Source organism: Corynebacterium striatum ATCC 6940, assembly GCF_000159135.1.
In the GTDB taxonomy this organism is placed as follows: domain Bacteria; phylum Actinomycetota; class Actinomycetes; order Mycobacteriales; family Mycobacteriaceae; genus Corynebacterium; species Corynebacterium striatum.
On record NZ_GG667519.1, the window covers coordinates 9,085 to 56,552 of the forward strand.

At 60.8% G+C, this 47,468-nt stretch carries 38 protein-coding genes; 26 read left to right on the forward strand and 12 right to left on the reverse strand.

Translation table 11 applies throughout. The features are described 5' to 3' along the window. Together HMPREF0308_RS13520 and HMPREF0308_RS13525 are read left to right on the forward strand one after the other, a co-directional pair. Positions 1–175: integrase core domain-containing protein (locus HMPREF0308_RS13520; protein WP_005527575.1), on the forward strand; the 175-nt coding region annotated here is incomplete at its 5' end. 566 nt (positions 176–741) lie between these two features. Next, on the forward strand, positions 742–1,116 hold the full coding sequence (locus tag HMPREF0308_RS13525) for a hypothetical protein (protein ID WP_141276743.1): 375 nt from the start codon (positions 742–744) through the stop codon (positions 1,114–1,116). 117 nt (positions 1,117–1,233) lie between these two features. On the opposite strand, the gene HMPREF0308_RS00020 is transcribed toward HMPREF0308_RS13525, so the two are convergent. Next, positions 1,234–10,314 carry a type I polyketide synthase gene (locus tag HMPREF0308_RS00020; RefSeq protein WP_005527576.1) on the reverse strand — a complete coding sequence of 3,027 codons (9,081 nt, stop codon included), beginning with the start codon at positions 10,312–10,314 and terminating at the stop codon, positions 1,234–1,236. Positions 10,315–10,624: 310 nt separating this feature from the next. Here HMPREF0308_RS00020 and HMPREF0308_RS00025 point away from each other — a divergent pair, with 310 nt between their 5' ends. Beyond that, complete coding sequence (locus HMPREF0308_RS00025; protein WP_005527578.1) at positions 10,625–11,599, forward strand: hypothetical protein; 975 nt, start codon at positions 10,625–10,627, stop codon at positions 11,597–11,599. 18 nt (positions 11,600–11,617) lie between these two features. On the opposite strand, the gene HMPREF0308_RS00030 is transcribed toward HMPREF0308_RS00025, so the two are convergent. The 3 genes from HMPREF0308_RS00030 to HMPREF0308_RS00040 form a co-directional block, all read right to left on the reverse strand. Beyond that, positions 11,618–13,426 (reverse strand): long-chain-fatty-acid--CoA ligase, encoded by a 1,809-nt coding sequence (locus HMPREF0308_RS00030; RefSeq protein ID WP_080548580.1) that lies wholly within the window; start codon positions 13,424–13,426, stop codon positions 11,618–11,620. A gap of 245 nt (positions 13,427–13,671) precedes the next feature. Further along, positions 13,672–15,405: a long-chain-fatty-acid--CoA ligase gene (locus HMPREF0308_RS00035; protein WP_034656495.1), complete on the reverse strand. Its 1,734-nt coding sequence runs from the start codon at positions 15,403–15,405 to the stop codon at positions 13,672–13,674. Positions 15,406–16,230: 825 nt separating this feature from the next. After that, complete coding sequence (locus HMPREF0308_RS00040) at positions 16,231–17,949, reverse strand: long-chain-fatty-acid--CoA ligase (RefSeq protein ID WP_005527583.1); 1,719 nt, start codon at positions 17,947–17,949, stop codon at positions 16,231–16,233. Between the two features lie 80 nt (positions 17,950–18,029). Between HMPREF0308_RS00040 and mshA the strand changes: the two genes are divergently transcribed. From mshA to HMPREF0308_RS00065, 5 genes are all read left to right on the forward strand, one after another. Then, a complete protein-coding gene (gene mshA, locus HMPREF0308_RS00045; RefSeq protein ID WP_005527584.1) occupies positions 18,030–19,295 on the forward strand; it encodes a D-inositol-3-phosphate glycosyltransferase in 1,266 nt (421 codons plus the stop codon). 31 nt (positions 19,296–19,326) lie between these two features. Further along, positions 19,327–20,448 carry a sensor histidine kinase gene (locus HMPREF0308_RS00050; protein WP_005527586.1) on the forward strand — a complete coding sequence of 374 codons (1,122 nt, stop codon included), beginning with the start codon at positions 19,327–19,329 and terminating at the stop codon, positions 20,446–20,448. Further along, complete coding sequence (locus HMPREF0308_RS00055) at positions 20,448–21,104, forward strand: response regulator (RefSeq protein WP_005527588.1); 657 nt, start codon at positions 20,448–20,450, stop codon at positions 21,102–21,104. Before HMPREF0308_RS00050 ends, HMPREF0308_RS00055 begins: the two co-directional genes overlap by 1 nt. Before the next feature lie 69 nt (positions 21,105–21,173). After that, positions 21,174–21,854, forward strand: a complete 681-nt coding sequence (locus HMPREF0308_RS00060) for an ATP-binding cassette domain-containing protein (protein WP_034656496.1) — start codon at positions 21,174–21,176, stop codon at positions 21,852–21,854. Between the two features lie 286 nt (positions 21,855–22,140). Beyond that, entirely contained in the window at positions 22,141–23,331 is a 1,191-nt protein-coding gene (locus tag HMPREF0308_RS00065; protein ID WP_141276746.1) for an ABC-2 family transporter permease, read from the forward strand. On the opposite strand, the gene HMPREF0308_RS00070 is transcribed toward HMPREF0308_RS00065, so the two are convergent. After that, entirely contained in the window at positions 23,328–23,597 is a 270-nt protein-coding gene (locus HMPREF0308_RS00070; protein ID WP_141276749.1) for a hypothetical protein, read from the reverse strand. The genes HMPREF0308_RS00065 and HMPREF0308_RS00070 overlap by 4 nt on opposite strands. A gap of 176 nt (positions 23,598–23,773) precedes the next feature. Here HMPREF0308_RS00070 and HMPREF0308_RS00075 point away from each other — a divergent pair, with 176 nt between their 5' ends. From HMPREF0308_RS00075 to HMPREF0308_RS00085, 3 genes are all read left to right on the forward strand, one after another. Next, on the forward strand, positions 23,774–24,520 hold the full coding sequence (locus tag HMPREF0308_RS00075) for a phosphoglyceromutase (protein ID WP_034656587.1): 747 nt from the start codon (positions 23,774–23,776) through the stop codon (positions 24,518–24,520). Positions 24,521–24,607: 87 nt separating this feature from the next. Further along, entirely contained in the window at positions 24,608–25,870 is a 1,263-nt protein-coding gene (locus HMPREF0308_RS00080; RefSeq protein ID WP_005527593.1) for a sensor histidine kinase, read from the forward strand. Further along, complete coding sequence (locus tag HMPREF0308_RS00085) at positions 25,867–26,565, forward strand: response regulator transcription factor (RefSeq protein WP_005527594.1); 699 nt, start codon at positions 25,867–25,869, stop codon at positions 26,563–26,565. The genes HMPREF0308_RS00080 and HMPREF0308_RS00085 overlap by 4 nt, the downstream gene beginning before the upstream one ends. Here HMPREF0308_RS00085 and HMPREF0308_RS00090 read toward each other — a convergent pair. Next, on the reverse strand, positions 26,562–27,461 hold the full coding sequence (locus tag HMPREF0308_RS00090; protein ID WP_005527596.1) for a DUF3109 family protein: 900 nt from the start codon (positions 27,459–27,461) through the stop codon (positions 26,562–26,564). The two genes, HMPREF0308_RS00085 and HMPREF0308_RS00090, sit on opposite strands and share 4 nt — an antisense overlap. A 33-nt stretch (positions 27,462–27,494) precedes the next feature. On the opposite strand from HMPREF0308_RS00090, the gene HMPREF0308_RS00095 reads away from it, so the two are divergent. The 5 genes from HMPREF0308_RS00095 (at position 27,495) to HMPREF0308_RS13085 (ending at position 31,072) form a co-directional block, all read left to right on the forward strand. Next, entirely contained in the window at positions 27,495–28,424 is a 930-nt protein-coding gene (locus HMPREF0308_RS00095; RefSeq protein ID WP_080548581.1) for a Ppx/GppA family phosphatase, read from the forward strand. A gap of 9 nt (positions 28,425–28,433) precedes the next feature. Beyond that, positions 28,434–29,333 carry a hypothetical protein gene (locus HMPREF0308_RS00100; RefSeq protein WP_005527599.1) on the forward strand — a complete coding sequence of 300 codons (900 nt, stop codon included), beginning with the start codon at positions 28,434–28,436 and terminating at the stop codon, positions 29,331–29,333. Positions 29,334–29,474: 141 nt separating this feature from the next. Then, on the forward strand, positions 29,475–30,266 hold the full coding sequence (gene proC / locus HMPREF0308_RS00105) for a pyrroline-5-carboxylate reductase (protein ID WP_005527600.1): 792 nt from the start codon (positions 29,475–29,477) through the stop codon (positions 30,264–30,266). Positions 30,267–30,526: 260 nt separating this feature from the next. Beyond that, entirely contained in the window at positions 30,527–30,715 is a 189-nt protein-coding gene (locus HMPREF0308_RS00110) for a helix-turn-helix domain-containing protein (protein WP_005527601.1), read from the forward strand. 255 nt (positions 30,716–30,970) lie between these two features. Beyond that, complete coding sequence (locus tag HMPREF0308_RS13085; RefSeq protein WP_003855542.1) at positions 30,971–31,072, forward strand: 30S ribosomal protein bS22; 102 nt, start codon at positions 30,971–30,973, stop codon at positions 31,070–31,072. A gap of 69 nt (positions 31,073–31,141) precedes the next feature. Here the strand turns inward: HMPREF0308_RS13085 and HMPREF0308_RS00115 are convergent, their stop codons facing one another. Next, the gene (locus HMPREF0308_RS00115) at positions 31,142–32,158 is read right to left on the reverse strand and encodes an HAD-IB family hydrolase (protein ID WP_005527602.1); all 1,017 of its coding nucleotides are present in this window, start codon (positions 32,156–32,158) and stop codon (positions 31,142–31,144) included. Between the two features lie 153 nt (positions 32,159–32,311). On the opposite strand from HMPREF0308_RS00115, the gene HMPREF0308_RS00120 reads away from it, so the two are divergent. From HMPREF0308_RS00120 to HMPREF0308_RS00165, 10 genes are all read left to right on the forward strand, one after another. Then, positions 32,312–32,554 carry a glutaredoxin family protein gene (locus HMPREF0308_RS00120; RefSeq protein WP_005527603.1) on the forward strand — a complete coding sequence of 81 codons (243 nt, stop codon included), beginning with the start codon at positions 32,312–32,314 and terminating at the stop codon, positions 32,552–32,554. Between the two features lie 111 nt (positions 32,555–32,665). After that, on the forward strand, positions 32,666–34,033 hold the full coding sequence (locus HMPREF0308_RS00125; protein WP_005527604.1) for a glutamyl-tRNA reductase: 1,368 nt from the start codon (positions 32,666–32,668) through the stop codon (positions 34,031–34,033). 15 nt (positions 34,034–34,048) lie between these two features. Continuing rightward, on the forward strand, positions 34,049–34,936 hold the full coding sequence (gene hemC, locus HMPREF0308_RS00130) for a hydroxymethylbilane synthase (protein WP_005527606.1): 888 nt from the start codon (positions 34,049–34,051) through the stop codon (positions 34,934–34,936). Between the two features lie 215 nt (positions 34,937–35,151). After that, positions 35,152–36,831, forward strand: coding sequence for a bifunctional uroporphyrinogen-III C-methyltransferase/uroporphyrinogen-III synthase (locus HMPREF0308_RS00135; protein WP_005527608.1), 1,680 nt, complete (start codon positions 35,152–35,154; stop codon positions 36,829–36,831). An 89-nt stretch (positions 36,832–36,920) separates the two neighbouring features. Next, complete coding sequence (gene hemB / locus HMPREF0308_RS00140) at positions 36,921–37,898, forward strand: porphobilinogen synthase (RefSeq protein ID WP_034656497.1); 978 nt, start codon at positions 36,921–36,923, stop codon at positions 37,896–37,898. A 73-nt stretch (positions 37,899–37,971) separates the two neighbouring features. Continuing rightward, the gene (locus HMPREF0308_RS00145; RefSeq protein ID WP_050765382.1) at positions 37,972–38,733 is read left to right on the forward strand and encodes an MFS transporter; all 762 of its coding nucleotides are present in this window, start codon (positions 37,972–37,974) and stop codon (positions 38,731–38,733) included. Further along, on the forward strand, positions 38,730–39,281 hold the full coding sequence (locus HMPREF0308_RS00150) for a hypothetical protein (protein WP_005527614.1): 552 nt from the start codon (positions 38,730–38,732) through the stop codon (positions 39,279–39,281). Before HMPREF0308_RS00145 ends, HMPREF0308_RS00150 begins: the two co-directional genes overlap by 4 nt. 87 nt (positions 39,282–39,368) lie before the next feature. Then, on the forward strand, positions 39,369–40,409 hold the full coding sequence (hemE, locus tag HMPREF0308_RS00155; RefSeq protein ID WP_034656498.1) for a uroporphyrinogen decarboxylase: 1,041 nt from the start codon (positions 39,369–39,371) through the stop codon (positions 40,407–40,409). Next, complete coding sequence (locus HMPREF0308_RS00160) at positions 40,409–41,803, forward strand: protoporphyrinogen oxidase (protein ID WP_005527618.1); 1,395 nt, start codon at positions 40,409–40,411, stop codon at positions 41,801–41,803. The genes hemE and HMPREF0308_RS00160 overlap by 1 nt, the downstream gene beginning before the upstream one ends. A gap of 41 nt (positions 41,804–41,844) precedes the next feature. Beyond that, a complete protein-coding gene (locus tag HMPREF0308_RS00165) occupies positions 41,845–42,546 on the forward strand; it encodes a type 1 glutamine amidotransferase domain-containing protein (RefSeq protein ID WP_005527619.1) in 702 nt (233 codons plus the stop codon). Between the two features lie 56 nt (positions 42,547–42,602). Here the strand turns inward: HMPREF0308_RS00165 and HMPREF0308_RS00170 are convergent, their stop codons facing one another. The 5 genes from HMPREF0308_RS00170 to HMPREF0308_RS00190 form a co-directional block, all read right to left on the reverse strand. Next, on the reverse strand, positions 42,603–43,721 hold the full coding sequence (locus tag HMPREF0308_RS00170) for a DUF5808 domain-containing protein (protein ID WP_005527620.1): 1,119 nt from the start codon (positions 43,719–43,721) through the stop codon (positions 42,603–42,605). After that, positions 43,718–44,086 (reverse strand): GntR family transcriptional regulator, encoded by a 369-nt coding sequence (locus HMPREF0308_RS00175; protein WP_005527621.1) that lies wholly within the window; start codon positions 44,084–44,086, stop codon positions 43,718–43,720. Before HMPREF0308_RS00175 ends, HMPREF0308_RS00170 begins: the two co-directional genes overlap by 4 nt. Positions 44,087–44,192: 106 nt before the next feature. Next, the gene (locus HMPREF0308_RS00180; protein ID WP_005527622.1) at positions 44,193–45,698 is read right to left on the reverse strand and encodes an ABC-F family ATP-binding cassette domain-containing protein; all 1,506 of its coding nucleotides are present in this window, start codon (positions 45,696–45,698) and stop codon (positions 44,193–44,195) included. 120 nt (positions 45,699–45,818) lie between these two features. Then, on the reverse strand, positions 45,819–46,865 hold the full coding sequence (locus HMPREF0308_RS00185) for an ABC transporter permease (protein ID WP_248630670.1): 1,047 nt from the start codon (positions 46,863–46,865) through the stop codon (positions 45,819–45,821). Next, complete coding sequence (locus HMPREF0308_RS00190) at positions 46,865–47,440, reverse strand: ATP-binding cassette domain-containing protein (protein ID WP_005527625.1); 576 nt, start codon at positions 47,438–47,440, stop codon at positions 46,865–46,867. The genes HMPREF0308_RS00185 and HMPREF0308_RS00190 overlap by 1 nt, the downstream gene beginning before the upstream one ends. Positions 47,441–47,468: the final 28 nt, after the last annotated feature.

Here is a 47,468-nt window from a genome sequence, read left to right on the forward strand (position 1 = left end):
TGAACTAATTCATGCCCAGGGCCCGTGGACGTCGGTCGGAGAAGTCGAACTGGCCACCTTGCGGTGGGTGCATTGGTGGAACACCAAGCGGCTTCATGAAGCTTTGGACTACGCCACCCCACAGGAAATAGAAACCGAGTACTATCTCACCGAGCCCATCAACACGGGGCCGTAAAAGAAGCGGAACTAAACCCAGGACGCTTCAAAGTGACTTCAGTGATGTCGGTAATCGGGGGGTTCGCATTCTCGATGAATTGTTAGCGGACATGAGAAACTGACCAGTGGCGGACACCACGGGGGCAGGGCGTGTTCGAATGATTGACTCGTCCTGTTGGAGTATGGTAAGCGAACTTATCCCCTCTGGTTCAGAGCCCTGTTGTGACGTCGATCTAGCGCTGGGATGCTCCTCGAGTTCGAACGACGATGACGTGGTGCATCAGCCGACCGATGGGAGCCGTGTTGTTCGGTGTCGGGCGCACCTGTGGCATGAGGTCCGTGAAGCTTGGCACATGTGATTTCACGGAACGTGCCGACGGCGCGGCCGCGTGCTGTGGTTGCCTTCGATAGGCACGAGGAACCCGGTGTTGGAGTCACCATCGGCGCCGGCGGGGCCACAGACCTGACACCTCAACTTCACCCCTACTTCTTCTAGAAGACAATTGCTGCTGATTAGAGACGGAGTCAGGTCCGACCGCGCTTTTCGCTAGATGAGTCCGGTTAGACTCTTCTATCGAACATCGGATGAAGACCCCTTATTTTCCTACCCCCAATAAAAACCCCCAACCCCCTAAATCCCGTGTCCGCCACTGGTCAGTTATTCATGTCCGCCAACATGAATTGAACCGCGTAGCCTTTGACGAAACTCGTCACTTACGGAATGGTGATGATGCGGATAAATTTAATGAGGGAAACTCAAAAAATCGGCTGGCACGAGTTGTTGAAGTAGAACTTCCAGGACCAGCGAATAGTGAACTGCGTAGTTTTGTTCGTAAGGCAGTTTCGTTAGCTCATTCGATAAAACACGCACCGAACTCATCGCGCCGTGAAGCTGGCATAATCGCTGATTCCGTAATCATGCTTGTCAATATTTTTCGGCGGATGTTTGAAAGCGTGTGATGGAACATTTAATTGAAAAGAGTCGGTGAGCAAACATCGTCGCGACATAGAGCGAAACGATGCTTGGTCAAAAGTAAAGGGCCAGTTCAAGTACGAACTGGCCCTGATTGCTAGAGGCTACGCACTCGGAAACTTACCGTTGCTGCCCAGGCGCGCACCGGCGTCGAGGAGCATGGAGATTTCCGCGGCCTTGTCGGCGTCGACGAGGCCGTAGCCGTCAATCATCACCTTGGCGTCGGCGTGCGGCAGGCGGCGGCCGTCGATGATCTCAAAGAGCGGCGCGCGGCCCAGCATGCCGGCCTCGAAGCGGGCATGACCCGCGGCGAGGCGCTGCTCGGCACGCTCGCGCCAAGCAGCTGCAGCGTCAGTGCCGCGCTGCTTGGCGACGGCCTTCTCAAACACGCCCGGGTGCGCGTACACGATGAGTGCGCCGACGTGTCCGAAGCCGAGCGAGGTGAGCGCCGCGGCTTTCACGCTGCGGCCCGAGGCTGCCAGATCCAGCGGCGAACGCAGCCACACGAGGTTCTTCGCCTTCGGTGCGATGAGGGGATCGACACAGTCCAGCGAGACGTTGGCGGGGATGCGCCCGGTGCGGAAGACGTCGATGATACCGCCGGTCTGGAAGAGCGCGGCACCCGCCTTGGAGTGGCCGGTGAGCGTCTTTTGCGAGATGACGAACATCGGCTGATCCGCGTCGCGGCCGATAGCTGGCCACAGGATGGAGTGCAGCTCGGACTCGTTCGGGTCGTTGGCGTTGGTGGAGGTGTCGTGCTTAGACAGGACCGAGACGTCGTTTGGCGTCAGACCCAACCCGCGCAGCGAGCGTGCTAGACGAGAGTTCTCGCGACCACGACCGGCGCCCAGGGCGCCGAGGCCCGGAGCTGGAATGGAGGTGTGGGCGCCGTCGCCGTAGGAAGCGGCGTGGGCGACCACGGCGAGCACCGGAAGGCCCAGCTCTTGCGCGAGACTACCGCGCACAAGCAGGACGGTGCCGCCACCCTCGCCCTCGAGGAAGCCGCCGCGGCGGCGGTCGTTGGCGCGGGAGATGAAGCGCTCGTCGATGCCCTTCGCAGTCATCGCTGCGGTCTGCGCGGTGGCGTTCATGTCGCCAAAGCCCTGCAGCGACTCGACCTGAACGTCGTCGATGCCACCGGCGACCACGACGTCTGCCTTGCCCAGTGCAATCTTGTCGACGCCCTCCTCGATGGACACCGCGGCCGTGGCGCAGGCGCCGATGGGGTGGATCATCGAGCCGTATCCGCCGACCAAGGACTGCATGGTGTGAGCCGCGATGATGTTCGGCAGTGCTTCCTGCAGGATGTCGGATGGGCGCTCCTCGCCGAGGAAGCGGGAGACGAAGACCTTGTGCAGGGACTCCATGCCGCCGATGCCGGTGCCCTGCGTGGTGGCAACCTGGCCTGGGTGGATGGACTGCAGCAGCTCAGCAGGGGAGAAGCCGGCCTGGATGAAGGCGTCGACGGCCGTGACCAGGTTCCAGACCGCCATGCGGTCGAGTGCGTCGAGCATGTGGTCCGGGATGCCCCAGCGGGCGGCGTCGAAGTTGTCTGGCATCTGCGCGGCCACGGTGCGGGTGAGCGTGGCCTTGCGCGGTACCTTTGCGGTGGCGCCCTTGCGGCGGGTGACCTCCCATTCGCCGTCAGCCTCGCGGATGCTGGTGAACTCTGGGTCGGCCCCGGCGATGTCGCGGGCGGTGGCCTCGGAATCGACGGTGAAGGTGATGTCGCGGTCCAAGAACACTGTGGTCAGGTCGATGGAGCCGCGGTCAACCAGGTGGTACTTATCGGTGAGCTCGCGGATGCCGGCGCGGGCCACGACCTCGTCGTGGAAACGCTCGTAGATGTCCTCTTCCGCAATCTGTTCGTCAGTCTCACCGATGAACCAGCCCGGCGTGGGCTCCTCGTGCCATGCGATGAGGCCGGTCATCCACGCGAGCTCGATGACACCGGCGGCGGTCAACTCGGCGGAGCCGTCGCGCTGCAGACCGTACTCGGCCTCGAAGCGGGTGCGGCCGGAACCCCAGGAGCTTACCTCGCCGATACCGGCGATAACCACCATGTCGTCGAGATCGGTGGTGATGTCGCCAAGTTCCTCAGCCAGCTGCGGCTGCACCGGGCGCACCGGGGAAGGCAGTGCCTTGATGCGGGCGGTGGTGTCCTTGGCGGCACTTTCTGTAGCGGACTGTGCAGCAGGCTTCTCGACCTCTAGAGAAGTCAGCGAGAATCCTTCGAGACCGCCGGTGAGGTCTGCCTCGATCGGGCGTTCGGTGGCGCGGGCGCGGGACTCGGCGGAAGCTAGGTCTAGCAACTCAGAGGAGATTTCCTCCGGCGACCACACGTGGATGCCGGCCTTCTGCGCGGCTGGAACGAGGACATCGTTGCCGCCCATGAGGTGAGTGCCTGCGACCCAGCCGATCTTGGCTTGCGCAAGGGTGACGCCGGCAGGCCAACCAGCCTCGACGTTCCACTTGGCCAGGATGGCGTCGAGCGCGGCTTTGACTTCGCCATAAGCACCGTCGCCGCCGAAGGTGCCGCGGTTGGGCGAGCCCGGCAGGACCACGTGGCACCGGGTGGGACTCGGGGCCTTAACCGCGAGGTCAGAGAGACCGCCGATGAGGCGCTCGACCGACCACAGCAGCAGGCGAGCCTGGGTCTCCGTGGAGGAGCCGGCGTCTGCAAGCGAGCCGGAAACAGACGGTGCCGCGAATGGGAATGCCAAGGTTGGGGTGAGCGCTGGCTTGAGAATCTTCACCTCGTTGCCCACGGATTCGCGCTGCTCGGAGCCGATCCACTCCACCAGGGAGTCCACGTCGCGGAAGCTGGTGAGGTTGGCCGGAACCAACCACAGGGCAGATCCCTGACGGCCGTGCTCGGCGTAGAGGCGGCGGGCGAATTCCTTACGGGACTGGGTCACTCGCGATGCCGTCATGATGACGGTTGCACCGTCTGCGAGGAGGCGCTCGACAAGTGCGGTGGCGATGGAACCAGGAGCGGCACCGGTGACGAGGGCGACGTCACCGGCGTAAGCGCCGTGTGCGGTGGACTCGGCGGCTGCGGCTATCTGCTCGAAGTGGGCATTCTCGACGGCGGTGTTGCCCGAGCGTGCCCACCAACGGGCCTGTTCAGCCACGGTGGCGCCGGCGCCCTGGAAAGCGGCAGGCTGCGCGCGCTCGTCGTCGGCCGCGATCTCGCCAAGTGCTACGCGGGCGAGGCGCTCGCGGGCGGTGGCCCAGGCGTCGTCGAAAAGCACGGCGTGTGCCGCGTCGAAAGAAGGGGTGACGGACTTGAGCCAGCCGGAACCGAGCTCGGCTTCGACGGTCTCGATGACCTCGGTGTCTGGGGCGGTGGCCTCGGCAGGCTCGGCGACGTGGCCGAGCTGGGTGAGGACCTGGCGGGCCACGGTGGCGAGCACGCCGTTCTCACCGGTCACGGTCTCGGCGTAGGCCTCGAGGGCAGCGGAATCCACGACCCCGCCGGAGGCTCCACCTGCGGCAGCGCCCTTGGAGACACTGGCGCCGTGCGCATTGGCGACGCCTTGGACGGCGGCGTCGATAAGCTCGTGCGCCGCGGACTTGCTGGTGGCGCTGGACGGAACCGTGTTCAGGCTGCCGCCGCGGACAGAATCCTCGTCGCGGGAGCCGAGCAGGATTTCAGCCTCGACGTGGGCGACCCAAGACTCGGGCAGGCCCCAGGTGCCGGTGACGTACTCGGCCACCGCGGTGGGCTTGAGGCCCGCAGCGCCGAGCAGCTGGCGCAGGCGTGCGGTGACGGCTTCGCCAAGGACGCTGCCGAAAGGCGCGTAGCCAGGGGCGGCGGCGTTGACCTTTTCGCGCAGCGAGGCGACGTCGGCGTCTGCGGCGCCGTCGATTGCAGGCACGCCGATCTCAGCGGACATGTCCATCAGGAGCTGGTTGCGGCGCGAGGAAACGCCGTTGGTGAGCTCCTCGATGTTTTCGGAGTCGTTGATCTGGTCGATGCGGATCTTGTTCTGGAACGCGAAGAGCACCATGATGGCCTCGGCCGCGCGGAAGGTGAGCTCAGGGGCGGCACCTGCGGAAGGCGCAGCCGGGGCAGGAACTGCGGGAGCGGACTCGGCCGGGGCTGGCGCGGATTCAGCGGCTGGGGTGGCTGGAGCAGCTGGGACCGACGCGGCCTCGACAGCCGGTTCCTCTGTCTCGGGGGCGGTCTCGGGCTCTGGTGCTGCCTGGACGTCCTGGAGCATGACCTGGTCTTGGTCGCGCTCGACGTTGAATACGGGCAGGTCGCGGCCTGCCACGGCCAGGGAGCGCTTGGCCAAGTTGGTCAGGGTTGGGGAGGCGGCAAGGCCGACCTCGATTAATTGATCGACCTCGTCGAAGAGCAGTTCCTGGGTCTCAATCCAGCGCACCGGGGAGGCGAACTGCCAGGACAGCAGCTCGATGAGAAGCAGGCGGGCGAGTGCCTGCGGCCCAAGCGAGGAGGCGTCGAGGCCGTCGAGCTTGCCAGAAGGAGCCATCGGGGCCACGGTGTCGACGAATTCTTGGGTCAGCTCGAACGGCACTGCCACGAGGTTCGGCACGTAGCGGCCGACCAGCGCGTCGAGGTCAAGCTCAGCCGGGAGGAGCTCGTCGAGCTTCTCCGCAAACGCGGCCACGCCATCGCGCAGCACGCGGGAGTGGAACGGGACATCGATGCCCGGAACCATCACGGCTGCGCGTTCCTTGACAGCGTTGGCGCGGCGGACCAGCTCGCGCAGGCCGGCCTTGGTGCCAGCCACGGAGTACTGCTGACCGCGGATGTTGTAGTTGACGATTTCTAGGAACTCGCCGGTTTCTTCTGCAATGGAGGCGACGTAGGCGTCCACCTCATCGCCGCTCACACCGATCATGTTCGGACGCAGCGCGGCCATGGCGTACTCGGAGTTGCCCTCCGCGTCGCGTGGAACGAGGCTGCCCATCGCGGAGCCGCGGGAGTAGACGATGTCGATGACCGCTTCAAGGTCAAAGATGTTAGCCAGCGAGGCCAGCGCTGTGTACTCGCCGAGGGAGTGGCCGGCGTACATCGAGTTGGAGCCGATGGCGTTGTTCTCACGCAGGCGCTCGGTCTGTGCGTACGCCACGACTGCCAGGGCGACCTGGGTGAATTGGGTCAGGTGCAAAACACCCTGTGGGTGCACGAAGGTCTGCTCGCCGACGCGCAGGGAAGTGGGGTTGTCATCGATGACGTGTCGGATGCTAAAGCCCAGTGCTTCGCGGGTGTGCTGGTCGGCGCGGCGCCAGACCTCGCGTGCGGCTGGGGAAGCGTCGCGGTCGCCCTTGCCCATGCCCTCGGTCTGGATGCCCTGGCCTGGGTAGACATAAGCGGTGCGCGGCTGCGCAAGCAGTGCCTGGCCACGGGAAACGACCTCGCCGCCTATGCGGCACGTGACTTCGAGGGCCACGTGGATACCCTTGCGGCCCACGCGCTCGACGACGATGTCAATGAAATCGTGCAACTGAACCATGCCGTACATGGAGTAGGTCCAGCCCACGACCTGGCCGTGCCGCGCGGCCAGGTGTTGCGCAGTGGCCGAGAGCCACATGCCGTGGACCAGCGGTGCCTGGAGGTTCACCAGCTGTGCGGCGTTGTAGGAGGTGTGAATGGGGTTGTAGTCGCCGGAGACCAGCGCGAATGGGGTCATGTCGTGCGGCGCGGTGACGGTCCCACGATCCACGAAGGAGCGTGGCGTGGACTCGACCTTGGAGGCAGACTTGCCGCCGCCCCACTCAGGCGCAGGCTTCGGCATCGCGGTGCCGGTGGCGCGGCCGCGGATGGCAAAGCGCTGCATCTGGGTTGCGACGATCTCTTCGGTGCTGTGGTCTTTGAGCTCTAGCTCTACGGTGACGATGCGCCCGGAGACGGACTCGTCGATGGCGGTGCACTTGGAGGTGACGTCGATGCGGCGGCCGTCGGCGAGAGTCGCAAGCGGAACGCGGACGTCCACGACGTGGTCCAAGTGCACAGCATTGAGCAGGCCCTCGATGACGGGGTAGCCGTCCTCCAAAAGGCCCGAACCTAGCGCGGTGTAGATGGCCGGCCAGCAGGGGCCGACGAGGACGTCCGGGGTGCCCACGGTGGCGTCCTCGCTGGCAGGAAGCGCGGCACCGGTGACTGCGGTGTGCGCCTCCAGCAAGGAGGCCGGCAGGTGGAAGGAGTAGTGGGCCACACCATAAGGTGCGTCCTCGCTGATTGAACCTTCTTCAATGCGCGGCATCTGCGTGATCTCGTCGCCCTGCTCAGACGTGGAACCCACGCCGGCCAGGCCCTCGAGCAGGGTGAAGACGGAGGCCGGGAGGCGCTCCTCCGAGACCACCGGGGAGCCGCCGGTAGCAACTCCCTCGGGAAGGTCGACGGGAACGGTGACCTCGCGGACGTAGAACGGGCGCTGGTCCTCCGGCAGGTGGTCCCAATAAGAATCGGCGGTGATGACGATCTCCCAGTTGCCGTCCGCGTCTTGGCGCAGGCTGTAGGCGTTATCGTCCATCTCATAGGCCGGGTTGGCCATGAGGTGGCCATGCCAGACCAAGGTCGGTGCGGCCTTGATGAAGGCGGCCTCGTCCTGTGCGGCCTGCAGGCGAGAGAATACCTGCTGCGGGGTCTGGCCCGCGGCCAGCAGGGAGTCCGTGGTGGCCTGTTCGAAGCGGGCAAGCAGCTCGGCTACCGGCTCGTTCTTCTTGGTGATGCCAGCGACGGCCACTGGGCCCGGGATGATGCGCACCTGGTCCGCGGTGTAGCGCTCGTCCTGTGCCTGCCACAGGGTGTCTTTGCCGAACCAGACCTTGAGGTCGCCATCGATGGCGGGCACCCACGGCATCGGCTTGACGTGCTTGTAGTGCAGGGAAATCCACCATGCGGCGTCGCGCGGGGACACGCTTGTCGACGTCGCCTCCGGGTAGGCCGCCAGCAAACGCGCCGCCGCGGCCGGAGCGTCGTGGACCTCGTCGATGGAGTTAAAGAGGGTATCGATCTCGCCGTGGTCGGCGCTGTTGAGACGCGCCTCGATGCGGTGAAGGAGGTCGAAGAAGCGGTCATCCCACGTGGGGTCCACGAACGGGTGAGCCAGTTCGACGAAGCGCTCGAGCCATTCCGCGTAGGTCATTTTCTCGACGTCGCCGAAGTAAGGCTTCGACGTCTTGTTCAGCGCGGTGATGATTTCTTCGCGGTGGGCGGGGTAGTCCTCGATGCTCAAAGAAGTGATGAGACGGGAGGCAGCCGCAAAAGAGTTGTCCAGGTCGTGGATGTCTGCCAACAAGTGCGACTGGGAGGAGGCCACGCCGTTGGTACCGGCACCGCGGCCGACCCAACCATCATTTTCGGTTGGTGAAATACCGGAGGTTTTCACCAACAGGTCCTTGACGGAGTCGGTGGCCTTAGCCTCCTTGGTGGCCATGGCGACGGTGCCGATGAACACGGCGTCGACAGGCATGGCGTGCAGGTTATAAGCCTGTGACCACTCGCCGGTGAGGTAGTCCGCCGCGCGCTCCGGGGAGTAGATGCCGCCTCCGACGGCGAGGACGACGTTGCGGTGCGCGCGGACCTCGGCGTAGGTTTCGAGCAGCATGTCATCGAGGTTGACCCACGAGTGGTGACCGCCTGCGTGGCCGTCCTCGACCTGCATGATGATCTGGTCATCCGGGTAGGCGGCAGCGATCTTGAGAACGTCGCGAATCTGCTTCGCAGTGCCCGGCTTGAAAGAGATGTAAGGGAAGCCATCGGCATGAAGCTGGGCGAGGAGCTCGCCGGCCTCGTCTACCTCCGGGATACCCGCGGAGATGCACACGCCGTTGAAGGAAGCACCAGCGGCGCGAGCCTTCGGCACGATGCGAGCCTGGCCGAACTGCAGGTTCCACAGGTAGCGGTCGAAGAACATGGTGTTGAACTGCGCAGTGCGGCCTGGCTCCAGGTGCTTTTCCATCACAGCGAGGTGAGCACGGAAGACCTCGTCGGAGTACATGCCGCCGCCGGCCATCTCGGTCCAGTGCCCGGCGTTGGCTGCTGCGGCCACGATCTCGCCATCAGCTGAGGTCGGCGTCATGCCACCCAGCATGATGGGGGACAGGCCGGTGAGATCAGAGAAGCGGGTCTGGGTAAACGCGCGGCCGCCCGGCAGCTCGACAACGCGCGGCGCGAATTCGGAGTAGTCCACGGACGTGGGGAGGGAATTTCCGGGGATTGCTAGAGCATCGAGATCCTGCGGGCTGCCCGCAGACACCACGACGATGCCACTGCCTTCGACGACGCGCTTAGTGATGTTGGCCAGCGAGCGATCCAGCACGATGAAGTGACGAGACTTCAGCTTAGCCAGGACCTGCGGCCAGTTGTGCTCGTTGACCAGGATAGATTCTGCCTGCTCGCGAGCGTTTTCAGCGTCGAGGCCACAGGCGGTGGCCAGTTCGACGGTGCGCTCGGCAGCGGGCGCGAGAATGGCGTTGTGGAAAGGAAGAGCCACGGGCAGCTCGGTGTATTGCGGCTCAAGGGGGTCGCCGCCGATGGTGCGCTCTTCGAGGGAATCGTTGAAGGCCTGTACTGCGGAGTCGAGCGCTGTGCGGGTTGCAGCGAGATCCTCCGGGGAGCCGGAGAGCGCAAAATGCTGGCGGGCGTTGACCACGGCGATTACCGTGGTGCCGCGCAGGTTCTCCGTGATGAATTCACGGGAAAGGTCACGGATGGAAACCATCTGGGAACGGGTATCGGAACCGCCTCCGGCGTTGGCGGCGGTGCCCATCAGCAGGGCGAGGGCGAGGGCTTCCGCAGGCTTGTCGACGGCCATTTCGCCCAAGGATCCCTGGGAGTGTCCGGCGGTCTCGTTGATGATGACTCCGAGGTTGCGCAGCTGTTCGATGGTGGCGATTTGGCTGAGCACGATGCCGGGGATGGATACGGCCGGGGAGGCGTCGAGCGCGGCGGCAGTGGCAGCGGCAGTCACAGTAGCAGCATCCCCTTCGAGCAGTTGCTCGAGGCGCTCGATGGCGCCTGGGCAGCTCGAGGCGATGGCTCGTGCGGCAGGGCCGGTGATGCGGCGGGCCTCGGCGAGCACCTCCCGCAGGTTCTGTGCGGTGGCGGGGGCCTGCGCGGCGTCGTTAAGCGTGGCCTGCCAATTGGAGCCTTGTCCTGCGAAAATGACGGCTGGATTAGGCATGGAATGCAATGGAGTCAAAGACATTTTCCCTCTTAAAGTCTGGTGACGTTTGAAATGCACTTAGTTAGTGTGAAGCAACTAAAAGTGATTACGCCACCGTAACCTACTTTGGCGTAGGTATGTGTCTGACGCGTCTTAATGTGAGGTTTTTCTCACGTTTGAGCGGGGTGACGATCGTGTGACGCTGCCCTTAGGAACTCGTGCTGCGTATGTCCGGAGGCTTTTGTATGCTGGCCTCACCGCAGCTATTTTGCGTCAGCGCTCTTCGGGGGAAGGGGAAGCTGTAAGTAGGTGCGGCACGCGTAATCAAACGTATAAAACTCTCGGGGGAATAATGACTCACGCAACTGTTGCGCGGATTCCGCGCATTTCTCAGCGACGCCTACTCAAAGCCATCCAACGTCTGGGTGGGAGAATTGAAACTTCTAAAGACGGGGAGAAATCACTTCGCATCCCTGGCGGTCTATTGAGATTCGACCTAGAGATCCAGCGTGGCGCACTCACGCCATTGGGTTATTGGGGCGGGGATGCGTTTCACGATCCAGACCAAGCGCCCCTAGTCATGCGCATCAATGACCTAAATGGGGGAGAGGTGCCGGGCGTGGTTAGCGCGTTTCAATGCGGTAACTCGCCGAACCATTCGCATGTTCTGGTCTGTGGCCCGCCGCTCCTTGCGGAATATGCCACGGATGCTCAGTTGGATCTGCTTATCGCGGGCTATGCCAAAAAGATGGTGCGAGCTTTTCATGCTTTGGATAGGAAGTTCTCTGGGAGCACGGTGCCGCTGCCGCGCGGCACGGGGTTGCGGATGGCGCGGCGGAAGAAGGAGAGCACACGCTATGGCGTTGCGGAGGTGTCCTTGCAGCGCATCGCTGACTTAGCGCAAACGATGAGTTTTGGTGCGACGTCGGTTTCGGTTACCGGCTCGGTGGCGCAGGGGTACGTGCTGATTGTTGTTGACGGGCTTCAGATCCGGGTGGGGCATGCCCGTGATGGAAGCGGGGACGTGGAGTTGATGACCTATGCGCCTGCTGCGCACTGTGCTTGTTATTGGCCCAACGTTTTGCAATGGGCAATCGACGTAAACGAAGCCCAGAGTGAGGTCTCGGCGCGGATTATCTCAGCGCCCGATGATTCGAATCTGGTGTTCAACGGCTACGCCCTGATTCCTACGGACTGCGGATATACAAACGAACAGCTGGCGTACCAAGTAGATGGTTTGGTACGCCAGCTGGTGGGCTTGGCGGAGGACTTCTATGATGCGTTCAATCCCACTCGTGCGCTGTTTATGCCTGATGGCTGCGGCTAATAGAGAGTTGCTGACAGCCTAGTCTGGGAGAGGTGCCTTGGCATCTGCCGGGCTGGCTGCGGCATGTGCGTCGGCGTTGGTGTCGGTGGCGGAGTCGCCGTGGTGGTCCGGGCGGAGTTGGTCGGGCTCTTCCAGAAGCGCCATGAGATCAGCCTGTACCTCTCGGCGGCGGATCTTGCCCAGTTGATCGGAGGCCAAGTGCTCGAAGTGGTAGAAGGTGCGCGGGACCTTGTAGCGGGTGAGACGCTCGCGGCAGAAGTCCTTCAGGCCTTCCGGATCGAGCGCCGCGCCTTCGCGCAGGATGACACAAGCCACGACGTCCTCGGAGCCGTCGTGTCGTGGGCGTCCCACAACCGCGACATTGACCACGTCGGGGTGCTGATTGATGATCGCCTCGACTTCTGCCGGGTAGACGTTGAAGCCGCCGGTGATGATCATTTCCTTGATGCGGGAGACCAAGCGGATGAAGCCTTCCTCGTCCATGACGGCCATGTCGCCAGTGCGGAACCAACCGTTGTGGAAGGTGGCGGCGGTGGCTTCTTCGTTGTGGAGGTAGCCCGGGAAGACCTGCGGGCCGCGGACGAGAAGCTCGCCTTCGACGCCGTCCGGCTGAGTCTCGTCGAGGTTATCTGGATTCGCGATGCGGACCTCAGTGTCTGGGAAGGGGAGTCCGATGTGGCCGGCACGGCGGGCGTCGGTCAGCGGATTGCAGGTGACGACCGGCGAGGCTTCGGTAAGACCGTAGCCTTCAACTAACGTGCCGCCCGTATCAGTCTCCCACTCGGAGACAGTGTGTACGGGCAGGGTGGCAGCGCCCGAGATGGCGTAGCGGATGCCGTTGACCTCGACGCCTTCTTCCTTGGCGGCAGCGAGCACCTTTTCGTAAATAGTGGGTACGGCTGGGAACCAAGTGGGGGTGTGCTTCTTCAAGATGTCCATGATGAGCGGGAGCTGCGGTGAAGGAAGGAGGATGATTTCCGCACCAGCCAGGATTCCTAAGGTGATGGACATGGTGAAGCCATAAGAGTGGAACATGGGCAGCACAGCCATGAAGCGCTCGTGGCCGCGGCCGAGGTCTGGGGCCCAGGCATCGACCTGCAAGGCGTTGGCGGCGAGGTTGCCGTGAGAGAGCTGGGCGCCCTTGGGCTTGCCGGTAGTTCCTGAGGTGTAGAGGATGAGCGCGATGTCATCCTTCGATATCTCGGGGAACTGCATGCGGCGGCCGTCGCCACCGATGGCCGTGCTGATAAAGGTGGACCACGGGACGGTGTTTGGAGCGTCGGCGGACAAGGCCTCGCGCTTGGCCTTCAGCGGTGGGAGCGGGAGTTTAAGCGCGAGGCGCTGGAGGGGTGGCATCTCGTCGATCATGTTCACAGAGATGACCGTCTCGAGGTTGGTGACGTCACGCAGCTTTTCGAGCGTGCAGGCGGCTTTGTCCCAGGCGATGGTTACGCGGGCGCCATGGTCTTGGAACAGGGACTCGAGCTCGTGGGCGGTGTACAGCGGGTTGTGTTCCACGACTGTCGCACCGAGGCGGGTAATGGCGTAGAAGGCGATGAGGTGCTGCGGGCAGTTGGGTAGAAGGATGGCGACGTTGTCGCCTGGGCGGATGCCGAAGGCCTTGAGACTGGCGGCGGCGGCGCGAACCTGGGCGTCGAGATCCGCGTAGGTCATTGTCTTGCCGAAGAAGTAGGTCGCAGGGTTTGCGGCATTGACCGCGAGGTTGTTGGTGTAGATATCAACCAACGTGGTGTCGCCATAGTCGATGGAATGAGGGGTCCACTCGGCGTAGTGCTGAAGCCAAGCGGCGTTGTCAAAAGCTCCCATGATCATGCCTTTCAGTTTCTGAGGCTAAGTATTAGTTGCAACACAGTGTAGTTGCTAATGTGAGTTAACTAACGTGTTAAGTCTTGAAAAACTTGCTAATATTGGTGAGTTTCTGGGGGGAAGTCACTATAAGGTGCGAATTCGCCTTGTTTTAGCTAGAAAAAGCCCCGTTCGCAAAAGGTGCAAACGGGGAATTAACTGAAATTTTCGCCCAAAAAGCGAATCGACGTTAGTGTGTGGATGCTTTAGTTCTTCGCCTTATTCTTTTCGAGAAGGGCGATGAGGTCTGCCTGGACTTCGCGGCGGCGAATTTTGCCCAGCTGATCGGAGGCGAGGTGCTCGAAGTGGTAGAAGGTGCGCGGCACCTTGTAGCGAGTGAGGTTCTTGCGGGCGAAGTCCTTCATTCCCTCGGGGTCAAGCGCGGCGCCTTCGCGCAGAATGACACAGGCGACGACGTCCTCGGAACCGTCCGCGCGCGGCAGGCCAACGACGGCGACGTTTTCCACGTCTGGGTGCGTGGCGATGACTTCTTCAACCTCGCCTGGGTAGACGTTGAAGCCGCCGGTGATGATCATTTCCTTGATGCGGGAGACGATCTTGATAAAGCCGTCTGATTCCATGACAGCCATATCGCCAGTTCGGAACCAGCCGTCGTGGAAAGTGTTCTCCGTAGCTTCGGGGTTTTTGAAGTAGCCCTTGAACACCTGCGGGCCGCGGGCTAGCAACTCGCCAGCCTCGCCGTCGGGCATGGTTTCGTCAAGATTTTCTGGGTTGGCGATGCGGATTTCGGTGTCCGGGAACGGAATGCCGATGTAGCCTGGGCGTCGGTTATTGTTCATCGGGTTACCTGTGAGGACCGGCGAGGTCTCGGTGAGGCCGTAGCCCTCAACCAGCAGACCGCCAGTGAGCGACTCCCACTTCTCCACGGTTTCTGGGGGAAGCGCCGCAGCACCTGACAGGGAGTTGTGGATGCCGGTGATGTCTGCGCCCTTTTCCTCTGCTGTCTCGATGATCTTGGAGTACAAAGTAGGAACACCAGGCAACCAGGTTGGGCGGTGCTTTTTCATGATGTCCATGATGAGCGGGATCTTGGGGGCAGGAGTAAGTACCAACTCGCCGCCTACATACACGCCGAGGGCTGCGAGGAGAGTCAGGCCGTAGATGTGGAACATGGGCAAGGCGGCGAGCATGCGCTCGGGCTTAGCACCGAAGTTAGGAACCCAGGCCACGCCTTGCTTGACGTTGGCGCACACATTCGCGTGGGTAATCTCAGCGCCCTTTGGTTTACCGGTGGTACCGGAGGTGTACAAGATGATCGCGGTGTCGTCGGGTTTGACCGTAGCGTCCTCGAGCTTGTGGCCGTTGCCGCCAATGGCGGTGCCGGTGAGCACGTTCCATGGAACCGTATTCGGGGCAGCGGCAGTGAGCTGATCGCGCTTTTCCGTAATCGGCGGAATTGGGATGCGCAACAGGAGTTGCTGGCGGCGCGGCATTGCTTCGGTCATGTTGACGGAGACGATGGTCTCCAGCGGGGTGGTCTCACGCAGCTGCTCGAAGGTCGGTGTCACCTTGTCCCACACGATGGCTACGCGGGCAGCGTGGTCTTGGAACAGTCCCTCCAGCTCGTGTGCGGTGTAGAGCGGATTGTGCTCGACCACAGTCGCACCTAACTTGAGCACCGCGTAGAACGCCGCGATGTGCTGCGGACAGTTGGGCAGTGCCATGGCCACGCGGTCGCCCGGGCGGATACCGAAGGCCTTGAGGCCGGCGGCAGCGGCACGCACTTGGGCGTCGAGCTCGTGGTAGTTCTGCTGCCTACCAAAGAACCAGGTGGCTGGCCTATTGCCGCGCTTTTCCAAGTTCTCATTGTAGATATCAAGCAGCGTGAGTTCACCGTACTCGAGGGAGTGGTCGGTCCACTCGGCGTAGCTGGCAAGCCAGGCCTTGGTTTCGAATGCAGACTGTTGGGGATCCGACATGAGAGGTCTCCTTTGGGTGGCAAACAGTTTTGTTTCGGACAGTATAACCATTTTGTGAACTAAACACTTCTGCCTGCCAAACTTTTGCGATGGGGTAGTTGCCGTCTCTCCTTGGCTCACCGTGTTTGTGGGCCGCTAGAATTCACATTTGTACTCATGGTTCTTGCAGGAACCGAGACGGGGAAGCGGTGAGTGTTCCGTGGTTGCTTTACTTTTCACGGCTGCGGGAATTTACGGTCTCGTTGTAGTGGCGGGCGCGGTTGGTGCTGATTCCGTGGGGTTTGTTGTCACGGTAACGCTCATAGGGTTTGGCTTTGCGCTGTTCGTCGGTGGCTCACTGGAGCGCTATCTTCCGGCCTCGGTGTGGCGCCGTTTTTCTCTTTCACGTGCTGCCAGCCGACGTTGGGGCGTGGATTGCTTCAACGCCTTTCTCTGGCGAATCGGTTGGAACAAGCACATAGTAGCAATGCGAAAGCGCGATTTGGGTAGTTACCGCCGACGGCTGGCTGGCAGCGGTAGTCCTCCTAATGATCGGGATAATTGGCCATGGTTACCCGGTCCTATTGCAGATCCGTGTTATGACGCGGTTGAGGGATTAGTCGTTTCAGGCTGTTACTGCTCTTTTTGGTCCCGTGCAAAAGCTCCCTTTCAAATGGTTGTATGTCGAGTAGAAGCTCGTCAGAAAACGGCCAAAAGCTCCTTTTACCCAGTGATGGGGGCTGAGCAAAAGGAGCTTTTGGAAGGGGCCGGGAATTGGGTCAGGAAATCGTCCTGGTCGGGGCCGGGAAGTGCGGCCGAAGGCCCGGCCGGAGGAGGCGGCAGCGGCTACTTGCCGGCCTTCTCCTTTTCCAAGCGCTCGAGCAGATCGGCCTGGACTTCGCGGCGGCGGATCTTGCCCATCTGGTCCTTGGCCAGTTCCTCGAAGTGGTAGAAGGTACGCGGGACCTTGTAGCGGGTCAGACGCTCGCGGCAGAATTCCTTCAAGCCTTCAGGGTCGAGCGCCACGCCGTCGGCCAGGTCGATGCAGGCCACGACGTCCTCGGAACCGTCGGAGCGCGGGCGGCCGACCACGGCGACGTCGTCAATGGCAGGGTGCTTACGCAGTACTTCCTCAACTTCACCTGGGTAGACGTTGAAGCCGCCGGTGATAATGATTTCCTTGATGCGGGAGACCAGGCGGATGAAGCCGTCTTCTTCCATGATGCCCATGTCACCGGTGCGGAACCAGCCGTTGTGGAAGGCGGCTTCGGTGGCCTTCGGGTTGTTGAGGTAGCCCTTGAACACCTGGTGGCCGCGTGCGAGGACCTCGCCCTCGACGCCGTCCGGCTGGGTCTCATCCAGGTTGTCCGGGTTCGCAATGCGCACCTCGGTGTCCGGGAATGGGATTCCCACGTAGCCCGGGCGGCGGTCTGTGCTCATCGGGTTACCCACGATGATGGGGGAGCACTCGGTTAGGCCGTAGCCCTCAACCAGCAAGCCGCCGGTGTATTGCTCCCACTTCTCTACGGTGTCCACCGGCAAGGTCGAGGCGCCGGAGAATGCCGCACGCACGCCCTTGATGTCGATGTTCTGTTCCTCAGCAGACTCGACGATGCGCTCGTAGAGGGTTGGCACACCTGGAACCCACGTCGGAGTGTGCTTCTTCATCAAGTCCATGATGAGCGCAATGTCCGGCTTTGGAATGATGACCAGCTCGCCGCCGATAAGTGGTTGCAGGACCACGTTCATAACCAGGCCATAAGCGTGGAAGAAAGGCAGCGCGCAAAGCATGCGCTCCGGCTTGTCGCCCAGGCCAGGTACCCAGTGCTTGCCCTGCAGAATGACGGCGAAGAAGTTGCCGTGCGAAAGCTGCGCGCCCTTCGGCTGCCCGGTAGTGCCGGAGGTGTACATGATGACGGCAATGGTGTCCTTGGTGATGTCCGCCGGAGGCTCGACGTCGCGCCCGTCGCCGCCGATGGCATTGCCCACCAGGCTGTCCCAGGTGACGGTGTTTTTGGCATGCGCCGATAGCTGCCCGCGCTTGGACTTCAAGAAAGGCAGGTACTTGAGGGCGAGCTTCTGGGCGGTAGGCATCGCATCAATCATGTTGACGGAGATGACCGTCTCCAGATTGGTGGTGCCGCGCAGCTTCTCCAGGGTAGAAGCCGTCTTGTCCCAGGCAATAGCGATGCGGGCGCCGTGATCCTTGAACAGACCTTCCAGCTCGTGCGCAGTGTAGAGCGGGTTGTGGAGGACCGCGATGGCGCCCAGCTTCAAGATGGCGTAAAAAGCAACTACGTACTGCGGGCAGTTCGGCGCCACGATGGCCACCTTGTCACCCGGGCGCACGCCGAATGCGCGCAGACCGGCGGCGGCGCGACGGACCTGCTTGTCCATCTCCGCGAAGGTCTGGGTCTTGCCAAAGAAGTAAGTCGCTGGCTTGTCAGGGTTGATTGCCAGGTTGTTGTCGTAAATATCGAGGAGAGTGGTATCTCCGTAGTCAAGGTTATGCGGGGTCCATTCTGGGTAGAACTGGAGCCATTCCTTGGTGTCGAATGCCGACATGGGGTTCAGCACCTTTCGGTTGCGTAAGTTTTAGCATGGGCCAGTATAGCCCGGAATCCGGATGACTAGACTGTATGCCTATGCGCATCGCAATGATTTCACTCCACACCTCGCCCATCGAGCAGCCGGGGTCCGGTGATGCAGGTGGAATGAACGTCTACGTCATCAACATTGCTCGCCAACTTGCCCGGCAGGGCGTCGACGTCGACATTTTCACGCGAGCCACGCGTCCCAGCCAAGGCGAGGTCGTCGAGGTCGAGGAGCACCTGCGCGTCATCAACATCGTTGCGGGGCCTTACGAGGGTCTTGATAAGGAAGACCTCCCCACGCAGCTGGCAGCATTCGCGGGTGGGCTCGTGCAGTTCGTCAAGTGCTTCAATCTTGATTACGACCTCATCCACACGCACTACTGGCTCTCCGGCCAAGTGGGCTGGCTGCTGCGCGATCTCTGGGGCGTCCCGCTCGTCCATACCGCGCACACCCTGGCTGCTGTGAAGAATGCGCACCGCACCGCCGATGACACCCGGGAATCGGAAGCCCGTCGCATCTGCGAGCAGCAGCTGGTGGATAACGCGGATCTCCTCGTGGTGAATACAGAGCAGGAGACTCGCGATCTCGTCGAGCATTACGACGCCGAGCCTTCTCGCATCAAGGTGGTCTCGCCGGGCGCCGACACCGAGCTGTTTACACCTGGCACCGACCGCAACACCGAGCGCTCGCGCCGTGAGTTGGGCATTCCTATCCACACCAAGGTCGTGGCCTTCGTGGGCCGACTGCAGAAGTTCAAGGGCCCGGAGGTTCTCATTCGTGCAACCGCTGAGCTCATTGAGCGCGATCCTTATCGCAATATCCGCGTGCTGTTCTGCGGCGGCCCATCGGGTGCGAACTCGACGCCGGAGTACTACCAGAACCTGGTGCACAAGCTGGGGCTTTCCAAGCACGTGCGCTTTCTTAGTCCGCGTCCGCCGGAGGAGTTGGTCTCTATTTACCGCGCGGCCGACGTTGTGGCGGTGCCCAGCTACAATGAGTCCTTTGGCCTGGTAGCACTGGAGGCTCAGGCCTCGGGCACCCCGGTCATCGCCTCCCGCGTCGGCGGCCTGCCCATCGCCGTGGCGGATGGGGAGACGGGTGAGCTAGTCGATGGTCACTCGCCGGAGGCCTGGGCGGATGCCTTGGAGCACTTGCTTGACGACGACCCGCTGCGCATCAGCATGGGCGAAGCCGCCGTGGGGCATGCGGCGAAGTTCAGCTGGGCCGAGTCGGCCCGCGTACTCAAAGACATCTACGAGGAAGCTCTCGCCATCGAAGTCCCAGACTGCCATGCGCGCCGGGCAATTGGTTACTAAGTAGCGGGACATAAGACTTAGGTTTAAAGGCATGACTTTTTTGCGCACTCTCCGCTTAGGCGATGTGCTGCTTGCGGGCTTGGCCGTGCTACTGGCGCTCTTGTACACCCTGGTACCGGGGCCGCTGCCCATGGGGATTTACATCGCGCAAGCTGTGGTTTCGTGGGCTTTCGTCCCTTTCTTTCTGATCTGGCGCTCGCGTCCTGCTTTGGCTTCGGCAGGCATGATTTTCTGCCTCGCTGTATGGGCAATCACTTGGTTTTGGGCGCTTCCCGTTAACTCTGGATTCTCTCCGTGGTTGGTCGCTGCGCCTTTAGCTGTTTATTCTTCTGCGCGTTTATGTGAAGAACGGTGGATTCCAAAGGTGATTCTCGGCGCAACGTTCGCTGGCACCTTCGCTTCGCCGTTCATGTGGAAGCTGCAACCAGACCTGACCGAGCGATACCGAAGCGGAACGGATTTTCTATTCACGTTCCTGTTCCACTGGCTACTTCTGCTCCTCGTCTATGTAGTTGCGGTGCGTTTGCGGGACAAGGAGCTGGAGCGGCAGGCACGGCAGCGTGAAGCTCAGGAAGAAGAGCGGCTTCTAATTGCTCGTGAGCTGCATGACGTATTAGCTCATTCGTTGACGCTCATTAAGGTGCAAGCAAATGCTGGTTTGGTTGCATCGGGGACGTCGGAGGAAGCGTTGCGGACAATCCGAACTGAAGCGGACGGGGCGCTTGCTGAGGTTCGTTCAATTGTGTCTTCATTGCGGGCGCCGACAACCCGGGAGCCATCTCGCCAGCTATCCGATATTCCCAAGGTCGTGGAAGGTTTTCGTGCTGCAGGTTTGGAAATCAGCGCAGAGCTTCCCGTTTCCTCTGTAGCCTTTCCTGCGCTAACCCAATTGGCTTTGGTCCGGATCATCACGGAGGCACTGACTAACGTGCTTCGCCACCAAGGAACAGGCGCGAAAGTTCATTTGAACCTGTCTGATTCTGCTGCCCTTAGTGTTGAGTCTTGGGGCAGATCACAAGGGGAGACTGCTGGCGCCGGTGTAGGTTTGGTTGGAATCGCCGAAAGAGCTACAGCATTGGGTGGCTGGGTGCGTACCTCCGGAGACGCTCGGCATTTCCTAGTTGAAGCACAATTTCCGCAGAGGACAACATAATGATTCGAGTACTTCTTGCTGATGACCAGCCGCTGCTGCGCAGTGCGTTGGAAACCATTCTTAATGCCGCAGGGGACATTCAGGTCGTTGCCGCGGTTAGTGATGGGCAAGCAGCCGTCGAGGCTGCAGCTGCGCATTCGCTCGATATTGCGATTCTTGATATTCGGATGCCGGGAATGGATGGAATTGCTGCGGCAAACGCGCTTTTGGCGAGGAACGCCTCACTCCGAGTAATCATGCTTACGACGTTCAATGAAGAGGAGCTGGTTCGTTCTGCATTGCTCGCGGGAGTTCATGGTTTCCTCCTCAAGGACTCTGATCCGGAGGTGCTCGTTGGGGCTGTTCGTGCGGTTTATGCAGGAGAAGCCGTCCTAGCAAGCGGAGTGACCGGAACCGTTTTGGAGGGGTATCGCGCAGCGATTGCTGGACGAGCCGAACTATCAGCAGCGCAAAGGCAGGGGCTTGCGTTGGTGACTCGACGCGAGTTGGAAGTGCTGCGGCTGATCACTAGTGGCGCGACTAACCGGGAAATTGCCCAAGAACTCGTCCTCGCTGAGACCACCGTAAAGACGCACGTTTCCTCGCTCATGTCGAAGCTGCAAGCTAGGGACCGCGTGGCTTTGGTGTTGCTAGGCCAAAAAGTCCTACTGCAGTAGGAGAACTTCAGGCCAAGGTTGGTTCTGCTGGGGGATACAGGAAAGAAGCTACGGCGACATACTTCTTTCATGTCCTCATCACTTAGCTTGTCACGTGTCACCAAGTCGTTCGGGAACCAGCGAGTCCTCAACGACGTCTCGCTTTCAGTAACTCCTGGACGAGTACATGCTTTGCTTGGGCGAAACGGCGCGGGAAAGTCCACCCTGATGTCGATTTTGTTGGGACTTTCATCTGCAGATTCTGGAACCATCGGTGAGCTGCCTACGGTCGGTGCGTCCTTGAACGGACCAGCTTTCTACGGCCACCTCAGCGCACGGAATAACCTCCTTGTGCACACAAGATTGCTTGGTCTGCCCGCGGAGGAGGCAGATCGGGCTCTTGCTGTGGTTGGGCTGGTGGACGTCGGCGGCAAGAAAGCCAAGAGTTTTTCCACCGGAATGAAAGCTAGGTTGGCCCTAGGACAAGCGATTCTCGGAGACCCCGAAGTGCTCGTACTTGATGAGCCGCAAAATGGCCTTGACCCGCAAGGAATCAGCGAGCTACGCGAGCTGCTGCGTGACTGGGCTGCGCGAGGCGGCACGGTTCTAGTTAGTTCTCACCAACTGGGGGAAGTACTTCATCTCGCAGATGACATTTCTGTGCTGGCACAAGGTGAAATCGTTTATTCGGGGCCTCTGCGTGATTTGGCTCCGGTAGGAAACTTGGAAGAGGAGTTCTTCCGCCTCACCGCAGGGGGACGCAATGTTTAGGCGTCAACTTTGCGCAGAGCTGCTGCGCGCTCGCGGTACTTCGTTGGTGTGGCTGCCTTTGATAGCCGTGCCTTTGGTCCTTCTGACATATAACCTTTCTCGCCTTGCATCTCCTGCCACCGATGCGACGGGCGTACTCATGTGGCAATCAATGTATGTCACTGGGATGGCGGCTCCACTTGTTGCAATGTTTGCTGCAGCTGCGGAGGCACGGGAGAAGCGTGCTCGGTTTGGCGGGACGCATATGCGTTTGGCGGGGCTTCCGAAGGTGCGAAGGACGCGATTCTTGAATGCCGAAAGGTTGGCCCGCCTCCTCGTTGTCCTCCTCAGCATCGCTGTATTTCATGTAATTAATTTCGGCGGAAGTTGGTTGGCCGTCTATTCGCGCGAGAATAGCTCACGCATTCTCGCTGTCGGTGTGCTGTGCTTTGTCGGCTCGATTGGCATTGCTGGATTGGCAGCAGCAGTAGCACGCCTGACCAACTTGGTAGTGACACTCGTAGTGTTTGTTATCTGGCAACTATTCTTTGCCCTAAATCCCGTCGTGGAAGCCGACAATTGGTGGATTTGCCCGCCTGCGTGGCCGGTGCGAGCTGTACTGCCGATAATGGGTATTCACCGAAACTCCGTTCCACTTGAGCCGGGTGCGCCTTTGGCAGCTGAGAAACCGTGGACCGCACTAGCTTTGTGTGTTCTTCTTGCTCTGGTGGGAATTGCAGTAGCGCTCTGGGCACCAGATGGCTGGCACCCACGGCTAGTCCGACGCTCGAAAGTGGCAGCAAATGAACCTGGGGTGGGATGGAAGCCCGCTGTGGTTAAAAGGGATTGCGCACAACGGCCATGGCCATTTTTAGCGCTTTGCTTTGCGGCTACGACACCAGCGCTAGTGGCCTGCATGGTTCTCAGCGCAATGCTGATGGTGTTTACCGCTTTGCTCTACCCGGCCTCTTATGTCCATGGCCTGTTCGTGTTCGGCATTTTGCCCATCGGATCGGGGCTTGCACCCGTGTTGGGATGGGCTGCACTGCGCGATAGTTGGCCGTTGATGTTGCTCGAATATCGAGGGTGCCGAAGCACCTTTATCTACTGGTTAATCAGCGTGGTCGCTGTAATGTCAGCATGCAGCTTGCTTGCTGGGCTCATTGCTGGCGGTGCGCTGGGCGATGAGCTTCGCCGACTCGTGCTCAGCATTGCAGTGGGCACCATTATCGCTTTGGCAAGCTTGTTATTCAATGCCCGATTCGGGAGCACGTTCACGCTTGCTCTGAGCATCGTGTTTGCGATCATTTCGCTTACGTTGGGCGGAGATGTCCTCGCGAATACTCCATTGTGGACTGTAGCCTTTAACGCTTGGCCGGAGACGGTCACGAATATCGGCCGAATGACAGTAGCGATACCCGTGGTGGTGGTAGCGCTCGCATCTCTTTGTTTCTGCTGGCAGAAGAAGGCTCCCATGGTCGGGAGCTCGGATTCTTAACCCGCGAGTGACTTCGTCCAAGAAGTCCACCAGAACTTCGCCCCAGAGCGCCTGCTTGACCAGCATGCCCCAGCCGCGGCCACGGGCGCGGCGGCAGCTTGCAGCATCTCTTCGGTCCACTCGCGTTCGATGGGGCCTTCGGCGGTGGGGACGTCGATGTCAGCAATTGAGAGGATTTCACCGTTGCCCGCGAGATAACCCACCAGTGCACTGTCCGCCTCGTGGCACACGCGCAGTGCCAGGGAAGGGGAATCGTTAGTTTCCAAGTGGGGTGGGGCTATCTGAATTACGTGCATGGCAGCTTCTGCTCTCGGTGAGTGTTTTCCATTTAATTGTGATTTAGATTTCTTGAGCAATAAAAGCCCATTGTAGGGAGTTTTCGGTTACCTCCGAAGGCTAAAAGTTGCAGCGCGGACTATTAAAAACTGGCATGCTTGTAGGCATGACTAACGGAAAGCTCATTCTTCTTCGACACGGACAATCCCAGTGGAACGAATCCAACCAGTTCACCGGTTGGGTAGACGTTGACCTCACCGCAAAGGGCGAGGCAGAGGCAAAGCGCGGCGGCGAGCTGCTCAAGGAGCAGGGCATCCTGCCAGATGTTCTCTACACCTCCCTCTTGCGCCGTGCTATCCGCACCGCAAACATCGCTCTTAATGCTGCTGACCGCCACTGGATTCCGGTCGTACGCGACTGGCGTCTTAACGAGCGTCACTACGGCGCTCTGCAGGGCCTCAACAAGGCTGAGACCAAGGAGAAGTACGGCGAGGAGCAGTTCATGGCATGGCGCCGCTCCTACGGCACCCCGCCACCAGAGCTCGAGGACTCCTCCGAGTACTCCCAGTCCAATGATCCGCGCTACGCAGACCTCGACCAGGTCCCACGCACCGAGTGCCTGAAGGACGTCGTCGAGCGCTTCGTTCCTTACTTCGAGGAAGAGATCCTTCCGCGCGCCAAGAAGGGCGAGGTTGTCCTCATCGCTGCCCACGGTAACTCCCTGCGCGCACTGGTCAAGCACCTCGACAACATCTCTGACGATGACATTGCTGGCCTGAACATTCCTACCGGTATTCCGCTGGTCTACGAGATTGCGGAAGACGGCAACGTAGTCAACCCAGGCGGCACCTACTTGGATCTGGAAGCAGCCGCAGCGGGCGCAGCCGCTGTTGCCGCACAGGGTGCCAAGTAAGTACCTTTAAGACTCCATAGAGTTCCCAGGGGGTTTATACTCCCTGGGGATTGTTGCGTTTTAAATATTTAACTTTTTAGTGGACTCGTGGAACTAGTTTTAGCTTTCTTTGCCGGCGTGGTCGTGTGCGGCCTCGCCCTACCGGTGATCACGTGGTTCCGCGGGCGCTGGGAGCGTTACCGCAAGTCCAACGAAGCCGATGCAAACCAGGTCACCACCGTGAGCCAGGTGCTGCACCTCGCAATCCAAGGCGCACCGACCGGCATCACCGTGCTCTCCCGGGCAAAGGAAGTCATTCTTTCTAATCCCTCTGCGCATGAGATGTCGCTGGTCCATGACAGGTCTGTTAATCCTGACATCTGGAAGGTCGCTGAAGAGGTCTTTGAGGACAAGGAAACTCGCTCGCTGGACCTCTCCATCCCCAAGCGCCGCACGGGAAACCGCGTCACGCAGGTGTTGGCGGTGGTCAAACCGCTGACGCTTAACGACGACCGCTTTGTCATCGTGTACGGCACCGACGAATCGGAGTCCGTGCGCATGGAGGCGGCACGTCGCGACTTTGTGGCCAACGTCTCGCATGAGCTCAAGACGCCGGTCGGTGGTATCGCATTGCTGGCGGAGGCTCTGCTCAATGACCCGACTGACGTTGAAACCGTGGAGTACTTCGGTGGCAAACTACAAAATGAAGCCAGCCGCATGGCGGATATGGTCAACGAGCTTATTTCCCTATCTAAGTTGCAAGGCGCAGAGGCGCTGCCGGAGATGGAGCCGCTGAATCTAGATGAACTAGTTGATGAGGCAATCTCTCGCAACCAGCTGGCAGCCGATTCACATCAGATTGAACTTACCCGCGGCAAGCCGGTGGGAGTGCAGGTCAAAGGCGATAAGGCTCTGCTTATCACCGCTATTTCCAACCTCATCTCCAATGCCATCCACTACTCGCCGGATGAGATGCCGGTGTCGGTGACTCTCAAGATCGTCGGTACCGACATCGTGCTCGTACGCGTGACTGACCGCGGAATCGGTATCGCCCCGGAGGACCAAAAGCGAGTCTTCGAGCGCTTCTTCCGCGTGGATAAGGCCCGCTCCCGCCAGACTGGCGGAACGGGCTTAGGTTTGGCCATCGTCAAGCACGTGGTGGCCAACCACGGCGGAAATATTAAGCTGTGGTCGCGGCCGGGCACGGGTTCGACCTTCACGATCGAGCTGCCTATTTATAAAGACGAAACTGCAGCGGATAACGTAGAGAATCAGGATAATGAAGTAGATGGTGCCATCGGCTCAGCTGCGCCTGGGCTTCCTCGTGCCGTCGCTCGCGTAGCCGCACGTCGAAAGGACAAAGCACAATGACCAACATCCTCATCGTTGAAGATGAAGAGTCGCTGGCGGACCCGTTAGCGTTCCTCCTCCGGAAGGAAGGCTTCGACGTAATCCTCGCCTCGGACGGACCCACCGCCCTGGAGCAGTTCGCCAACAACACCGTTGACATTGTGCTTTTGGACCTCATGCTGCCGGGAATGTCCGGCACCGATGTGTGCAAGCAACTGCGTGCCACCTCCTCGGTTCCCGTTATCATGGTGACGTCTCGTGACTCGGAGATCGACAAGGTCGTTGGCCTCGAGCTGGGCGCTGACGACTACGTGACCAAGCCTTATTCTTCCCGCGAACTCATCGCGCGCATTCGCGCTGTCTTGCGCCGCGGCCATGACGTTTCGGCTGAGTCCCAAGAAGAAGGGCTCGAGGAGCAGATTCTGGAAGGCGGCCGCGTGCGTATGGACGTGGAGCGCCACATCGTCATGGTGGACGGCGAGGAAGTATCTATGCCGCTCAAAGAGTTTGATCTGCTGGAGTACCTGCTGCGCAATGCGGGCCGCGTGCTGACCCGCGGGCAGCTCATCGATCGCATTTGGGGTGCCGATTACGTTGGCGACACCAAGACTCTCGACGTCCACGTCAAGCGCCTGCGCTCCAAGATTGAGGCTGAGCCCTCTCGCCCGCAGCACCTAGTTACGGTGCGTGGGCTCGGCTACAAGTTTGAGCTTTAGTAAGCGTCGGCTTTCACGCTTGCTGGGTGGCGGGTGAGTTTTACGCCTGCCGCTGCGGCCTGCGCTCGGGCCGCGCAGTGATCTGCCAAGATGGCGTAGCATTCTTCGCCCATAAGAGCGATGAGCTCGGTCTTTTGAGAGCACCACATCGGCTCTGGTGAGGTGTGGCAGGCTGCATCCGTGGAGCAGTACCAGTCGAAGTCCTCGCCGCCGCCACCCCAGCCGCGGCGGTCATACTCACCAATGGTGGTGCGGAGGATTTCTTGGCCGTCTGGGCGCTCCTCGTATTCCTCGTGGCGGCGCAGCGGCAGCTGCCAGCACACCTCCGGTTTGACCACGGTCAGCTCTTCGCCTTCCGCCATGGCCCACTGATGGAGCGCGCAGCCGGCGCCGGTGGCCCAGCCCGCGCGGTTGGCAAAGATGCACGCGCCATCCACGATGGGGGTCTTGAGCGCGGGTTCTGGTTCGCCGTCATCACCATCGAGCTCGTCCCACACCAGCCATGGTTCTAATTCGGTGGGATCTTCTTCGGCGAGGTATTTATCTACCCCCGCCGGGCGCAGCTGCCAATACTTGGCGGGCATGCGCTCGACGGCGTCGTATAGCTGCTCCCTATCGGTCTCGTCGGCCATGTAGGCGCCATGGACGCAGCACCCGACGTCGGGCTGCTGCTTGTCGATGCCGTGGCAGGCTGAGGTCCCAAATTGGCACGTGTAGTGCGATTCCACCCACGTCAGATCGATGGAGAAGACGTGGAGCGGGTCCGCTGGGTTGGTGAATTCGAACCATTCGCGCGGAAAATCAGGAGCCTCTTCGCGGCCCGCGAGGATGGATGCGGCGGCGGGGGAGGTGGCTGGAAAACCGAGGTAGACCTCTTTAGATTTCGGGCGATTCACACCTACCCACGGTAGACCTACTACTCTAGGAGTGTGCGATTAGGTGTATTAGACGTCGGAAGCAACACTGTTCATCTCGTTGCGGTAGACGCCGCAACGGGCGGACGCCCGAGCCCGATGAGCGATTGGAAGACCCCACTGCGCCTTGTGGAGCAGCTGGACAAGGATGGCAACATCCATGAAAAAGGCTTGAAGAAGCTGATTTCTGCCGTCGGCGAAGCGAATGAGCTGGGAAGGAAGCTGGGCTGTGATGAGTTCATGGCTTTTGCTACCTCGGCGGTTCGCTCTGCCCCGAACTCGGAGCACGTGCTCGACGCGGTGGAGAAGGAAACCGGCGTACGCCTGGAAATCCTCTCTGGTGAGGAAGAAGCGCGCCTGACGTTTCTCGCGGTTCGCCGTTGGTATGGCTGGTCGGCTGGCCGCATCACTAACCTCGATATCGGTGGTGGCTCCCTGGAGCTGTCCACGGGTGCCGATGAACACCCTGACTTGGCCTTTTCCCTTGACTTGGGGGCAGGCCGCTTGACCCACAACTGGTTTGATACCGATCCGCCTGAAAAGGCTAAGGTCAATATGCTCCGTGACTATATCGATGCTGAATTGGTAAGTGCGACTTCGCAGATGCGTGCCATGGGCGAAGCTGGCCTTGCGGTGGGTACCTCGAAAACCTTCCGTACGCTGGCCCGATTGACGGGTGCTGCGCCTTCTTCGGCGGGTCCGTATGTGAAGCGTACGCTGACTGCACCGGGTCTGCGACAGCTCATTTCCTTCATCTCCCGCATGACTGCAGCAGACAGAGCGGACCTTGAAGGAGTAAGTTCTAACCGATCGCATCAAATCGTCGCAGGCGCATTGGTGGCCGAGGCAAGCATGCGCGCCTTGGGCATTGAGAAGCTGGAGATCTGCCCGTGGGCACTCCGTGAAGGCGTGATTCTGCGACGCACCGATAAGGGACTGGAATAGGAATTAGACGTGGCTGATGAAAAACAGTTGACAGTAGCGGAGCTCCTCGCACGTAATGCGAAGGAGCACGCTGGTGCTGAATCTGAGGGCGGCTCGCGCCGTCGTCGCCGCCGCCGTAGCTTGGAAGACGGTGGCGTGTCCGTTGCCGAACTTACCGGCAACCTTGAGAAGGTAACGGCCACCCCGGCCCAGTCGAAGCACTCCAGCGTTTCCATCGACGAGACCGCACCGGTCATTCCTGCACCGAAGCAGGAAGAAGACTCCAAGAAGGCTGAAGCGCCGGAGAGCGACAAGGTCAAGGACGCTAAGACGGAGAGTGCATTCCAGCCTTCCACTGAGGACACTCACGTCATCAAGCGCGTGGAAGAGAAGTCCGCGCCTCAGCAGTCCGCTCCGGCCGTTGCTGACAAGAGCGGCGTCGCTAAGAGCGGCGTCGCTAAGGGCGGCGTCGCCAAGGGCGACGCGGAGAAAGAGGACAAGGCTGAGGCCAAGCTTGCGGAGAAGGAATCTGACGCCAAGCTTGACGACGCCCTGACCCCGCCCACCGATGGCGCAACCGAAGCTAGTGTCTCGGTAAAGGCAAGCGAGAAGGAGCTGGACAAGAAGGACCAGACTGACGTTGTCGAGACCGAGGAGGACTTCGAGGAAGAGGACGAGAAGCTCAACCCGTTCTCCGTACTTCTCCTTGCACTCATCGGCATCGTTCTTGGTGCGGTCGTCTTCAAGGGCTTTGAAATCCTGTGGGATAGCTTCTCCCGCTCTGTTGTGGCAATCCTCGCCATTGCGGTTACTGCTCTCATGGTGGCGCTCGTACACGTACTGCGCACCAACCGGGACGGCATTTCGATGACGCTGGCTGCATTCGTTGGCCTCGTGCTGACCTTCGGCCCGCTGCTCATCGTGATGTAGCACCACCGCGCTCATCGCCAAGGTTGAGCGGCCACGCTTAACGCACAGCGCGCCCCATCGTTCACTAGAACGGGGGCGCGCTTTTTGTCTGCCAACAGTGGACTCTGGCCAGACTTCGGGCTTTCTGGCACTGTGGTGTCCATGACAAAGATTGCAGTACTAGGTGGAGGACAAATCGGTGAGGCGCTCGTTTCTGGACTCGTGAATGCGGGCTACGACGGCGCAGACATCGTGGTGACTAATCGTCGCGAGGAGCGTCGCGCCGAGATGGAGAAGACCTATGGCGTGAAGACGGCCAGTGATAACAAGGAAGCCGCCCAGGATGCGGACTTCGTGTTCGGCTGCGTCAAGCCTTATGCCATCGAAGAAGTCTTTGCGGAGGCCGAACTGCCCAAGACCGCCGTCGCTGTGTCACTTGCGGCAGGCGTTCAGCTCGAAAAGCTGGAGACCGCGGCTGGTGAGGGCGTACCGGTGGTGCGTGTTATGCCAAATACCCCGATGCTCGTGGGAAAGGGCATGAGTACGGCAACTAAGGGTACCCACGTGAGCGATGAGCAGTTTGAGGGCGTCGTCAAGCTCTTGGAGGCCGTCGGTGAAGTGGCTGTGGTGGCCGAGAAGGACATCGACGCTGCTGCCGCGCTGGCGGGTTCGGCACCGGCGTACTTCTTCCTCGTGGTGGAGTCTCTGATTGATGCGGGTGTGCAGCTGGGCCTTACACGCGACGTCGCTACCAAGCTCGCCACGCAGACCGCAGCGGGCGCGGGAGCGATGCTCGTGGGCTCAGGCCGCGAACCGCTGGCGTTGCGCGCTGGAGTGACCTCTCCTGGTGGCACTACGGCTGCTGCGATCCGCGAGCTCGAAGAGTCGGGTATTCGCGGTGCTTTCTACCGCGCGGCTGAGGCCTGCGCGCAGCGCGCCAAGGAGCTTGGCTAGAACCCGACTTTTGTGGCCTTAAACGACATCGTTGTTATGCGGGTGTCCCCTTGAGTGGACCAAATTCTTCATAGCGTGATCCTGGTGTGACACCAGTTGTGCGGGGAGTTTGAGGTTAGCTGGGGGACACCTGAGAAAAAATTTGGCTCTTGGGTCGCATTAGTCACAGGTTTCACGCTAGGCTAGTACAAGCACGTGCGTGAATGTCCTGTGGGAGGGGAAGCCTACAGCGCGTCACGGGCTGAAGGGTTAGATTAACTATGGCTAATGAAGATAAGGGAACCTTTTTGACCATCGCCGAGGTCGCAGAGATCATGCGAGTCTCCAAGATGACTGTCTACCGTTTGGTTCACGCAGGCGAGATGCCGGCAGTTCGCGTTGGACGCTCTTTCCGTGTTCACGAGTCTGCTGTTAACGAGTACCTTGAGGCTTCCGTTTACGGAGCTTAAATTTACTCGCGCCTTTGCAGCGCCCACCTCTGTTGACCAGCTTGGTCTGCGGTGGTGGGCGCTGCCTTTTTGGTGCTCAGGTGCACTCTGGGTAAGATAGTGACCATTCGTGCCAGCGGTCCTGCGTCTTCCGCGTTTTTCGAGGAGCATTCCTAGGAGAGTGCGGGGTTGCTGAGAAGTGCACCTTAGCGGCCATTTCCAGGCTGTTGCTGGCAGGTTTAGTACGTACTGATCTCGAAAGTGAGGAAACCTACTATGGGTTCTGTCATCAAGAAGCGCCGTAAGCGCATGTCCAAGAAGAAGCACCGCAAGATGCTGCGCCGTACCCGCGTTCAGCGTCGTAAGCTTGGCAAGTAAACATTAAGGCCCTGGCTCCTTTGGGAGTCAGGGCCTTCTTGCTACTTAGCCCGGGAGTTGACTGATTCCTTACTTGCGCATCAAACGCCAGCTGCCGTAGGAGAAGGCAGCTGTGGCCATGGCAGGCAGGCCGTAGGTGCGTACTGCCTTGCGCACCGAGCGGTAGTCGCGGATGAGCCAGCCGTTGTCCTCAGCCACGTCGCGCAGCTTGGAGTCCGGGTTAATGGCCACGGGGGTCCCCACCATCGAGAGCATGGGAACGTCGTTTACGGAGTCAGAGTAGGCCGTGCAGCGCTCCAAGTCGAGGTTCTCTATCGTGGCCAATGCCGCGACTGCGTGGGTCTTGCCGGGGCCGTGGAGGATATCGCCCACGAGACGGCCGGTGAATTTGCCATCGACAACCTCAGGGACCGTACCCAGAGCGCCAGTGAAGCCAAAGCGCTTTGCCAGAACCTGGGCTAGCTGAACCGGGGTCGCGGTCACCAGCCACACTTGCTGGCCGGCCGCGATGTGCATCTGCGCCAGCTGGTTGGTGCCCGGGTAGGCGCGGCGAGCCAGCGAGGCGTCCACGATTTCCTCGCACAGTGCCACCATGTCTTCCACTGTGCGGCCTTTGACAAACTCCAAGGCCTGAACGCGGCCGGCGGCGATATCGTCGGCGTTCTCACTGCCGGAGACGCGGTATTTCAGCTGTTTCCACGCAATCGGCAGGATCTCCCGCAGCTTGAAGTAACGCTTGCGGTACAAACCAAAGGCAAAGGCCACGAGCGAGGAGCCTTGAATGAGCGTGTTGTCCACGTCGAAGAAGGCGGCCGCGCCGGCGTCCTGCGGGATGTCGGGGTCCGGCTGGGTGATCTTCTTTGCCCCAGCGGATTCGAAAGAGCCCTGCACAGAGTCCACGCCCGAGTGGTAGGACTTAAGGTCCAGCCCGAAGATGCTGTCCACCGCCGCGCTGGCAGCGGCCTCACCTGCTGCCTTTTGCGCCTCATCATCAAGCGGAGCAAAGGCTTGGTTCTCCAAGAAGTTGCGGAGATTGCCGCGGCTGGCTGTCCAGTTTGCAAGGAAGTCGCGCGGAGAATTGGGCATTATGGGTGGGGTAGGGGGCTGGGAGGCCCCAGGGGAACTAGAGGATGCGGACACGCATGCAGCTTTCGACGGTGTGGCAGACTATCGTGTCCATAGTAAACCTTTAGGCCAATGGCGTCTTTTCGAGCGTCTAAGTCAGGAGAAAATAGTTATATGTCGCGCCGCGTCGTCGAGTTGATGGTCCGTACTACCTGCGGTTCCTGCAAGCGAGTCCGGGAACAAATCACTCCGGTCGTGGAGGCTGCTGACGCCGAATTTAATGTGCGCAACGTCGATGAGGATCAAGAGCTGGCCATGGAATATGGCGACCGCGTGCCCGTTGTGGTTATTGACGGCGAGGAGTTCTCTTGCTGGGAAGTCGACAATGACGAGCTGGCCGCGGAGCTCGCTTCTTAATTGATTCAGGCGAATTAGTACTGCCTTAGTTCGGATTTTTCCGAACCAACTAGTAGTCTTTTGGTTGATTTGCATCAATCAAAGGGTTGATCTGAAAGTGGAGGATTGTGCATGAGTGTGCTCGTCGTGGGCATGTCCCACCAGTCGGCACCAGTAGCGCTGCTGGAGAAGCTAAGCATGGATGCCGCGGTGCAAACGACCGCTTGCGGGGAGCTGGTTTCTGCACAATCTCTGTCCGAGGCCATGATTATCTCCACGTGCAATCGCATGGAGGTATACACGGTCACCAACTCCTTCCACACCGGAGTCCAAGACGTCGTGCACGTCCTGACCGAGGTTTCTGGTGTCCCGGAAGATGAGCTGCGCGGTTATCTGTATGTGCGTTATGCCGACGCGGCCGCTGAGCACCTCATGACGGTTACCTCCGGTCTTGACTCCATGGTGATGGGCGAGCAGCAGATTATCGGCCAGGTGCGCACCGCCTACCAGTCTGCGGCTGAGCAGGGAACTGTGGGCCCGCGTATCCACGCCTTGGCTCAGTCCGCGCTGCACACTGGCAAGCGAGTACACACCGAAACCGAGATCGACGAGGCCGGTTCCTCCATGGTGTCTTTCGCCTTCGACCAGGCCACCCAGCGCATGGGCGTAGAGGATCTCCACGGCAAGACCGCGCTCATTCTGGGGGCAGGGGCCATGGCTTCCCTCGCCGCAACGCATGCGGGCCGCTTGGGCGCGGAGCTCATCATCGCTAACCGCACCCGCGAGCGCGCAGAGCGCCTGGCTTCCCATGCCCATGAGGCTGGGGTCCACGCCGAGGTCATCGACTTTGAAGACCGCGCCCGTGTGCTCGGCCGGGTAGACCTTGCCATCTCCGCTACCGGTGCACAGAACTTCACCATTGAGGCAGGCGACGTCGCCAAGCATGGTGCCACCGGCCGCGCCCTCATGCTCATTGACCTGTCCCTGCCGCGTGACATCGAGGACGCAACTGCGGAGGCTGAAGGTGTGGATCTGGTCAACATTGAGCGCCTGAGCCGTTCCCTGAGCGCTGCGGATACCGACATCGCTGCTGGTACGAGCCCGCACGCGCAGGCACGCCGCATCGTGAACGAGGAGCTTGAGGCCTACTCTTCCGCACAACGCGTGCGCGACGTGGTGCCCGCGGTTTCTGCTTTGCGACGCCGCGCCGCCGACCTCGTCGAGTGCGAGGTTGCGCGCCTGACCCAGAAGCACCCGGAGCTCGATGATAGGCAGATGGATGACGTCAACCGCGCCTTGAAGCGCGTGGTGGACAAGCTCCTGCACGAGCCGACCGTTCGTGCGAAGCAACTGGCTGCTAACTCCGGTACTGTCAGCCACGAGACGGCCCTGCAGGAACTCTTTGGCCTGCAGATTGAAGGCATTGGTGTGGCGGTCGACGTCGACCAGCTGCCCGACTTGAGTGAAGTCAAAAAGAGCCAAGAGAACAACGCCAAGTAAGAGGAAAAACTTTTTATGTTCAAGATCGGTACTCGCGGTTCCAAGCTGGCCACCACGCAGTCGGGCCACGTGCGCGAATGGCTGAAAGCCAACGGCTTTGAGTCAGAGCTGCACATCGTCACCACCCATGGTGACGTCAACATGGCGCCCGTCGAGCGCATCGGTGTGGGCGTGTTTACGCAGGCCCTGCGCGAGGCGCTTTACGGTGGCGAGTGCGACATCGCGGTCCACTCCTTCAAGGACCTTCCCACCGCGGCCGACGAGCGTTTCCTCCTCGTCGTGCCGGAGCGCCAGGACGTGCGCGAAGCCCTCGTGGCACGCGACGGCCTGACCTTGGCGCAGCTGCCCGAGGGGGCCCGCGTGGGTACCTCGGCGCCGCGCCGTATTAGCCAGCTCAAGGCGATGCGCCCAGACCTCGACATTCAGCCGCTGCGCGGCAACATCGACACCCGTATGGGCAAGGTGACCTCCGGTGAACTCGACGCCGTGGTCTTGGCTTACGCGGGCCTAGTCCGTGCCGATTACCAGGACATGGCCAGCGAGGTCTTTGCCCCGGACACCTTCATGCCGGCCCCAGCGCAGGGCGCGCTGGCCATTGAGGCAGTCAAGGACTCCGCCGCAGCCCGTGCCATCGAGACCTTGATTGACGAGCAGGCTTCCGCCGCCTCCCTCGGCGAGCGCACTGTCCTCTCTCGCCTGGAGGCAGGCTGCACCGCGCCCGTGGCTGCAACCTCCACCATAGAGAACGGTCAGCTGACCGTGCGCGGTGGCGTCTTCGCCCTGGACGGATCGCGTCAGCTTTTGGCTTCCGCAACGGGACCTTTGAGCGATGCAGCCCAGCTGGGCAGCGCTGTCTCCGAGGAGCTTTTCTCCCGCGGTGCAGCCGAGCTGCTGGGCAACTAATTTTTTGTTTAGGCCTTGATAATTTAAGGTGTATCTAGCACACGATCATTGGCCTCCAATGATTTGGCCCCCCTTAAACAGATCCCAGGACTTCTGGCCTGGGATTTTGGCCGTTAATACGCTGTGAAGAACACCGCCCGCTGGTAGCAGGGAAAACGCTGCGCACGATCATGTCCGTGCGGGGCGCCTGAGACCCAAACGTAGAAAAGAACCTTATGAGCAACGCTGTGCCGGACATCCAGTCTGAACTGGGCAAAGTCGTATTTGTGGGCGCCGGCCCAGGCAACCCTGAGCTGTTGACCGTCCGCGCCCGCGAGGTTCTCGAGGCGAACGCCATCGCTATTGTCGACGCCGAGGTTTCCTCCGGAGTGCGCGACGTTGTCGCCCGTGCGGTCCCCGTGCCGCAGGAGCTTCTCGACGCCGCCGAGGCCGAGTACGCACGCATCTGCGCCGAGGCCAAGGAGGCTGGCGCACGCCGCAAGCCGCCGCGTCCTGCCGCGCCTACCGCAGCTGTCTTTTATGCCCCGGAGGGGGAAGACGTCGTCAAGCAAATGCGTGAAGCGCTGGTTGAAGCCGATGGCCTCGATGTCATCCGCCTGGTAAGCGGCAACCCGCTCAACCGCGAGTCCATCAAAGCGGAGATTTCCGCCGTGGCCGCGGCAGGCCTGGAGTTCCAGGTTGTTCCGGGCATGTCCTTGCCTTCCACCGTCCCCTCCTTTGCAGGTCTGGCGCTGGGCGCGACCTACACCGAGGCGGACATTACCGAAGGCGCTGATTGGGACTCCCTGGCAAGTGCGACGCAGCCGCTCGTACTGCAGGCTACTGCTGAGGACCTGCCGCTGATTTCTCGCGAGCTCATCGACCGTGGCATGTCCGCGGACATGGAAGCCTACGTCACCGTGCATGGCACCACCCGCCTGCAGCGCACCCACGAGACCACCTTGGGCACCTTGGGCAAGCTCGACGCCGAGCTGCCGGGCGACCTCGTGGTGACCCTGGGCCGCAGCTTCGACGATCGTTCTAAGTACTCCTGGTGGGAAAATCGCCCGCTGTACGGCTGGCGCGTGCTCGTGCCGCGCACCAAGGAGCAGGCGGCTGCCATGTCCGCGCGTCTGGCTGGCTACGGCGCTATCCCGCAGTCTGTGCCCACCATCTCGGTGGAGCCGCCGCGTAACCCGGCGCAGATGGACCGCGCCATCAAGGGCATCGTGGAAGGCCGCTACAAGTGGATCGTGTTTACCTCTGTCAACGCAGTCTCTGCCGTGTGGGAGAAGATCGCCGATCTGGGCCTGGATGCCCGCGACTTCGCAGGCGTGCACCTGGCAGCGGTGGGCAGCAAGACCGCCGACGCCATCCGCGCCAAGGGCATGGTCCCGGAGCTGTTGCCGAACAAGCGCAAGCAGAACGCCGAGGGTCTGGTTGAGGTCTTCCCCAACTACGTCGAGGACATCGATGCTGTGGGCCGCGTGCTGTTGCCGCGCGCTGACATTGCTGGCGACGCCTTGGTGACCGGCCTAGAGGAGCTAGGCTGGGAGGTCGACGACGTCGTGGCTTACCGCACCGTGCGTGCGGCACCGCCTGCGGCTGAGGTGCGCGACATGATCAAGTCGGGCGGTTTTGACGCCGTGGCGTTTACCTCTGGCTCGACCGTGCGCAACTTGGTGGGTATCGCTGGCAAGCCGCACGCTCGCACCATCATTGCTTGCATCGGACCGTCCACGAAGGCCGCGGCTGAGGAGTTGGGCCTGCGCGTTGATGTGGTTCCGGAGGTCGCTGAGGTGCCTGCGCTTATCGACGCCCTCGCTGAGCACGTCGCCGCACTGCGCGCCGCTGGCAACCTGCCTGCGCCGCGTAAGAAGCGTCGCAAGCGTAAGACGAGCGCCAAGTCTGCATAGACGCTGCGGCTGAGTAGACTAGCGGGGCACAAGAAAAAGCCTTCACGCGTGCTCGCCTGTGACAGGGTGAGCCCAAAGGAGAAGTCATTATGGATCTTATTCGTCGCCCCCGCCGTCTGCGCCAGTCCCCAGCTTTCCGCGAGCTTGTTGCGGAAACTACACTGCGTCCGGCAGATCTGATTCTGCCGATGTTCATCGTTGACGGTATTGACGAGCCCCGCGAGATCCCCTCCATGCCGGGGGTTTATCAGCACACCTTCGATTCCTTGAAGCGCGCCGCGCATGAGGCGCTCGATGCGGGCGTCAAGTGCGTGGACCTCTTCGGCGTGCCGCTGGACGAGGATAAGGATGAGACCGGTTCCGTGGCATGGGATCCGCAGGGAATCCTGAACCGCGGCATCGAGGAGCTGCGCCGTGAATTCGGCGATGACCTCATCGTCATGGCGGACACCTGCCTGGACGAGTTCACCTCCCACGGACACTGTGGCGTGGTGGATGACAAGGGCCGCGTCAAGAATGATGAGACGGTGAAGCTCTACCAGGACATGGCTCGCTCCCAAGCCCGCGCTGGCGCGCACATGGTTAGCCCATCTGGAATGATGGATGGCCAGATCGCCGCCATCCGCGAGGCCCTTGACGAGGCCGGCCACGAGGACGTCGCCATCATGGCCTACTCGGCCAAGTACGCCTCTGCGTTCTTTGGCCCGTTCCGCGATGCCGTGGGCTCCTCTCTGGAGGGCGACCGCCGCACCTACCAGCAGGATCCGCGCAACCTCCGCGAGTCCCTGCTGGAGATCGACCTCGACATCGAAGAGGGCGCGGACTTCGTCATGGTCAAGCCGGGCCTGCCTTACCTCGATGTGCTGGCGGCAGCGGTGGAGCGCTCCTGCGTGCCGGTGGTCGTGTACCAGGTCTCTGGCGAGTACGCCATGATTAAGGCGGCTGCGCAGAATGGCTGGATTGACGGTGAGGCCGTTATGCTGGAGTCCTTGACTGCATTCAAGCGTGCAGGTGCGGATCAGATTCTGACCTACTTCGCCACCGACGCAGCGCGACTTCTGAAGTAGTTTCTGAACTAAGTTCAGAAGTGATTTTGGCCCACCAGCTTCAAACAGCGACCGAACCTTCAAAAGGATATCTGTGACATTCCCGGCTCCTCAGTCCCCTCAGCAGACCCCGCAGGCTCCAACTGCTGCCCAGGCCCCGCAAGCCCCACAAGCTCCGCAACCGAAAAAGGAGCGCCCTGAGGCAGTAAGCCTCATGCTCAAGCTGTGGGCCGGCGCCTTGGGCTTTGAGGTCATTCACCAGATACTGAATGTGGTGATGACGCTCCTCAACCGCTCGGTGCTGTTTGCCGAGGCTCGCAAGACTGCTGAGGAAGCCGCGAAGGATTCGGGGCAGGAAATCTCCGACTTCTTGATCAGCATCATCGGTTATGGCTCGGTGGCCTTCTCCAGCCTGATTTCTTTGGTCATCATCGTGGTCCTTGCGGTGATGCTGTACTTGCTGAACAAGAACAAGAAGTCTGCGGGCACGGGACGTCGCCTGTGGTTCGCGTTCTCCTTGTTCTTTGCTTTTCGCACGCTGCTCGTCTTCCTCTCGAGCCCGGCCGGCAGCGAGGCGCCGGACTGGCTCATCATGGTCGATGGCACCGTGCAGATCTTGGTCGGCGTAGCTGCGGTAATGGGTCTAATATTCTCCGTGAAGGAAGAAACCCTGGACTACACCGGCGAGCTCGAGGAAATGCGCAAGCTGGAGCAGGAACTCGCGCAAGAACGCCGCGACAAAGAACGCGAGCGCCGAGAACAGGAACGCAAAGAGCTGTTGGAAAAGCAGCAGAAAACTTCAGAACACGATGCCCCGCGCGACTCCGGTCGCTATGACCAGGAGCCACGGCGATGACAAGTATGTTCCCGGGCCAAGGAAACGGCCAACCCAAAGGTGACCCATCCCGGCCGGGGCCGGTTGATTACAACCGTGCAGGACGCAAGAAGAAGGGCGCGGAAGACTCTGCTGCGGCAGCGAACCATGCAAACTGGTGGCCGCGTTCGCTGCGCTTTTCCTACTGGGTTCTCGTCATTGCTGCAGTCATCATGCTGGTCTCTGGCATGGTGGGCCTCTTCGGCGACTCCGGCGCTGAGGAAGTCGCTGCCTCCCCGGAAGTGGCTGAGTACCTTTCCCGCAACCGCAACTTCGTAGCTATTTCCAACATCGTGTGCGCCATCATCATGGCTGTTTGCTCCGCGCAGCTAGCGCACGGTTCCAAGTGGTCGCGCCGCATCATCACCATCGCGATTGCGGTGACGCTGTTTGTCAACATCGCCGCGATGGCGCTGGGTGTGGGTGGACTCATCCTCATCGCTATTCCAGTGGTTCTGGCGGTGGCTTTGCTCTTGCTTTATCGCCCTGATTCCAACCAGTTCATTCGCGAGCACAACCCGCGCTTCTAGCTTTTGCGTGGGATCGCATGCGCGGGCCCGCTAGCGAAGGTGTGGCTAACTAGATTCGTATCCAACTTTTGATTCATAATGAGGACCATGTCACGACTCAACAACGCCCCGCTTATCGACGCTGCCACTGGCCGCACTCCCTCTCGTCCGCCGGTGTGGTTCATGCGCCAAGCTGGACGTTCGCTGCCTGAGTACCGCAAAGTACGCGAGGGCATCGACATGCTCGACTCCTGCTTTATGCCGGAGCTGCTCGCCGAAATCACCCTGCAGCCGGTCCGCCGCCACGACGTCGACGGCGCCATCCTGTTCAGCGATATCGTCGTTCCGCTCAAAGCAGCAGGAGTAGGCGTGAACATCGTTCCCGGCCGCGGCCCAGTCATGGACGCGCCCATCCGCACCCGTCAGGACGTGGAGAACCTGCCCATCCTGGACCAGGACGTTCCCGAGGTCCGCGAAGGCATCCGCATCATCCTGGACGAGCTGAACCCGCAGCAGGCGCTCATTGGTTTCGTTGGTGCGCCTTTCACTCTGGCCAGCTACCTCGTGGAGGGCGGCCCGTCCAAGAACCACGAGAAAACCAAGGCCCTCATGCACGCGGAGCCGGAGACTTGGCACGTGTTGATGAAGCGCCTGACACCCACGATCATCTCCTTCTTGGAGCTGCAGATGGAGGCGGGCATCGATGCGATGCAGCTCTTCGACTCCTGGGCGGGCTACCTCAACGAGCGTGATTACCGCGAGTTCGTGCTGCCGTATTCCACGCGCATCCTCGCGGCTGCTGAGGGCCGCGTGCCACGCATCCACTTTGGTGTGGGAACCGGCGAGCTGCTCGGCGCGATGTCCGAGGCCGGCTCTGAAGTCATGGGCGTGGACTACCGCGTCTCCATGGATGCCGCAGCCAAGCGCGTGAGCGCCCGCACTTTGCAGGGCAACCTGGATCCTGCGCTCTTGTTCGCTGGCGACGACGCCATCCGCGGCGCAGTGCGCACCATCAAGGACGAGGTCGCGGCAGCCCAAGCAGCCGGCGACATCGATACACATATCTGGAACTCGGGCCACGGAGTACTACCTACCACCGACGCCGACGCTGTCACCCGCGCCGTCGCCATCATCCACGAGGAGGGCTAATGAAGATCGCAATTATTGGTGCAGGCTTGGCGGGCCTTACGGCAGCGTGGGAGATCGCTTCCCGCAACGAGGGCCACGAGATCGACGTCTATGAGGCAGAGGGCCGTATTGGCGGCAAGCTCTACACCGTGCCTTTCAACGACGGCCCCACCGATATGGGCGCTGAGGCCTTCCTTGCCCGCAACGCTGAGGTCGTGGACTTCTTCACCCAGCTGGGCTTGGCGGACTCCTTCGTCTCCCCATCGGGCCTTTCCCCGCTGGTCTACGTGGATTCGAAGCTGCAGTCCTTGCCCTCCGGCGGCATGATGGGCATCCCGTCTTCCTCGGCCACCATTGCACCTTTGGTTTCCGAAGAGACGGCGAAGCGCATCGACAACGAGGAGCCCTTTGAATGGGAAATCGGCGGCGACGTGTCCGTGGGCAAGCTGGTGCGCCAGCAGTTCGGCGACGACGTGGTGGACCACGTGGTCTCCGCTCTATTGGGCGGCGTGTACTCATGCACCGCGGACGACCTGGGGCTGCGCGCCACCATCCCGGCGTTGGCAGCGACCTTGGACAAGCTCGCCGCAGAGGGGCCCGTGACCCTTTCCGCCGCAGTCAAGGCGATGGAGGAGGCCCGACCTCGCACGCCTGGCAAGGGAGCACCGTTCCAAACTTTCCGCGGCGGCTACGCTGAGGTTTACGAGGCACTCGCGGAACAGTCCGGCGCCGATATCCACCTCGATTCCTTCATTTCTGGTGTGACCCGTGAGTCCGAGGGCTTCCGCGTCAAGGGCGCACCGAACGAGACCAGCCTTTATGACCGCGTGCTTTTTGCCACCCCGGCGCCGACCACCGCGCGCCTACTCCCAGCGCTTTCTCCTGCGGCTGCTGCCGCGCTGAAGAAGGTGAAGCTGGCCGGCTCCGTAGTTGTGGGCTTCAAGTTCGACTCGGATACTGATCCGGAAGGCAACCGCTTGCCCGATAACACCGGAATCCTGGTGGGCACGGATCAAGAGGGCGTAAACGCTAAAGCGTTTACGCTGTCTTCGAGAAAGTGGCCACACCTAGCTGAGCGCGGCGGTGCCCTGGTCCGCGCTTCCTTCGGCCGTTATGGCGACGACGCACTGCTGCGCGCGGAGGAAGATCAGCTGGTGGATTACGCGTTGGACGACCTCCAGCACATCACTGGTTTCGACGGCCGCGCGGCGGGCGTTTCTGAAATCTTCACCCAGCGCTGGTTCGGTGGCATCCCGCGTTACGACGAGACCCATCTGGCCACGGTTGCCGCGGCGCACGCCGCGCTTGCCGACGTCCCTGGCATAGAAGCCACCGGCGCCTGGTCCGGCGGCGTGGGTGTTCCGGCAGTCGTGGCAGATGCGCGCGGTGCGGTTGAGCGCTTGCTCGCTGGGTAGTCAGCCAGCCCTAAAATACAGAATCTGTACGATGGGGCGGCATGACTCAAGTACTTATGGTTCTAAGTGGTGCCCGTGTCTGGACTCTCGAGGACGGAACGGAGCACCCAACCGGCTTCTGGGCAGAGGAGTTTATCGCTCCTTATGATATCTTTACTGAAGCTGGATACGACGTCACTGTGGCCACCCCGGGCGGGGTCAAGCCAGTAGTTGATGAAATCTCTTTGAGCATCTCCGGTGGAGCCGACCCGCTTTCGGCCAAGAAGCTGAAATCTCGTCTTGCGGAGCTCGCCGATGTCCTGGAGAACCCGGCTGACCTCCATGACCAGAACGAGGAAGATTATGACCTCGTGTTCTACCCGGGTGGTCATGCCCCGATGGAGGACTTGGCCTTCGATGAATACTCTGGCCGTATGCTGGCCCAGCGCCTAGAAGCAGGCCGCCCGTTAGCGCTGCTGTGCCACGCTCCAGCAGCCATCTTGGCGGCTGGCAATCCTTCGCCTTTTGCAGGCCGCAAGGTCACGGGCCTGTCCAATCGCGAGGAGCTCATGAACTCCTTCGCCAAGAAGGCGAAGTGGCTGCTGGAGGATGAGCTAGTGGCGCGGGGCATGGACTATGACAAGGGCCTGCTGCCATTTACCTCGCACGTCGTGGTCGACGGCAATCTCTACACCGGTCAGAATCCCCAGTCCTCGAAGAAGCTCGCGAAGACCCTGGTCGAGACCTTGGGGGAGCAGGGCTAACCTCCGGCCCAATATGGGCGGCCAGGCCGCCTGCGGCGCGCCTGACACTCGAGCTGCTAGAGCAAAATCGGCAAAGCGATGGAACCTATGAGCAGTAGCAGAACGGCGGCCATGAAAACCTTCGCCTGCCAGCGCGCGTAGTTGAAGTCCATGCCGGCGCCGAAGCGCTTGTCCACCATGATGGCTGGGTCGTCAGGGTTGTAATAGAACATGCCCCACTTGTAGAACTTGTCATTATCGGGGGAGTCTTTGCCGTCGTCGGGGAAATTCACGCCCCGCAGGGCATCATCGATGCGCGTTTGTGCGCGCAGGATCATCACGAGGAGGGCGATGACCCCGACCAGGCTCATGACGATAACACCGATGAATCCCACAGGCAGCCAGTCGGCGTAGCGAGGCAATGCGGAGGCAACCTGAATCTGCGCCATGGGTAGGCAGAGTGCAAAGAGTAAGAAGCCTGTTGCCTGGTTTGTTGCGGCCATTACCGCGCGGTTTCGCAGCTGACCCTTGATGGAGCGGTCCGAACGTGAATGGACCGATGAGGTGCAGACGAACCAAAAAATCAGTGCGAAGACTGCGATCATTCCGAGGTTAACGAAGGTCAACCCGAATACAGTGCCGATGCCTTTGTCGCTCCAGGCGTCGGGCTGCATGGAGGCGCCCCAGTGCGTAGGGATGGTCTCGGGAATCGTGTCCCAGCCTTGGGCAACGATGCCCGCGGAAGCTGCGGTAATGAGCAGTGAGCCGAGGACCCAAATCCAGGGAAAGCGGACCTGGGCGGTGAGGTCGGCCAGCGCGCTGTTGTTCAGCGGCGTGGCAGTTATCTGTGCGGAAATGGCTGTTTCGACATCGTCATACCAGCCGCCCGCGGCTTTGGCCTCGATGATGCGGCGACGCGATTTAACGTAAGCAAAGAGTGCTCCAAAGATGACGATAAGGGAAGGAAGCGCTGCGATTGCTGGCCACTTCCATGTGGCCACTGAAATTAGGGTGGCGGCGATACCAAACGCCCACACGAGGCAGCGGTAGTGCTTAATCGCATCAGTTACTGCAGGCTCAGCGCGTTTGTCGTGGGGTACTGAAACACCAAGGGGCAAGACGGCTATCGCCGGTGCTGCCGCCAGGGCCCACGTCACGGCTAAGATGACCGCGGCCATTGATAATGCGAAAATCATGGTAGTTCCTTCAGGATGGCGTCGAGATGGTCACGGATTTCGGAAACGGTGAAGCCCTGCGCGCGTGCAAGCCAGGCGACGCGGGTGAGGCCCTCGTCGAGTTGCTGGGATTGGGCTGCAGTGCGGGCGCCTGGGCGGACCACGGAGCCGGAGCGTCCAGCGGTTTCGGCTAGGCCTTCGGCGACGAGTTTGTCATAAGCCTTCTTGACTGTGGCCGGGTTGATGCCGAAGTCGGCTGCGAGACGGCGAACTGGATCAAGCTTGTCGCCGTCACGGAGCTGACCGTGAGCGATGGCCGCAACTATCTCGTCGTGGATTTGTTTAAACAGTGGGACGTCAGAGTCCGGGCTAAGGGTGATGAACATGCACCCTCACTTTCTGTGTTGTTCTTACTAATACAACGTTGTATTAGTAAATATAGCACAGATTGTATTAGTGTCAATGATGCAAACTTGGGCTGAAACTAGTTACCTAAAGCTCAACGGTGCGATCGAGAAGCAAGCGTGCACAGAAGTGTTCGTCGTGACTCACCACCAGCATTGCCCCGCAGTATGCAGAGAGGACGTCGATAAGCCAATCCACGGTGGGAATGTCGAGGTTGTTCGTGGGTTCGTCGAGGAGTAGAAACTTCGGCGCTGGGTCTGACAACAAGACCCGGGCGCATTCGGCCCGAAAGCGCTCGCCGCCTGATAACTGGGAAAGCGGAGCGTGTACGCTGTCGTTCTGGAACAGTAATTGCGCAAGCTGATTGCGCAGATACTGCGGCGCAGCGTGAGGATTGGACTCGGTCACTAACTCCCACACGCTTTTATTGCCGGGAAGCGTTATGCGCTGACGCAAGTAGCCACAGGCTAGTGCGTAGTCGACGTCGCCGTTTGCCACGCGGTTGAGGAACGTTGTCTTTCCGGAACCGTTGGGGCCTGCGAGTCGGACGCGCTCAGGGCCCACGATGCTGAGTAGCTCACTGCGGAGAACGTGGGTTGCGTTAGGCAGTTGAGTGCTCGGAAGCTCGATATGGACGGCAGAATCGTCGCGTAGCCGCAGCTGAGCTTTGTCGTACTCCTGCTGTGCGCTTGCCACTGATTGGGCTGCTTCGTGCGAGCGCTTGGCAGCTGTGTTTTGAGAGCGATTCTTGTCCAGGCCCATTGCGAGAGGTGGCTTGCGCTTGGAAGCCGCGTATTTCTTTCCGCGACGCTCATCACGGGCTAGCCGCGTTTGCATTGCTGACCGCTGGCGGACTTCCTTGCGTAAGGCGGCCTTGGCCTGGTGGACGTCGGCAAGCGCGGCGTCCTGTTCTTGGTCAATAGCCTCCTCATAGGAGGCGTAGTTCCCAGTAAACATGCGTAGCGAGCCGTGGTAGAGCTCGGCGATGCAATCTGCGTGATTGAGTAAATCGCGGTCGTGTGAAATGACTAAAACCTGGGCCGGCGAGTCAGCGATCAAGCTAAGGAGAAGTTCCTTGGACTGCGCATCAAGGTTGTTTGTGGGCTCGTCCAAAATGATCACGTCAGGTTCGGAGAAAAAGAGCGCAGTAAGCGCGACAGTAACGGCCTCGCCGCCTGATAGGCTTCCGATTGAGCGATCCAAAGAAATGGGAAATTCCGACGCCGCGAGCGCAGCACTGATTTTTTCCTTGAGGTCCCAACGTTCGCCCACGACCTCGACGAGCTCGTCGGTGTAGTGTCCCGCTTCGATTTGCTCGATGGCCTCCAATACTTCACGGGCGTGGAACACGTCGGCAACAGTATCGGAGACTTTTAGACCTAAGTCTTGGTCGAGGTACCCGACGCTAGGGGCACTGACGGTACCTGAGGTTGGTTCGAGTATCCCGGCCAGCACCTTGGCCAGCGTTGATTTGCCCGAGCCGTTGGTGCCAACGAGTCCGGTGAACTGTGCACTAAAAGTCCCATTGAGATTCGAGAAACAGGGTTTACCATCGGGCCACACAATGGTGAGGTCAGTGAAAGAAATAGGCATGGATCGATCCGCCTTCGAGTCAGAGGTGTTGATGTGAGCTTCGAATTAAGAGCGGATCTTCATGGCAAGGAAGGGTAGCAGCGTGCCTGCGTGCTGTCCATAGTTTGTGGGGAAATGAGATTACAAGAAAAGCGCCACTGCCACTACTGCGAGGCCTTTCCAACCACGGCTTAAGTAGCCCACCACTTCAGGAGAAAAGGAAGCACCGAAACCGCCCGTATCGACCATGCTCATTTGCGTCACGCGGGCAGGGCGGGACCTAGTGTAGCCGGCCCACGCCAGGCCTACCGCGATGACTGCAAGTGCGGCAAGTGAAAGCTGCCACACGATGGCAACAAAGACCGTTCCTATAATCGCTGTGCCTATCGCAGCGCTCATAGGAAGACCCCACTCTGCCCAAGGTCCTTCCACGATCCGCCCAAAGGAACCTGCGCGGCTTACGGCCGCACCCACCATGGACCAAGCGGCGGCAAATGCAAGAATGCCCAGCGAACCCAGGTGCGGTGCGAACCCGAGGCTCAAACCAGCAACTGCCAGTGCGCCGACGCCGATGTACCAACGCCTGCTTAGACGGCGCGCGAAAAGGCCAGCTAAAGAAGCAGACGAACCGATCCGCGGTTTCAACCACATGCTTTGGCTGGCCAGGGCATCGGAGCTGACCTCAGAGTCGAGCAGGTTCACACCTGAACTGCTCACCTGACGGGAACGGCCAGCGGCGAGCAGTGACGCAACGGTGAAGGAACGCCAGCCTACGGCCATGCGTAATGCTGGCGCTGCCAGCGCGAATAGAGGAGATGTACCGAGGGACACGCAAAGCAGCAACGCGAGTGCAGTGACCCCGAGCAGCTGCAGAACTGAAATTGCATCCATGCCCCGCAGGCGTCCTTGTGGGCGGAGGTAGTAAACCCACCGGGGGCCTGGCATCCCACGCAGCGGGAACAGCGCCTCCAGAAGCACAATCAGCGCTAGCAGCCCCAGGATGCCGCCCGTTATCTGTAGAGGAGCAACGTCGGCGCGAATTACAACGAAAGGCAAATAGTCGGCGGCGTATTGCCACACGCCAAAGAGTACGCCTAGGAGACAACCAAACATGACGATCGCTCCAACGACGTCACCGAACTTCGACAGGGCCCGTGTCATGCCAGTACGAGAGTTGGTGTCAGGCATCATAGCACCACCAACTCATCGCACGCATCGGTGACGGTAGGCGAGTGGGACGCCACGATGATGCAGCGACCTTCTTTCGCCAGGTGGCGCAGTTCGCTGCTGAGGAATTGCGTCCACTCGGCGTCGAGGTGGCGCTCGGGTTCGTCGATAAGCAGTACTTGCGCGGGCTGGTAGAGCTGGATGGTCAGGAAAACGCGCTGGCGCTGGCCCGCGGACAAACGCGTGGCGGGGTGGGGCAGGAGCTCCTCAAGCGCCCACAATTCGATGATTTCAGCGAAGTCAACGCCAGTAGTCCGGGCGATGAGATCGATGTGCTCGCCCACGGTGAGGTCCGGTAGGAAGATGGGGTCGGCCACGGTGAGCACCGCGCTTGCCGACGCCCTCGTTCCCACCTCCTCCCCATCAACCCGGACGGTGCCCTCGAGAGTTGCGAGCTCGCCACCGAGAGTGGCGAGCAACGTCGACTTGCCTGAGCCGTTAGCTCCCTTGAGGCCGTACATGCGCCCCGAGGCAAACTCGCGGGCAAGATGGCCGAGGGCTGCGGTGTGTCCGTAAGTGGCATCGATGTTCAGCATATGGCAAGGCTATCAATTCGGCTGCTCG

What these genes read in the sequence shown, in the direction of transcription:
- HMPREF0308_RS13525 (WP_141276743.1), top strand. Translation starts at nt 742, where the DNA reads ATGAAGACCCCTTATTTTCCTACCCCCAATAAAAACCCCCAACCCCCT.
- HMPREF0308_RS00020 (WP_005527576.1), bottom strand. Translation starts at nt 10,314, where the DNA reads ATGTCTTTGACTCCATTGCATTCCATGCCTAATCCAGCCGTCATTTTC.
- HMPREF0308_RS00025 (WP_005527578.1), top strand. Translation starts at nt 10,625, where the DNA reads ATGACTCACGCAACTGTTGCGCGGATTCCGCGCATTTCTCAGCGACGC.
- HMPREF0308_RS00030 (WP_080548580.1), bottom strand. Translation starts at nt 13,426, where the DNA reads ATGGGAGCTTTTGACAACGCCGCTTGGCTTCAGCACTACGCCGAGTGG.
- HMPREF0308_RS00035 (WP_034656495.1), bottom strand. Translation starts at nt 15,405, where the DNA reads ATGTCGGATCCCCAACAGTCTGCATTCGAAACCAAGGCCTGGCTTGCC.
- HMPREF0308_RS00040 (WP_005527583.1), bottom strand. Translation starts at nt 17,949, where the DNA reads ATGTCGGCATTCGACACCAAGGAATGGCTCCAGTTCTACCCAGAATGG.
- mshA (WP_005527584.1), top strand. Translation starts at nt 18,030, where the DNA reads ATGCGCATCGCAATGATTTCACTCCACACCTCGCCCATCGAGCAGCCG.
- HMPREF0308_RS00050 (WP_005527586.1), top strand. Translation starts at nt 19,327, where the DNA reads ATGACTTTTTTGCGCACTCTCCGCTTAGGCGATGTGCTGCTTGCGGGC.
- HMPREF0308_RS00055 (WP_005527588.1), top strand. Translation starts at nt 20,448, where the DNA reads ATGATTCGAGTACTTCTTGCTGATGACCAGCCGCTGCTGCGCAGTGCG.
- HMPREF0308_RS00060 (WP_034656496.1), top strand. Translation starts at nt 21,174, where the DNA reads ATGTCCTCATCACTTAGCTTGTCACGTGTCACCAAGTCGTTCGGGAAC.
- HMPREF0308_RS00075 (WP_034656587.1), top strand. Translation starts at nt 23,774, where the DNA reads ATGACTAACGGAAAGCTCATTCTTCTTCGACACGGACAATCCCAGTGG.
- HMPREF0308_RS00085 (WP_005527594.1), top strand. Translation starts at nt 25,867, where the DNA reads ATGACCAACATCCTCATCGTTGAAGATGAAGAGTCGCTGGCGGACCCG.
- proC (WP_005527600.1), top strand. Translation starts at nt 29,475, where the DNA reads ATGACAAAGATTGCAGTACTAGGTGGAGGACAAATCGGTGAGGCGCTC.
- HMPREF0308_RS00110 (WP_005527601.1), top strand. Translation starts at nt 30,527, where the DNA reads ATGGCTAATGAAGATAAGGGAACCTTTTTGACCATCGCCGAGGTCGCA.
- HMPREF0308_RS13085 (WP_003855542.1), top strand. Translation starts at nt 30,971, where the DNA reads ATGGGTTCTGTCATCAAGAAGCGCCGTAAGCGCATGTCCAAGAAGAAG.
- HMPREF0308_RS00115 (WP_005527602.1), bottom strand. Translation starts at nt 32,158, where the DNA reads ATGCCCAATTCTCCGCGCGACTTCCTTGCAAACTGGACAGCCAGCCGC.
- HMPREF0308_RS00120 (WP_005527603.1), top strand. Translation starts at nt 32,312, where the DNA reads ATGTCGCGCCGCGTCGTCGAGTTGATGGTCCGTACTACCTGCGGTTCC.
- HMPREF0308_RS00125 (WP_005527604.1), top strand. Translation starts at nt 32,666, where the DNA reads ATGAGTGTGCTCGTCGTGGGCATGTCCCACCAGTCGGCACCAGTAGCG.
- hemC (WP_005527606.1), top strand. Translation starts at nt 34,049, where the DNA reads ATGTTCAAGATCGGTACTCGCGGTTCCAAGCTGGCCACCACGCAGTCG.
- HMPREF0308_RS00135 (WP_005527608.1), top strand. Translation starts at nt 35,152, where the DNA reads ATGAGCAACGCTGTGCCGGACATCCAGTCTGAACTGGGCAAAGTCGTA.
- hemB (WP_034656497.1), top strand. Translation starts at nt 36,921, where the DNA reads ATGGATCTTATTCGTCGCCCCCGCCGTCTGCGCCAGTCCCCAGCTTTC.
- HMPREF0308_RS00150 (WP_005527614.1), top strand. Translation starts at nt 38,730, where the DNA reads ATGACAAGTATGTTCCCGGGCCAAGGAAACGGCCAACCCAAAGGTGAC.
- hemE (WP_034656498.1), top strand. Translation starts at nt 39,369, where the DNA reads ATGTCACGACTCAACAACGCCCCGCTTATCGACGCTGCCACTGGCCGC.
- HMPREF0308_RS00160 (WP_005527618.1), top strand. Translation starts at nt 40,409, where the DNA reads ATGAAGATCGCAATTATTGGTGCAGGCTTGGCGGGCCTTACGGCAGCG.
- HMPREF0308_RS00165 (WP_005527619.1), top strand. Translation starts at nt 41,845, where the DNA reads ATGACTCAAGTACTTATGGTTCTAAGTGGTGCCCGTGTCTGGACTCTC.
- HMPREF0308_RS00170 (WP_005527620.1), bottom strand. Translation starts at nt 43,721, where the DNA reads ATGATTTTCGCATTATCAATGGCCGCGGTCATCTTAGCCGTGACGTGG.
- HMPREF0308_RS00175 (WP_005527621.1), bottom strand. Translation starts at nt 44,086, where the DNA reads ATGTTCATCACCCTTAGCCCGGACTCTGACGTCCCACTGTTTAAACAA.
- HMPREF0308_RS00180 (WP_005527622.1), bottom strand. Translation starts at nt 45,698, where the DNA reads ATGCCTATTTCTTTCACTGACCTCACCATTGTGTGGCCCGATGGTAAA.
- HMPREF0308_RS00185 (WP_248630670.1), bottom strand. Translation starts at nt 46,865, where the DNA reads ATGCCTGACACCAACTCTCGTACTGGCATGACACGGGCCCTGTCGAAG.
- HMPREF0308_RS00190 (WP_005527625.1), bottom strand. Translation starts at nt 47,440, where the DNA reads ATGCTGAACATCGATGCCACTTACGGACACACCGCAGCCCTCGGCCAT.